Origin of the sequence: Streptomyces sodiiphilus (assembly GCF_039529215.1) — a bacterium.
Classification (GTDB): domain Bacteria; phylum Actinomycetota; class Actinomycetes; order Streptomycetales; family Streptomycetaceae; genus Streptomyces; species Streptomyces sodiiphilus.
Genome location: NZ_BAAAMJ010000003.1, coordinates 75871 through 130986 on the forward strand (window position 1 = coordinate 75871; position 55116 = coordinate 130986).

At 72.7% G+C, this 55116-nt stretch carries 53 protein-coding genes, 2 pseudogenes and 1 riboswitch (1 of these 56 only partly in view); of the genes and pseudogenes, 27 read left to right on the top strand and 28 right to left on the bottom strand.

What is annotated here, in order from left to right:
• Window positions 1-87: 87 nt before the first annotated feature.
• The 3 genes from ABD299_RS01705 (at window position 88) to ABD299_RS01715 (ending at window position 2996) form a co-directional block, all read left to right on the top strand.
• The gene (locus tag ABD299_RS01705; protein WP_344258302.1) at window positions 88-306 is read left to right on the top strand and encodes a DUF3263 domain-containing protein; all 219 of its coding nucleotides are present in this window, start codon (window positions 88-90) and stop codon (window positions 304-306) included.
• Window positions 307-316: 10 nt separating this feature from the next.
• Complete coding sequence (gene otsB, locus ABD299_RS01710; RefSeq protein ID WP_344258206.1) at window positions 317-1147, top strand: trehalose-phosphatase; 831 nt, start codon at window positions 317-319, stop codon at window positions 1145-1147.
• A gap of 187 nt (window positions 1148-1334) precedes the next feature.
• On the top strand, window positions 1335-2996 hold the full coding sequence (locus tag ABD299_RS01715; RefSeq protein ID WP_344258207.1) for a catalase: 1662 nt from the start codon (window positions 1335-1337) through the stop codon (window positions 2994-2996).
• Window positions 2997-3064: 68 nt separating this feature from the next.
• Here ABD299_RS01715 and ABD299_RS01720 read toward each other — a convergent pair whose 3' ends face one another.
• Entirely contained in the window at window positions 3065-4555 is a 1491-nt protein-coding gene (locus tag ABD299_RS01720; protein ID WP_344258209.1) for an alpha,alpha-trehalose-phosphate synthase (UDP-forming), read from the bottom strand.
• Entirely contained in the window at window positions 4545-5633 is a 1089-nt protein-coding gene (locus ABD299_RS01725; RefSeq protein WP_344258210.1) for a glucosyl-3-phosphoglycerate synthase, read from the bottom strand. Before ABD299_RS01725 ends, ABD299_RS01720 begins: the two co-directional genes overlap by 11 nt.
• A gap of 123 nt (window positions 5634-5756) precedes the next feature.
• Window positions 5757-5900: riboswitch (SAM riboswitch) on the top strand.
• 18 nt (window positions 5901-5918) lie between these two features.
• On the opposite strand from ABD299_RS01725, the gene thrC reads away from it, so the two are divergent.
• The 6 genes from thrC (at window position 5919) to ABD299_RS01755 (ending at window position 13309) form a co-directional block, all read left to right on the top strand.
• Window positions 5919-7196, top strand: a complete 1278-nt coding sequence (thrC, locus tag ABD299_RS01730) for a threonine synthase (RefSeq protein WP_344258211.1) — start codon at window positions 5919-5921, stop codon at window positions 7194-7196.
• Window positions 7193-7468: a MoaD/ThiS family protein gene (locus ABD299_RS01735; protein WP_344258212.1), complete on the top strand. Its 276-nt coding sequence runs from the start codon at window positions 7193-7195 to the stop codon at window positions 7466-7468. Before thrC ends, ABD299_RS01735 begins: the two co-directional genes overlap by 4 nt.
• 434 nt (window positions 7469-7902) lie before the next feature.
• Window positions 7903-8106, top strand: a complete 204-nt coding sequence (locus ABD299_RS01740) for a cold-shock protein (protein ID WP_037653356.1) — start codon at window positions 7903-7905, stop codon at window positions 8104-8106.
• 268 nt (window positions 8107-8374) lie between these two features.
• A complete protein-coding gene (gene groL, locus ABD299_RS01745) occupies window positions 8375-10003 on the top strand; it encodes a chaperonin GroEL (protein ID WP_344258213.1) in 1629 nt (542 codons plus the stop codon).
• 157 nt (window positions 10004-10160) lie between these two features.
• On the top strand, window positions 10161-10577 hold the full coding sequence (locus ABD299_RS01750) for a hypothetical protein (protein WP_344258214.1): 417 nt from the start codon (window positions 10161-10163) through the stop codon (window positions 10575-10577).
• Between the two features lie 8 nt (window positions 10578-10585).
• Window positions 10586-13309 carry a MinD/ParA family ATP-binding protein gene (locus ABD299_RS01755; protein WP_344258216.1) on the top strand — a complete coding sequence of 908 codons (2724 nt, stop codon included), beginning with the start codon at window positions 10586-10588 and terminating at the stop codon, window positions 13307-13309.
• 42 nt (window positions 13310-13351) lie between these two features.
• Here the strand turns inward: ABD299_RS01755 and murQ are convergent, their stop codons facing one another.
• Both murQ and ABD299_RS01765 read right to left on the bottom strand, forming a co-directional pair.
• Window positions 13352-14296: an N-acetylmuramic acid 6-phosphate etherase gene (murQ, locus tag ABD299_RS01760; RefSeq protein WP_344258217.1), complete on the bottom strand. Its 945-nt coding sequence runs from the start codon at window positions 14294-14296 to the stop codon at window positions 13352-13354.
• A gap of 45 nt (window positions 14297-14341) precedes the next feature.
• The gene (locus ABD299_RS01765; RefSeq protein WP_344258219.1) at window positions 14342-15286 is read right to left on the bottom strand and encodes a MurR/RpiR family transcriptional regulator; all 945 of its coding nucleotides are present in this window, start codon (window positions 15284-15286) and stop codon (window positions 14342-14344) included.
• Between the two features lie 94 nt (window positions 15287-15380).
• Here ABD299_RS01765 and ABD299_RS01770 point away from each other — a divergent pair, with 94 nt between their 5' ends.
• Window positions 15381-15749 (top strand): hypothetical protein, encoded by a 369-nt coding sequence (locus tag ABD299_RS01770; protein ID WP_344258220.1) that lies wholly within the window; start codon window positions 15381-15383, stop codon window positions 15747-15749.
• The gene (locus ABD299_RS01775; protein ID WP_344258222.1) at window positions 15746-16027 is read left to right on the top strand and encodes a DUF4031 domain-containing protein; all 282 of its coding nucleotides are present in this window, start codon (window positions 15746-15748) and stop codon (window positions 16025-16027) included. Before ABD299_RS01770 ends, ABD299_RS01775 begins: the two co-directional genes overlap by 4 nt.
• A gap of 30 nt (window positions 16028-16057) precedes the next feature.
• Here ABD299_RS01775 and ABD299_RS01780 read toward each other — a convergent pair whose 3' ends face one another.
• Window positions 16058-16777 (bottom strand): HD domain-containing protein, encoded by a 720-nt coding sequence (locus ABD299_RS01780; protein ID WP_344258223.1) that lies wholly within the window; start codon window positions 16775-16777, stop codon window positions 16058-16060.
• Between the two features lie 136 nt (window positions 16778-16913).
• Between ABD299_RS01780 and ABD299_RS01785 the strand changes: the two genes are divergently transcribed.
• On the top strand, window positions 16914-17648 hold the full coding sequence (locus ABD299_RS01785) for a copper homeostasis protein CutC (protein WP_344258225.1): 735 nt from the start codon (window positions 16914-16916) through the stop codon (window positions 17646-17648).
• A gap of 26 nt (window positions 17649-17674) precedes the next feature.
• On the opposite strand, the gene ABD299_RS01790 is transcribed toward ABD299_RS01785, so the two are convergent.
• Both ABD299_RS01790 and ABD299_RS01795 read right to left on the bottom strand, forming a co-directional pair.
• Window positions 17675-18244: a Rossmann-fold NAD(P)-binding domain-containing protein gene (locus tag ABD299_RS01790; RefSeq protein ID WP_344258226.1), complete on the bottom strand. Its 570-nt coding sequence runs from the start codon at window positions 18242-18244 to the stop codon at window positions 17675-17677.
• Window positions 18245-18492: 248 nt separating this feature from the next.
• On the bottom strand, window positions 18493-20637 hold the full coding sequence (locus ABD299_RS01795; RefSeq protein WP_425581230.1) for a HelD family protein: 2145 nt from the start codon (window positions 20635-20637) through the stop codon (window positions 18493-18495).
• A 261-nt stretch (window positions 20638-20898) separates the two neighbouring features.
• Between ABD299_RS01795 and ABD299_RS01800 the strand changes: the two genes are divergently transcribed.
• Window positions 20899-21111, top strand: a complete 213-nt coding sequence (locus ABD299_RS01800; protein WP_344258227.1) for a hypothetical protein — start codon at window positions 20899-20901, stop codon at window positions 21109-21111.
• A gap of 8 nt (window positions 21112-21119) precedes the next feature.
• Here ABD299_RS01800 and ABD299_RS01805 read toward each other — a convergent pair whose 3' ends face one another.
• Window positions 21120-22820: a DNA repair helicase XPB gene (locus ABD299_RS01805; RefSeq protein ID WP_344258228.1), complete on the bottom strand. Its 1701-nt coding sequence runs from the start codon at window positions 22818-22820 to the stop codon at window positions 21120-21122.
• A gap of 425 nt (window positions 22821-23245) precedes the next feature.
• On the opposite strand from ABD299_RS01805, the gene ABD299_RS01810 reads away from it, so the two are divergent.
• Window positions 23246-23593: a DUF6247 family protein gene (locus ABD299_RS01810; RefSeq protein ID WP_344258229.1), complete on the top strand. Its 348-nt coding sequence runs from the start codon at window positions 23246-23248 to the stop codon at window positions 23591-23593.
• Window positions 23590-23916, top strand: a complete 327-nt coding sequence (locus tag ABD299_RS01815) for a hypothetical protein (protein WP_344258230.1) — start codon at window positions 23590-23592, stop codon at window positions 23914-23916. The genes ABD299_RS01810 and ABD299_RS01815 overlap by 4 nt, the downstream gene beginning before the upstream one ends.
• Window positions 23917-23957: 41 nt before the next feature.
• Here ABD299_RS01815 and ABD299_RS01820 read toward each other — a convergent pair.
• The 3 genes and pseudogenes from ABD299_RS01820 to ABD299_RS01830 all read right to left on the bottom strand — a co-directional run.
• Window positions 23958-24473: pseudogene (locus tag ABD299_RS01820) on the bottom strand (aminoglycoside phosphotransferase family protein); the annotation flags it as partial.
• Between the two features lie 22 nt (window positions 24474-24495).
• Entirely contained in the window at window positions 24496-25329 is an 834-nt protein-coding gene (locus ABD299_RS01825; RefSeq protein ID WP_344258232.1) for a M23 family metallopeptidase, read from the bottom strand.
• Between the two features lie 142 nt (window positions 25330-25471).
• Window positions 25472-28003: a helicase-associated domain-containing protein gene (locus tag ABD299_RS01830; protein ID WP_344258233.1), complete on the bottom strand. Its 2532-nt coding sequence runs from the start codon at window positions 28001-28003 to the stop codon at window positions 25472-25474.
• A gap of 446 nt (window positions 28004-28449) precedes the next feature.
• On the opposite strand from ABD299_RS01830, the gene ABD299_RS01835 reads away from it, so the two are divergent.
• Together ABD299_RS01835 and ABD299_RS01840 are read left to right on the top strand one after the other, a co-directional pair.
• On the top strand, window positions 28450-28821 hold the full coding sequence (locus tag ABD299_RS01835) for a type II toxin-antitoxin system RelE/ParE family toxin (protein ID WP_344258234.1): 372 nt from the start codon (window positions 28450-28452) through the stop codon (window positions 28819-28821).
• Window positions 28818-29147 (top strand): helix-turn-helix domain-containing protein, encoded by a 330-nt coding sequence (locus ABD299_RS01840; protein WP_344258235.1) that lies wholly within the window; start codon window positions 28818-28820, stop codon window positions 29145-29147. The genes ABD299_RS01835 and ABD299_RS01840 overlap by 4 nt, the downstream gene beginning before the upstream one ends.
• Before the next feature lie 87 nt (window positions 29148-29234).
• On the opposite strand, the gene ABD299_RS01845 is transcribed toward ABD299_RS01840, so the two are convergent.
• Complete coding sequence (locus ABD299_RS01845; protein ID WP_344258236.1) at window positions 29235-29714, bottom strand: TetR family transcriptional regulator; 480 nt, start codon at window positions 29712-29714, stop codon at window positions 29235-29237.
• Here ABD299_RS01845 and ABD299_RS01850 point away from each other — a divergent pair.
• Window positions 29698-29865, top strand: a pseudogene (locus ABD299_RS01850) (DUF5701 family protein); the annotation flags it as partial. The gene ABD299_RS01845 and the pseudogene ABD299_RS01850 overlap by 17 nt on opposite strands.
• Before the next feature lie 55 nt (window positions 29866-29920).
• Here the strand turns inward: ABD299_RS01850 and arsB are convergent.
• Window positions 29921-31045, bottom strand: coding sequence for an ACR3 family arsenite efflux transporter (arsB, locus tag ABD299_RS01855; protein ID WP_344258238.1), 1125 nt, complete (start codon window positions 31043-31045; stop codon window positions 29921-29923).
• A complete protein-coding gene (locus ABD299_RS01860; protein ID WP_344258240.1) occupies window positions 31042-31356 on the bottom strand; it encodes an ArsR/SmtB family transcription factor in 315 nt (104 codons plus the stop codon). Before ABD299_RS01860 ends, arsB begins: the two co-directional genes overlap by 4 nt.
• Window positions 31357-31449: 93 nt before the next feature.
• Here ABD299_RS01860 and ABD299_RS01865 point away from each other — a divergent pair, with 93 nt between their 5' ends.
• Window positions 31450-31860 (top strand): arsenate reductase ArsC, encoded by a 411-nt coding sequence (locus ABD299_RS01865; RefSeq protein WP_344258242.1) that lies wholly within the window; start codon window positions 31450-31452, stop codon window positions 31858-31860.
• Between the two features lie 34 nt (window positions 31861-31894).
• On the opposite strand, the gene pstB (ABD299_RS01870) is transcribed toward ABD299_RS01865, so the two are convergent.
• From pstB (ABD299_RS01870) to pstB (ABD299_RS01895), 6 genes are all read right to left on the bottom strand, one after another.
• Window positions 31895-32830 carry a phosphate ABC transporter ATP-binding protein PstB gene (gene pstB / locus ABD299_RS01870; protein WP_344258243.1) on the bottom strand — a complete coding sequence of 312 codons (936 nt, stop codon included), beginning with the start codon at window positions 32828-32830 and terminating at the stop codon, window positions 31895-31897.
• A gap of 14 nt (window positions 32831-32844) precedes the next feature.
• Window positions 32845-33786 (bottom strand): phosphate ABC transporter permease PstA, encoded by a 942-nt coding sequence (gene pstA / locus ABD299_RS01875; protein WP_344258244.1) that lies wholly within the window; start codon window positions 33784-33786, stop codon window positions 32845-32847.
• The gene (pstC, locus tag ABD299_RS01880; protein WP_344258245.1) at window positions 33783-34790 is read right to left on the bottom strand and encodes a phosphate ABC transporter permease subunit PstC; all 1008 of its coding nucleotides are present in this window, start codon (window positions 34788-34790) and stop codon (window positions 33783-33785) included. The genes pstA and pstC overlap by 4 nt, the downstream gene beginning before the upstream one ends.
• 106 nt (window positions 34791-34896) lie before the next feature.
• On the bottom strand, window positions 34897-36009 hold the full coding sequence (gene pstS, locus ABD299_RS01885; protein ID WP_344258246.1) for a phosphate ABC transporter substrate-binding protein PstS: 1113 nt from the start codon (window positions 36007-36009) through the stop codon (window positions 34897-34899).
• Window positions 36010-36282: 273 nt separating this feature from the next.
• Complete coding sequence (locus ABD299_RS01890) at window positions 36283-36951, bottom strand: response regulator transcription factor (protein WP_344258247.1); 669 nt, start codon at window positions 36949-36951, stop codon at window positions 36283-36285.
• A gap of 67 nt (window positions 36952-37018) precedes the next feature.
• Complete coding sequence (pstB, locus tag ABD299_RS01895) at window positions 37019-37873, bottom strand: phosphate ABC transporter ATP-binding protein PstB (protein ID WP_344258249.1); 855 nt, start codon at window positions 37871-37873, stop codon at window positions 37019-37021.
• 261 nt (window positions 37874-38134) lie between these two features.
• On the opposite strand from pstB (ABD299_RS01895), the gene ABD299_RS01900 reads away from it, so the two are divergent.
• Window positions 38135-39202: a hypothetical protein gene (locus tag ABD299_RS01900; RefSeq protein WP_344258250.1), complete on the top strand. Its 1068-nt coding sequence runs from the start codon at window positions 38135-38137 to the stop codon at window positions 39200-39202.
• Window positions 39203-39258: 56 nt separating this feature from the next.
• A complete protein-coding gene (locus tag ABD299_RS01905; RefSeq protein WP_344258252.1) occupies window positions 39259-39963 on the top strand; it encodes an HAD family hydrolase in 705 nt (234 codons plus the stop codon).
• Window positions 39964-40064: 101 nt separating this feature from the next.
• Here ABD299_RS01905 and ABD299_RS01910 read toward each other — a convergent pair whose 3' ends face one another.
• A complete protein-coding gene (locus tag ABD299_RS01910; protein ID WP_425581231.1) occupies window positions 40065-40418 on the bottom strand; it encodes a hypothetical protein in 354 nt (117 codons plus the stop codon).
• A 119-nt stretch (window positions 40419-40537) separates the two neighbouring features.
• Here ABD299_RS01910 and ABD299_RS01915 point away from each other — a divergent pair, with 119 nt between their 5' ends.
• Window positions 40538-40921, top strand: coding sequence for a cold-shock protein (locus ABD299_RS01915; protein ID WP_344258256.1), 384 nt, complete (start codon window positions 40538-40540; stop codon window positions 40919-40921).
• A 41-nt stretch (window positions 40922-40962) separates the two neighbouring features.
• Here the strand turns inward: ABD299_RS01915 and ABD299_RS01920 are convergent, their stop codons facing one another.
• From ABD299_RS01920 to ABD299_RS01935, 4 genes are read right to left on the bottom strand one after another with little or no spacing between them, the layout of a single operon-like run.
• Complete coding sequence (locus ABD299_RS01920) at window positions 40963-41880, bottom strand: 1,4-dihydroxy-6-naphtoate synthase (protein ID WP_344258258.1); 918 nt, start codon at window positions 41878-41880, stop codon at window positions 40963-40965.
• Window positions 41877-42659 (bottom strand): futalosine hydrolase, encoded by a 783-nt coding sequence (locus tag ABD299_RS01925; RefSeq protein WP_344258260.1) that lies wholly within the window; start codon window positions 42657-42659, stop codon window positions 41877-41879. Before ABD299_RS01925 ends, ABD299_RS01920 begins: the two co-directional genes overlap by 4 nt.
• A gap of 34 nt (window positions 42660-42693) precedes the next feature.
• Window positions 42694-43254 carry a hypothetical protein gene (locus tag ABD299_RS01930; RefSeq protein WP_344258262.1) on the bottom strand — a complete coding sequence of 187 codons (561 nt, stop codon included), beginning with the start codon at window positions 43252-43254 and terminating at the stop codon, window positions 42694-42696.
• Between the two features lie 26 nt (window positions 43255-43280).
• The gene (locus tag ABD299_RS01935; RefSeq protein WP_425581232.1) at window positions 43281-44741 is read right to left on the bottom strand and encodes an MFS transporter; all 1461 of its coding nucleotides are present in this window, start codon (window positions 44739-44741) and stop codon (window positions 43281-43283) included.
• Between the two features lie 294 nt (window positions 44742-45035).
• On the opposite strand from ABD299_RS01935, the gene ABD299_RS01940 reads away from it, so the two are divergent.
• Window positions 45036-46034, top strand: coding sequence for a DUF3027 domain-containing protein (locus tag ABD299_RS01940; protein WP_344258264.1), 999 nt, complete (start codon window positions 45036-45038; stop codon window positions 46032-46034).
• A gap of 73 nt (window positions 46035-46107) precedes the next feature.
• On the opposite strand, the gene ABD299_RS01945 is transcribed toward ABD299_RS01940, so the two are convergent.
• The gene (locus tag ABD299_RS01945; protein WP_344258265.1) at window positions 46108-46827 is read right to left on the bottom strand and encodes a sulfite exporter TauE/SafE family protein; all 720 of its coding nucleotides are present in this window, start codon (window positions 46825-46827) and stop codon (window positions 46108-46110) included.
• A gap of 36 nt (window positions 46828-46863) precedes the next feature.
• Between ABD299_RS01945 and ABD299_RS01950 the strand changes: the two genes are divergently transcribed.
• Both ABD299_RS01950 and ABD299_RS01955 read left to right on the top strand, forming a co-directional pair.
• Entirely contained in the window at window positions 46864-50070 is a 3207-nt protein-coding gene (locus ABD299_RS01950; RefSeq protein WP_344258267.1) for a sacsin N-terminal ATP-binding-like domain-containing protein, read from the top strand.
• Between the two features lie 177 nt (window positions 50071-50247).
• Window positions 50248-51087, top strand: a complete 840-nt coding sequence (locus ABD299_RS01955; RefSeq protein ID WP_344258268.1) for a hypothetical protein — start codon at window positions 50248-50250, stop codon at window positions 51085-51087.
• Window positions 51088-51140: 53 nt separating this feature from the next.
• On the opposite strand, the gene ABD299_RS01960 is transcribed toward ABD299_RS01955, so the two are convergent.
• Complete coding sequence (locus ABD299_RS01960; protein ID WP_344258269.1) at window positions 51141-53570, bottom strand: HAD-IC family P-type ATPase; 2430 nt, start codon at window positions 53568-53570, stop codon at window positions 51141-51143.
• Between the two features lie 10 nt (window positions 53571-53580).
• Complete coding sequence (locus tag ABD299_RS01965; RefSeq protein WP_344258271.1) at window positions 53581-53859, bottom strand: DUF2530 domain-containing protein; 279 nt, start codon at window positions 53857-53859, stop codon at window positions 53581-53583.
• Window positions 53860-54041: 182 nt separating this feature from the next.
• Here ABD299_RS01965 and ABD299_RS01970 point away from each other — a divergent pair, with 182 nt between their 5' ends.
• Window positions 54042-54485, top strand: coding sequence for a MarR family winged helix-turn-helix transcriptional regulator (locus ABD299_RS01970; protein ID WP_344258272.1), 444 nt, complete (start codon window positions 54042-54044; stop codon window positions 54483-54485).
• Between the two features lie 109 nt (window positions 54486-54594).
• Window positions 54595-55116: the 5' end (the start) of an MFS transporter gene (locus ABD299_RS01975; protein ID WP_344258273.1), read on the top strand. Its footprint extends 909 nt past the window's final position; the window shows 522 of its 1431 coding nt (coding positions 1-522); the start codon lies at window positions 54595-54597; the stop codon falls past the right edge of the window.

The following is a 55116-nucleotide window of genomic DNA, read 5'->3' on the forward strand; positions in this document are numbered from 1 at the left end:
CAGCCCGCTCCGGCTCAGCCTGACCCGTCCGGGCCGCCGGGCCCGGATCAGGCGGAGGACGCACCGGCCGGCGGCCCGGCGGCGGAGCTGCCGGAGCGGGACCGGGCCGTGCTCGCCGTGGAGCGGCGCGGCTGGCCCGGCCCGGGTGCCAAGGAGCGGGCGATCAGGGAGCGGCTGGGGATCTCGCCCACCCGTTACTACCAGCTGCTCAACGCGCTGCTGGACGATCCCCGGGCGCTGGCCCACGATCCGGTCACCGTGAACCGGCTGAGAAGGGTCCGGCGGAACAGGCGGGAACGCCGGTAGGGTCGCCGGTATGGGCGATCTTCCCGTACCGACGACGCCGGCCGGCCGCGACGGCCTGGCCGCGCTCCTGGACCGGCCCCGCGAGGCCCTGGTGGCCCTCGACTTCGACGGCACTCTGGCCCCCATCGTTCCCGACCCCGAGGCGGCGCGCGCACACCCGGACGCCGCTCCGGCGCTGGCCCGGCTCGCCGGGCGGATCGGCGTGCTCGCGGTGATCACCGGCCGGGCGGCCGATGTGGCCGTGCGGCTGGGCGGGTTCGACCGGACCCCCGGTCTGGACGGCCTCACCGTGCTGGGCGGCTACGGCGCGGAGCGCTGGGACGCCGCCACCGGCAAGCTCCGCAAGCCGCCGCCGCACCCGGGTGTCGAGGCGCTGCGCAGCGAGCTGCCGGACCTGATCGCGCGCACCGCCCCCGGGGCGTTCCTGGAGGACAAGGGTGGCGCCCTGGCCGTGCACACCCGGCGCTCCCCGGACCCGGCGGGCGCCTTCTCGGCGCTGCGCGAGCCGATGGCGGCCCTCGCCGAGCGGCGGGGACTGGCCCTGGAACCCGGCCGGTTCGTGCTGGAGCTGCGCCCTCCGGGCAGCGACAAGGGCGCCGCGCTCACCGGCCTGGTCCACGAGTCGGGTGCCTCCTGCGTGCTGTACGCGGGGGACGACCTGGGGGACCTGGCGGCCTTCGACGCGGTCGGCAGACTCCGCGGCTCGGGCGTGGCCGGGCTGCGGGTGTGCAGCGGCAGCACGGAGGTCGCCGAACTGGCCGAGCACACCGACCTCACGGTCGACGGCCCGGCCGGAGTGGTCGCCCTGCTGGCCGCCCTGGCCGACGCCCTGGACCGCTGACCCGCCGTCTGCCGCCGCGGGTACCTCTTCGCCCGTGCCACCGAGCGTCGGGCAGCCGGCGGTCCGCCCGGGGGAGGTCCGCGGGCGTTCGGGCGGATGAGGACCGATTGGCGGGTTTCGGAGCGGTATGGGGGGTACGTGTGTGGTCTGCCCACCCACCCCCCAGCACCACCAAGGAGCCAGGACCATGACGGATGTCTCGAGCAAGGGTCCGGCATCGGGCGACGAGCGGCCCGTGCTGACCAATCGGCAAGGCCATCCCGTCTACGACAACCAGAACCAGCGCACGGTCGGCGCGCGCGGCCCGGCGACCCTGGAGAACTACCAGTTCCTGGAGAAGATCAGCCACTTCGACCGGGAGCGCATCCCCGAGCGGGTGGTGCACGCCCGCGGTGTGACCACCTACGGGTACTTCGAGGCGTACGGGACCTGGGGGGACGAGCCCATCAGCCGGTACACCCGGGCGAAGCTCTTCCAGGAGCGCGGCAGGCGGACCGACGTGGCCGTACGGTTCTCCACCGTCATCGGCGGCCGTGACTCCTCCGAGGCCGCCCGCGACCCGCGCGGCTTCGCGGTGAAGTTCTACACCGAGGACGGCAACTGGGACCTGGTCGGCAACAACCTGGGTGTCTTCTTCATCCGGGACGCCATCAAGTTCCCCGACGTCATCCACTCCCTCAAGCCCGACCCCGTCTCGCACGAGCAGAAGCCGAACCGGATCTTCGACTTCATGTCGCAGACCCCGGAGAGCATGCACATGCTCGTGAACCTGTTCAGCCCGCGGGGCATCCCGGCGGACTACCGCCACATGCAGGGCTTCGGCGTCAACACCTACAAGTGGGTCGACGCCGACGGCCGCACCAAGCTGGTCAAGTACCACTGGATGCCCAAGCAGGGCGTGCGGTCGATGACCGAGGAGGACGCCGCGAACGTCCAGGCCGGGGAGCTCGGGCACGCCACCAAGGACCTCTACGAGGCGATCGGCCGCGGGGACTTCCCGGAGTGGGAGCTGCTCGTCCAGATGATGGACGACCACGACCACCCCGAGCTGGACTTCGACCCGCTGGACGACACCAAGACCTGGCCGGAGCAGGAGTTCCCGCCCAAGCCGGTCGGCCGGATGGTCCTGGACCGCACGGTGGACAACTACTTCGCGGAGAACGAGCAGATCTCCTTCGGCACCGGTGTGCTGGTGGACGGCCTGGACTTCTCCGACGACAAGATGCTGGTGGGACGCACGTTCTCCTACAGCGACACCCAGCGCTACCGGGTCGGGCCCAACTACCTCCAGCTTCCCGTCAACCGGGCCAAGAACGCGGAGGTGTACACCAACCAGCGCGACGGCCAGATGACCTACAACGTGGACGGCGGTGGCCGCCACAACCCGGAGGTCAACTACGAGCCGTCGATCACCGGCGGGCTGCGCGAAGCCGACTATCCCACCAGTGACGACCAGGGGCCGGAGATCCGCGGCCGGCTCACCCGCAAGCGCATCCCGCGCACCAACGACTACCTGCAGGCCGGCCAGCGCTACCTGCTGATGGAGGACTGGGAGCGCGACGACCTGGTGAAGAACTTCACCGATCTGCTCTCCGAGTGCGACCGGCCCGTCCAGGAGCGCATGGTCTGGCACTTCCTGCTGGTGGAGAACGATCTCGGCCTGCGCGTGGGCCGGGGTCTCGGCATCAGCCCCGAGGACGTCGCCCACCTGGAGCCGCTGGCGTCCCAGGACCTCACCGAGGAGGACCGGCGGCGGCTCGGGCAGCTCGGCAAGAACCCGCCGCGGGACGTCGAGGGACTGACCATGACGCACTGCGTACCCGACGAGCGCCACGTCGTCACCCGCTGAGCGGCGCGCACCGCACGGCCGGGCCACCGGAGATCTCCGGTGACCCGGCCGTTTCCGCGCGGTGGCGGTCAGCTCGGTCCGCTGTCCAGGGCGGTGAGCTGGTCCAGGAACCACTGCCGCGGGGGCAGCGCGGTGGCGGCCGCCGCCAGACGCTCGCTGCGCGCCGCGCGCTCCTCGGGCGGCATGGTGAGCCCGTCGTGCAGCGCGCGCGCCGTGTCGGTGATGTCGTAGGGGTTGACCACCAGGGCGTCCTCGCCGAGCTCGGCGCAGGCCCCCGCCTCCCGGGACAGGACCAGGGCGCAGCCGGACTCCGAGACCACCGGCACCTCCTTGGCCACCAGGTTCATGCCGTCCCGGATCGGATTGACCAGCGCCACGTCTGCCAGCCGGTAGGCCGCCAGCGAGCGGGCGAAGTCGTCCTTGACGTGCAGCACCACCGGCGTCCAGCCCGCGGTGCCGAACTCCGCGTTGACCGCGCCGGCCACCCGGGACACCTCGGCGGTGTAGGAGCGGTAGACCTCCAGGTCCTGCCGGGACGGATAGGCGAAGGCGACGTGCACCACCCGGCGGTGCCACTCGGGGTGGTCCGCCAGCAGCCGCCGGTAGGCCAGCAGGCCCCGGACGATGTTCTTGGACAGCTCCGTGCGGTCCACCCGCACCACCGTGCGCCGGGGGGTGCCGTCGGGGGCGGTGCCGATCTGCTCGCGCAGCGCGGCCAGCCGCTCGTCCACGTCCTCGCGCGCGGCGCGTTCGCGCAGGAAACCGGCGTCCGCGCCCAGACCGTGCACGCCGGTGCTCACCCGGCGGCCCTCCAGGACGATCGCGTCGCCGGAGACCTCGGCACCCAGCACCTCCGCGCAGCAGTCGGCGAACGACCGTGCCCAGCGCCGGGTGAGGAACGCGGCCCGGTCGGCGCCCAGGATGCCGCGCAGTACCGCGCGGGCGGCATGGCCGGGCAGCATCCGGAAGAAGTCCGGTGGCGCCCAGGGGGTGTGCGAGAAGTGGCCGATGCGCAGGTCCGGCCTCAGCTCGCGGAGCAGTCCGGGCACGAGGGCGAGGTGATAGTCCTGCACGAGCACCCGTGCTCCGGGGGCGGCCTCCTCGGCCAGCGCCCGGGCGAAGGCGGCGTTGTACTCCTCGTAATGCGCCCACTGCTTCTCGAACTCGGTATCGAACGCCGGTTCGAGCGGAGTCTGGTAGAGCAGGTGGTGCACGAACCACAGCGCCGAGTTCGCGACACCGTTGTACGCCGCCTCGAACGTCTCGGCGGGGATGTCGAGCATCCGCACCGTCTGGCCCGCGGTGTCCGCCGGGTCCAGCAGCCCGCCGGGCCGGCGCCGGGCGGCCTGACGGTCGGCCTCGTTCAGCGCCGCGCAGACCCAGGTCCCCGCTCCGGGGCCCAGTGCGCTCAGCCCGGAGACCAGCCCCCCGCCGCCGCGCCGGACGGCCAGCGAGCCGTCGTCCCGGAGGGTGTGGCTGACCGGTCCCCGGTTGGAGGCCACGAGGATCTCCGCGCGGGGCGGCCGGGACTGCTGGGGCTCGGGGGACTCAGCGACCATGCGCGGAGCTTTGCCAGCTGCGCGGTGAGTCAAACGTCTGTCCGGGCATGGCGTCGATCACCCCGCCGGGCGGGCCGGCCCCGTCGCCGTCGCCCCCGAGCCCGGCCGTCACCCCGGTGCCGCGCCGGGCGGCGTACTCGGGAACGCTGATCATCGGCGGGCGCTCGGAGGTGTCTATCGGGTGAGTGCGAGGGGCGAAACCGCCGTCCGGGGTCCGCTCGAACTGGGTGAGTCCGGCCGGCCGGCCGATGCCGGGGCGCGGCAGCCGCCGCTCGGCGGTGCGCAGTATCGCGGCCGCCATCCGGCCCAGTGCCTGCCCGTCCTGGTTCCGGTGCCGGCGCACCCCCACGTCCACCTGGGCGACCGCGTCCAGCCCGGCGACGTGCAGGGTGTCCACCAGCAGCCCCAGCTCCACCCCGTAACCGACCGGGAAGGGCAGCCGCTCCAGCAGGGCGCGCCGCGCCGCGTACTCACCGCCCAGCGGCTGCACCACGCCGGCGAGCTGCGGCCAGTGCAGGTTCAGCAGCGGGCGCGCCACCAGCTCCGTGACACGGCCGCCCTGCCGGGCGCCGGACGGGTTCTCGCCCAGCGGCCGGTCGTACATCGCCTTGACCAGCTGCACCTCCGGCTCGGTCAGCAGCGGCCCGAGAATGCCGGAGACGAAGCGGCAGTCGAAGTCCCGCAGGTCGGCGTCGACGAAACAGACGATCTCGCCGTCGGCCGCCAGCAGCGAGCGCCACAGCACCTCGCCCTTGCCCGGCACGGCGGGCAGCCGCGGCAGGATCTCGTCGCGGTGGACGACCTTGGCCCCGGCCGCCGCGGCCACCTCGGAGGTGCGGTCGGTGGAGCCGGAGTCGATCACCATCAGCTCGTCGATCAGCGGCACCGCGTCCATCAGCTCGCGGCGCAGCTTCTCCACGATCGTCCCGACGGTGGCCTCCTCGTTGAGCGCGGGCAGCACCACGCTGATGCTGCCCGCGGGCCCCGCGGCCCGCTTGGCCGCCAGCAGGTCCGGCAGCGGCCGGTCGGCCGCTGCCCAGGAACGGCGGTCCAGCCACCGCTTGGCGTCTTCCAGCACGGATAGGGCTCCCGGTGTCTCGCGGATCGGACGGACCGGGATATTCTCCGGGCCGTCCGTTACAGTCTCGAACAGCTCAGGTGACCCCCGCATCTCGGGGGCCCGGAGCCGACAACCGAAGAGAGCTCATCCAGAGGGGCAGAGGGAACGGCCCGTTGAAGCCCCGGCAACCCTCCCGCCGGTCTCGTGCGTGAAGACGCGAGGCTCCCGGCGGCTGAAGGTGCCAATTCCGTCCCGTGGCGAGAGCCGTCACGGGGAAGATGAGGAGAAGAAGGCCTCGCACCCATGTCTGTTCTCACAGCCTCCGGCACCTCGATCGACCTCGGCCCCGCCGCGGCGCTGTCCTGCCGCGAATGCGGGCAGCGCACGGCGCTCGGCCCGGTCTTCGCCTGTACGTCCTGTTTCGGCCCGCTGGAGATCGCCTACGACCTGCCGGTCTCCGACCCCGAGGGTCTGCGCCGCCGCATCGAGGCCGGCCCCGCGAACATCTGGCGCTACGCCCCGCTGCTGCCGGTCCCCGCCGACGTGGCGGACAAGCCCAACATGAACCCCGGCTGGACCCCGCTGGTGAAGGCGGACCGGCTGGCCGCCGAGCTCGGCGTGACCGGCGGCCTGTACGTCAAGGACGACTCGGCCAACCCGACGCACTCCTTCAAGGACCGCGTGGTGGCCAACGCCGTGGAGGCCGCCCGGGCCTTCGGCTTCACCACGCTGTCCTGCTCGTCCACGGGCAACCTCGCGGGCGCCGTCGGGGCCGCCGCCGCCCGGGCGGGGCTGCGCTCGTGCGTGTTCATCCCGCACGACCTGGAGCAGGGCAAGGTCGTGATGGCCGCCGTCTACGGCGGTGACCTGGTCGCCATCGAGGGCACCTACGACGACGTCAACCGGTTCTGCAGCGAACTCATCGGCGACCCGGCCGGCGAGGGCTGGGGCTTCGTCAACGTCAACCTCCGCCCGTACTACGCGGAGGGGTCCAAGACGCTCGCCTACGAGATCTGCGAGCAGCTCGGCTGGCGGCTGCCCGACCAGCTGGTGATCCCGATCGCCTCCGGCTCCCAGCTGACGAAGATCGACAAGGGGCTCAAGGAGCTGATCGCCACCGGGCTGGTCGAGGACCGCCCCTACCGGATCTTCGGCGCCCAGGCGGAGGGCTGCTCGCCGGTCTCGCAGGCGTTCAAGGCGGGCCACGACGTGGTCCGCCCGGTGCGTCCGGACACCATCGCCAAGTCCCTGGCCATCGGCAACCCGGCGGACGGCCCCTACGTGCTGGACATCGCCCGGCGCACCGGGGGCGCCGTGGAGGACGTCACCGACGAGCAGGTCGTGGACTCCATCAAGCTGCTGGCCCGCACCGAGGGCATCTTCGCGGAGACGGCCGGCGGGGTGACCCTCGGCGTGACGCGGAAGCTGATCGCCTCCGGGGCGCTGGACCCCTCGCTGACCACCGTCGTCCTCAACACCGGGGACGGCCTGAAGACCCTGGACGCGGTGGCTCCCACCAGCGGGCCGTCCGCGGTCATCCGTCCGAACCTGGATTCCTTCCGAGAGGCTGGCCTGGCATGAGCGTCACTGTCCGGATCCCGACCATTCTGCGCGCGTACACCGACGGCCGGGCCGAGGTCACGGCCGAGGGCGCGACGCTCTCCGAGGTCCTCACGGACCTGGAGAAGAACCACCAGGGGATCGGCGCCCGGGTGCTGGACGACACCGGCAAGCTGCGCCGGTTCGTCAATGTCTACGTGAACGATGACGACGTCCGGTTCGCAGACGGCCTGGACACACCGACTCCGGACGGTGCCGGAGTGTCGATCATCCCGGCGGTGGCGGGGGGCTGACACCCGCCGCGCACCGCGCCGCATCCCGGAACGCCCCGGGCCCCGCGACGGGTCCGGGGCGTTGTGGTGCCCGGGGTCCGGGGCGTCCGGGGAGGGCGCTAGAGTGGGGGCATCCCCCACGCACTCGCGTCATCGCCCCATCATTTCGCGACACTTTTTCGCGCTCGCGCATGCGCCGATTTGCCGGTTTGGCGAAGTTCGGCCCGCCTGAAAGATTCAACCTTCACATAATTTGCGCATTATGCACCCTTCGTGCCCGTCAGATTTCTCGTCGGTATGACCTGTTGCACTCGGCGTCCGTCCAGATACATTCAGCGGCGGTCGACGCGTTCCGGCGCACACCCCCTCCAGCCGGCTCGGGGGTGGGTCTGAGGGCTGACCCGGGTCCGCGGAGTGCGGCACTCGTGAAAGGGCCAGCAATAGGGGAGTAAGGAATGGCTCAGGGCACCGTCAAGTGGTTCAACGCGGAGAAGGGATACGGCTTCATCGCGGTCGACGGTGGTGCGGATGTCTTCGTCCACTACAGCGCGATCCAGATGGACGGCTACCGCACCCTGGAAGAGGGTCAGCGGGTCGAGTTCGAGATCTCGCAGGGGCAGAAGGGTCCCCAGGCCGACATGGTCCGGGTGGCAGTCTGACGCACCGGCCGCACCGCAGTCATCGGCAGGGCCCGCACCCGGGTGGTGCGGGCCCTGCCGCGTGTCCGGCCGCCGGGGCGGCTTGCACTCTCACCCGGGGAGTGCTAATCATGGGTTAGCACTCTGAGGGTGAGAGTGACAGACAGGACCGGTTCGGTGAGGCCGGCGGTGCAGGGCGGGGAAGGACTCGTCCGGCTCGCGGGCCGTCCGTCGCGGGCGCCAGCGCGGTCCGGAGCAATCCACCCCTGTCTCTGGGAGGACCACTTCAATGGCCAAGATCATCGCGTTCGACGAGGAGGCGCGGCGCGGCCTTGAGCGCGGGATGAACCAGCTCGCCGACGCTGTCAAGGTCACGCTCGGCCCCAAGGGCCGCAACGTCGTGCTGGAGAAGAAGTGGGGCGCCCCCACGATCACCAACGACGGCGTCTCCATCGCCAAGGAGATCGAGCTCGAGGACTCCTACGAGAAGATCGGCGCCGAGCTGGTCAAGGAGGTCGCCAAGAAGACCGACGACGTCGCCGGTGACGGCACGACGACGGCGACCGTCCTGGCCCAGGCGCTGGTCCGCGAGGGCCTGCGCAACGTCGCCGCGGGTGCCAACCCGATGGCGCTGAAGCGTGGCATCGAGGCCGCCGTGGAGCAGGTCTCCGAGGCCCTGCTCGGCCAGGCCAAGGAGGTCGAGACCAAGGAGCAGATCGCCTCCACCGCCTCCATCTCCGCCGGCGACACCCAGATCGGCGAGCTGATCGCCGAGGCGATGGACAAGGTCGGCAAGGAAGGCGTCATCACCGTCGAGGAGTCGCAGACCTTCGGGCTCGAGCTCGAGCTCACCGAGGGCATGCGCTTCGACAAGGGCTACATCTCGGCCTACTTCGCCACCGACATGGAGCGCATGGAGGCGGAGCTCGAGGACCCCTACATCCTCATCGCCAACTCCAAGATCAGCAACGTCAAGGACCTGCTCCCGCTGCTGGAGAAGGTCATGCAGTCGGGCAAGCCCCTGCTGATCATCGCCGAGGACGTCGAGGGCGAGGCGCTGTCCACGCTCGTCGTCAACAAGATCCGCGGCACCTTCAAGTCCGTGGCCGTCAAGGCCCCCGGCTTCGGTGACCGCCGCAAGGCCATGCTCGGCGACATCGCCATCCTCACCGGTGGCCAGGTCATCTCCGAGGAGGTCGGCCTCAAGCTGGAGAGCGCCTCGCTGGACCTGCTGGGCCGTGCCCGCAAGGTCGTCATCACCAAGGACGAGACCACCATCGTCGACGGTGCCGGCGACAGCGACCAGGTCCAGGGCCGGGTCAACCAGATCCGCGCCGAGATCGAGAACTCCGACTCGGACTACGACCGCGAGAAGCTCCAGGAGCGCCTCGCCAAGCTGGCCGGCGGCGTGGCCGTCATCAAGGCCGGTGCCGCCACCGAGGTGGAGCTGAAGGAGCGCAAGCACCGCATCGAGGACGCGGTGCGCAACGCCAAGGCCGCCGTCGAGGAGGGCATCGTCGCCGGTGGTGGCGTGGCCCTGCTGCAGGCTTCCTCGGTCTTCGAGAAGCTGGACCTGGACGGTGACGAGGCCACCGGTGCCGCCGCCGTGAAGCTGGCCCTGGAGGCCCCGCTCAAGCAGATCGCGGTCAACGCCGGTCTCGAGGGCGGCGTCGTCGTGGAGAAGGTCCGCAACCTGACCCCGGGGCACGGCCTGAACGCCGCGACCGGCGACTACGTCGACATGCTCGCCGAGGGCATCATCGACCCCGCCAAGGTGACGCGCTCCGCGCTGCAGAACGCCGCCTCCATCGCGGCGCTCTTCCTCACCACCGAGGCCGTCATCGCCGACAAGCCGGAGAAGGCCGCGGCCGGCGCCGCGGACCCGACCGGCGGCATGGGCGGCGGCATGGACTTCTGACCTCACCGAGGTCGGAGGCCGGCGCCACCGAGCACCGCCACGGGCGGCGCCCCCATCAGGGGGCGCCGCCCGTCGGCGTCGCCTCAGTTTGGGCGGGTGGCTTCTGCCTGCACGGGAGGTGGCCACACCGGAACGGTGTGAGTGGCACCATGGCCCCATGGTTTTGCACGTGGGGCGGGCCGCATTGCGCAGCAGTCGGGAGCGGCTGAACAGGGATGCGGGGCTCGTACTGGAAGAGGGAGACGGAGCCACCTCCTTCCTTCTTCTCTTCTACGCGACAGAGTGCGGGCTGAAAGAGCGTTTGCTGGTCCGCTGCGGCGGGCGCAGTACCGAGGCGGTGGCCTCGTACGGCCATGACCTGAGGAAGATGGCCAAGGAGCTGAAACTGCCTGCGTCCGTGTGGCGGCGACTGTCGGACCTCGACGGCTGCAGACTGAGATGTCAGGGGCAGGGGGACATTGCCTTCAAAGAGCTTCACCAGGCGTGGAGATATGGTGCGAAGCTGGACCCGCGGGCGGAACGGGCTGTGGTCGCCCTTCTGCGAGAGCTGATCTCTTGGCGTGAGAAGGACTGAAGGGGCGCATGGTGGGAGAACGGACGCAAGCGGATGAGGTGCCGCCCCCCGAGCACCTGTTCACCTGGGTGGATGTGGATGAGCATCTCGCCCGGCTGGCGGAAGCGGCTGTGCAATGGCCCCAGTGGCTTCTGGGGGCAGACGCCTGGTGGGACGGGCTCGAACTTGTCGTCCGGCCCGCGACAGAGCCTGCAGAGGTCCACTCCTGGCTCAACGCGGTGTTCGGCCCGGGGTCTGTGGTCACCGATGGCAGCCATCCGATACTGCGACTGGATGACCCGCGAACGCCGCAGCCGACTGGTTTGCCGATTTCTCTGTGCGTCGATGACGAGATGAGAAAGCCGCGGCGGGAACCGAGGCTGAGGGAGAAGCACATCACGCCTTTCCTCGCTGAACCGCTACCGGCACCGGAGGTGGATGGTTTTGCTGCTGATGTTCAACTCATGGCCTTCCACTCCTTCAAGGGCGGGGTGGGGAGGACGGTGCACGCCGTGGCCGCGGCCGATGCGCTGGCTGGGCAGGGGGCTTCGGTGCTCCTTGTGGATGCCGATCTGGAGGCACCCGGTATCACCTGGATGCATCGTTCACAGGGAGGGCAGCTCGATTTCAGCTACGAGGACTTTTTGGCCCTCCTTCATGGTGAGGAAGGAGGGCCGGAGGGCGCTGTGGAGATCGCCGCTCGCTACCTTCCGAATCAAGAAGCCGGACACTACCCGGGGCCGGGTTCGATCACGGTGCTCCCTGCCAGCCGCAGGGTGACTCTGGGGCCTCCGCGCATTGAACCCGCTGATCTTCTCGGCCCCTCGCGGTCCTCGTATTTTCTCACCGATGCCCTGGCGGCTCTCGCGGCCCGTATCGGTGTCCAAGTCGTAGTGATGGACCTCCGGGCTGGGGCATCGGAGCTGTCGGCGCCCGTCCTGCTCGACCGGCGTGTTCAGCGCGTCTTTGTCACGACACTGAGTGATCAGTCGCTGACGGGGACGTGCGAGTTTGTCCGGCAACTCGGGCGCCGTTCACCGGGACGCCGAGGTCTCGACCCGGAAAGCAGCGTGGTCATCACCCAGTACCGGCAGGACGCCCATGGAGAGCAGGTGACCGAAGCGCAGAACCTGTTGGGGCGCGCTCTTGGCAGTCTGCTGCCGGCTGCCGGGACCTCGGGCGCGGACCGGAACCGGGACGCCCGGGATATCGACACCGATGTGCTCATCACCGCGGTCAAGAGCCCGTTCAGGGAGGAACTGCTCGCTCTCCCTCCCGGGTGGAACTCCGTTCTGGCAGCTGTGGAGCGTGCCTCGCTCAAGGGGGTGCTCCAGCCGGTTCTCCCCACGATCGACCGAGGCAGACCCCCTCGTACGACAAGCGGGGAGCGGGACATCGACGCCCTCAGGGGCGACCTGGCACGAACCGCACGCCGACTCACCTATGCCGAGAGTGAAGGGCTCTCCTCAGCCAGCGGCTTCCTGGTGACCGGCCCGATCCGAAACCTCCTCAGCGAACATCGCACGGAACTACCCGTGGCCTTGGTCACCGGAGCCAAAGGGTCGGGCAAGACTTTCACCTTCGTCACTCTCTGTGCCGCACGGACCTGGTCGGAGTTCGCCCGGCGGTCGGAGGTCACGGGGGTGGGGCTGGATGCCCCAATCGTTCCTGTTCTGGAGCCCACGGCCCTTCGCCAGGATGACGTGACTCCCCAGGATCTGCGGGATGCGTTCGCGCGTGAACGTGACGGTGCCGTGGCGGAGAACGGCTTCGCCATCCGTGACCGTCTGACTCGCGGTGTGGCGGAACTGGGAGAAGAAGACGCCGTCGGCTGGCGCAAGCTCTGGCTGAGATGTCTGGCGGGGGCTGCCGGGCTGTCCGCGGAGCAAGTGACGGACCCGGAAGAAGCGCTCATGGAACTCGGGCGTCGACAGCAGGTGGTCTTTGTGGTGGACGGCCTTGAGGACGTCTTCCAGACACTCGACACGAAGGTAAAACAGACAGCCCTTCGCGTGCTGCTGGTGGATGTCCTCGGATGGTTGCGCTCTCTGCGCGGTCGGCCACTCGGACTCATCGTCTTCGTTCGCAGGGATCTTGTAGGGCGTGCTGTCCATCAGAACACTGGCCAGCTGCTGCATCGGTACGATTCGTATGCTTTGCGCTGGGACGAGCAGGAAGCGCTGCGACTGGCTCTGTGGGTCGCGGTCCGCGCCGAAGCTCTCGACCAGCCGGCGAAAGCCGTCACGGACCTTTCCTACGACGAGTTGGTCACCGCCCTGACCGCCCTGTGGGGCAGGAAACTGGGGACCGAGACGTCGAAGGAAGCCCGTTCCCACCTGTGGGTGCCGGCGGCGCTCGGTGACTTTCAAGGCCAGGTGCAGGCGCGGGACGTCGTGGTCTTCCTTGGCGAAGCGGCACGGCTCTCCGCGCAGCAGAAGGGCTGGCCGGACCGGGTTCTCACGCCCGCGGCCATGCGGCGGGCACTACTGGAGTGCTCGACGAACAAGATCGACGAAATTCGTCAGGAGAACCCGGAAGTGGGGGCACTACTCACTCACATGCGGCAGTACGGCGGGACGGTGACCGTGCCGTTCCCGCTGGCGGATGTGGGGTTGGATACCGATCAGGCGGAATTCCTTGTGCGCTCGGGAGTCTTCACACGCGGTGATGACGGGCGTTACTGGGTGCCCGAGATCTACCGGCACGGCCTGGGGTTCGGAAGCGAACGCCGGGCGCGGGTGCTCTGGCGCTGACCTCGGGAACGGCCGCCCCGGCGCACCGCCCGGGACCGCCGGTCACCCGCGGGCGGTGGTGAGGGCCGCGCGCAGGTGGCCGCGGGACTCCGTCAGCAGCCGGTCCGCGGTCTGCGGGTCCACCTCGCCCAGGATGGTGAGGATGGCGTTCTTCACCTCGCCGCCGGTGGCGTCCAGCGCCGCCTCGACGGCATCCGGCGGCGCGCCGGTGGCCAGCCTCACGATGCGCCGGGAGCGGGCCCGGAGCTTGTCGTTGGAGGCCCGCACGTCGACCATCAGATTGCCGTAGGTCTTGCCCAGCCGGATCATGCTGATCGTCGAGATCATGTTGAGCACCAGCTTCTGGGCGGTGCCCGCCTTCAGCCGGGTGGACCCCGCGATCAGCTCGGGCCCGGTGACCACCTCGATGCCGTGATCGGCGGCGGCCGCCAGCGGCGAACCGGCGTTGCAGGCCAGTCCGATGGTCAGCGCCCCGCGGCGGCGGGCGTGCTCCACCGCGCCGACCGCGTACGGGGTGCGGCCGGAGGCCGAGACGCCGACCACGACGTCGTCCCCCGTGACGCGCAGCCGCTCCAGATCGGCGGCGGCCAGCTCCTTGCTGTCCTCGGCGCCCTCCACCGCCGACACCAGTGCCGAGGGCCCGCCGGCGACCCGGCCCACCACGTCCTCCGGGCGGGTGTTGAACGTCGGTGGGCACTCGCTGGCGTCCAGGACGCCGAGCCGTCCGGCCGTGCCGGCGCCCTGGTAGATCAGCCGTCCGCCGCGCGCCATCCGCTCGGCCACGCCGTCGATCGCCGCCGCGATCCTCGGCAGCTGGGCGGCGACCGCGGTGGGAACCCCCGCGTCCTCGGTGTTCATCAGCCGGGCGATGTCGAGGGTCGGCAGCCGGTCGATCTCGGCGAGTTCGGGTCGGTAGGCCTCGGTGGTGAGATGGGCGAGCTGCTCCTGAAGAGGACCGTAAGGAGTGGAGGGCGGAGTGCTGGACATGACGGGAGCGGCTCTCTCCGGTTCGGGCGGGTGTCAGGGGGCGGGTCAGCGCTCGCGGGGGGAGTGGCGGTGGGCCAGTGCCTCGTAACTGGCGTGCAGGGCGGGCGCGGCGGTCTCGAAGGTGCGCTGCGCGACACCGATGAACAGGCAGTCGACGACGAGCAGCTGGCTGGTGCGGCTGGACATCGCCGCGGGCCGCAGCTCGCTCTCGCGGGCGGTGGAGGTGGTCAGCACGTGATCGGCGTACTGGGTCACCTCCCCGTCCGGCCGGCCGGTGACGGCCACCGTCGTCGCGCCGTGGTCGAAGGCCGCCTGGAGCGGCTCGATGACGTCCACGGTGCGGCCGGAGTGGGTGATGGCGATGGCCACATCGCCCGCCTGGAGCTGGACCGCGGTCGTGACGGCCAGGTGCGGGTCGGCGTGCGCGTGGGCCACCAGGCCGATCCGCAGCAGCTTCTGCGCCAGGTCCTGGGCGACCAGGGAGGAGGCGCCGATGCCGTAGACGTCGATGCGGCGGGCCGTGGCCACCGCGTCGACGGTGGCCTCCAGCTGGCCCAGGTCCAGGGCCTGCGCGGTGTCGGTGAGCGTCTGCCGCTCGTCCTGGGCGAGCTTGGCCACCACCTCGCTGATCGGGTCGTCGACGGATATGTCGGCGGTGACGGCGGGCGCGGCACCGGACGCCTGCTGGGCCGCCAGCCCGGCGAGCGCGAGCCGCAGGTCCCGGTAGCCGGGGTACCCCAGCAGCCGGGCGGTGCGCACGACGGTGGCCTCGCTGGTGCCGGTCCGCTCGGCCAGCCCCGTGACGGTCAGGGCGGCGCAGCCCGCCGGGTCCTGGGCCACCGTCTCGGCCACGCGCTGCATCGAGCGGGTCATGGAGGGGGCCATGGTGCGCACCTTGGCGGCGAGCGCACCCGGCTCGGGGGGCGCCGGCCGGGGCGCGACGGGCGCGGGGCGCAGACGGCCTCCGCGCCGGACGAAATTTTCCTTCATAGCGTTCCTCACAGCTGGAAGGTATTTTCCACGGCTCTTCCCGTCAAGGTATCGGGCACGCCCGGTGGTGCCCGGGTTCTGGTCCAATGGAGGTATGGAAGAGCGCTCCCCGGAAGAGGCCGTCGGCCTGGGCAGGGCGGCGGTGCTGGCCGACCTGGCCGCGGAGTCGAAGGCCGGGCCGGAGGAGGTCTCCGTGCTGGAGGACGCCGTCGCCCACCGTCGCTGGTGGTCGGGTCAGTGGCCGCAGGGTGCCGCCTTCGTGCCCGGTCTGATCGCCCAGGACGTGCAGGACGCCCTGCTGGACCGGGGTGTCCGGTGGCCGGGCTGCGAGCTGTGCGAGGACACCGAGGAGCACACCCTGGGTGTGGAACCGGAGCTGGGGGCCGATCCGCACTGGGTCTGCGATGTCACGGGTCGCACCGTGGCGCCGCTCGGAGGGCTGGGAGGGGTGCGCGGCGCGTGACCGTGTACATCGACCCGCCGATGTGGCCGGGGCACGGCCGGCTGTGGTCCCATCTGATCAGCGACCGCTCCTACGGGGAACTGCACGCCTTCGCCGCCGGCCTGGGCTGCCCGCCGGGGGCCTTCGACGGCGACCACTACGACGTTCCCGCCGAGCGTCACGCCGAGGCTCTGCGCAGGGGCGCGGTACCGGCGGACACCAGGACCCTCGTGTGTCGCCTGCACGCGGCCGGGCTGCGCCGCCGCAAGCGGCCCGGCGGCCCGGGCGGTCGCGCCTGAGAGCGGTCGGGGTGCCCCGCCGGTACGCCGTCAGGTCCCGGTCAGCAGGTCCAGTTCGCCGGCGACGTTGTAGCGGGCGGTGGCCTCCCAGTGCTCCCGGCCGTGGGGGGTGCGGTAGAGGGCGGGCCGTTCGAGCAGCCGCCTCAGCACCGCCGCCCGGCCCTCCCGGAAGGCGTCCTGGGGCACGAAGCCGTACTCCCGGCGTACCGCCGCCGCGTAGGCCGCGTAGGCGGACGGAGGGCCCGCCAGGACGGCGAGATCGGCGTCGCACAGAGTCTCGCCGCTGGTGTCGCCGGGGGCGGGGTCGTGTCCCGCGGTGAGCCGGACCAGCCGGGCCGTCTCCGCGCGGCACGGCTCGGGGACGCCCGCCTCCGCCAGCAGCCGCTCGGCGAGATGGGCGCTGTTCTCCTCGTTCCGGGAGCCGGACGGGTCGTGGACCGCGTCGTGGAACCAGGCGGCGAGTTCCACCGCCACCGGGTCCAGCGGCACCGCGGCCAGTTCGTCGAGCCGGGCGAGCACCGCGCTGAGGTGCTCGGTGGTGTGGTAGTGGCGGTGCGGCTCTGCCCAGCGGTCGAGCAGTTCCCTGCCGACGGCCTCGGCGTCGGCCCGGCTGCCGTCGTGGGCTCGTTCCAGCAGGCCGGTGAAGCGGCGCAGCAGCGCGCCCGGGTCCGGCGGCGGGCCTGCGGGGGAGGGCGGGCGCAGGGCGGCGGGGTCGTGGGCGGGCGCGGTGGACGGCTCCGGTTCCGGCATGTCCCCATTGTGACGCCGGGGGTCACCCGGATGCGGGAGTCCGAGCCGTCGTGGAGCGTCGCCGGGGCGTCTGCCCTCCGGTTCCCGCTGGTCCGGACCTTCCCTCGGTGCGTGGGGGTGTGACAGGCTTCGCGATATGTCTAGACCACTTCTTGAGGTGATCGCTCTCAGCGGCGAGGACGCCGTCGCCGCGCGGGACGGAGGGGCGGACCGCCTCGAACTGGTGGCCGACATGGCCGCCGACGGGCTGACCCCGGCCCGGGAGACGTTCGCCCGGGTGCGGGCCGCCGTGGACCTGCCGCTGCGCGTCATGCTGCGTGCCGCGGCCGGCTTCGCGGCCGGCGGGCCGGCCGCGCTGGAGGACCTGTGCGCGGCCGCGCGAGGGCTGCGCGCCGAGGGGGCCGAGGAGTTCGTGCTGGGATTCCTCGACGAGTCCGGCCGCCCGGACCTGCCGGCCGTCACCGCACTGACCGGCGCGGTTCCCGGCTGCCGGTGGACGTTCCACCGGGCCATCGACCGCGCCGCCGACCGCGACGGGCTGCGCAAACAGCTCGACGGCGTGAGCGGACTGGACACCTACCTCACCGCGGGCTCCCCGCACGGGGTGGACGACGGACTCGTGGTGCTGGCCGCCGAGGCGGCCCGCGCGGCGGCCCGCGACCCCGGCTACGCCCCGCGGATCATGGCGGGCGGCGGCCTGCGCCTGGAGCATGTGGCACCCTTGCGGGCCGCGGGCATCGACGGCTTCCACATCGGCGGCGCGGCCCGCCCGGCGGGCTGGGCCGGACCGGTCGACGAGGCATCGGTCCGGCTGTGGCGCGACGCGCTGGACGCGCCGGTGCCGGGGACCCCGCTGACGGCGACCGCCTGACCGGCGGGGCCGGCTGCCGGGGCGGGTCAGGGATGTTCGTGCCAGGGGTTGACCCGGCCGACGACGCGCATCTCCTCGGGGGAGTCCAGGGTGTCCAGCACCCCCTGGCAGATCTCTCCGTCGGTGAGCCAGCGGGTGCCCGCGGGGCCGTCGGTGAACCCGAGAACCGCTCGGCGGTAGGTCACCTCCGGCCGGTCGAAGGGCTCCGGCCGACGCGGCTGCAGCTCGCGCGGGTCGCGCGTCCCGCTGCCGAGCACGTCCACGACGAGCGCGCGGTCCGCCAGCCGGGGCGACACCTCCTCCTGGACGCTCTCCCGGTGCGCCGTGCGGACCCACAGCACGGCCACGCCGTACGGTCCCCACTGCTGGACGGCGCTGTCCAGCCCCGTCCGCAGCGACTCGCGCAGCGCGTAGTGCGCCTGCACCGGGGTCACCGCTCCGGGACCCGGCGCGGCCGCGGCCACCTGCTGCAGCCGGGTCGCGTCCCGGGCCACCACCGTCGTGGAATGGCCGCGTGCGGTCAGCTCGTGCACCAGGCCGGAGAGCATGCCGGTGCCGCCCACCACCAGCGCGGGAGATGCCGTCTGGGAAGTCATGCTCCCAGCCTAGGGCGGAAGCTGCCGGACCGTCACGAACAGGACGATCCGCCCGCGGTGGTGCGGGCGGCCGGACACGTGCCATGTGTCCCGGCCGCCCGTTCGTCCTCCCGGACCTGTCAACGGAGGAGCCGCCGGTGACCCGGCGGTGGAGCTGCCGGAAGCAATCTGCTCACCCGGGCCCGCTCTACACCTCGGCCACACCCGTCCGGGTGACACCGGTCCGCCGAAACGGCGCGATCCGGCCGTTATCCACGGCTCGCGGACGGTGAGTCCAGCTCTGCGGGGAGAGACTCCGCGTGCACGACGGTCAGGCCGGAGACGGCCCGGGTCAGCGCCACGTACAGGCGCCGCAGCCCGGTACGCCGGTCCGGCTCCCCGGCGACCACCGCGGCCGGCTCCTCCAGCACCACCCAGTCGTACTCCAGGCCCTTCGCCAGCGACGCCGGCACCAGCGTCAGCCGGCACCGCGCGGAGGTCTCCTCGCCCGGGGCCAGCCAGTCCAGGCCCGCCGCCCCCAGCGCCCCGGCCAGCACGGGAACCCGCTCGTCCGCCGCGATCAGCCCCGTCGATCCCTCCCTCCCCAGCGCTTCCCGGCAGGCCGCCGCCACCTCGCCGCCCAGTCCGGCGCCGGGAACCCGCCGCACCCGCAGCGACCCGGCCGCCTCCCGGACCGACCCGGCCGGGGACAGGCCGGGAGCGATGGCCGGAAGCAGCCGGGAGGCGTAGTCGATCACCTCGCGCGGCACCCGGAACCCGGTGGTCAGCTCCTCCACCACCGCGTCCGGCTTCCCCAGATGGGACAGGGCCGCCTCCCAGCTCCGCGCGGCCCACGGAGTGGTTCCCTGCGCGAGGTCCCCGAGCACCGTCGCCGAACCGGTGCCGCAGCGCCGGCCCACGGCCCGGTACTGCATCGGGGAGAGATCCTGCGCCTCGTCCAGCACCACGTGCCCCAGCGAACCGGTCCGCTCCACCAGATCCCGGGCCTCGTCGATCAGCACCGCGTCCGCCGCCGACCACCGGGCCGACTTCACCCCGCGCGGGGGGCGCTCCCAGAGCACCGCGCGCTGCTCCTCCGGCGTCAGCAGACCCTCGGCGTGCTCCGCCAGGAAGGCGGCGTCCGACAGCAGCCGCAGCACCAGCTTCACCGGGTCCACCTGCGGCCAGATCTCCTTCACGGCCGCCTTCACCGGCGCGCTGCGGGCCACCGCCGCCTGCACCCGGTCGTCCGGAGCCTCGCCGGAACGCTCCATGCGCACCAGCACCGCGTGCGCGATCCGCTGCGGCAGGGCCTCCCGCGCGGCGCCGTAGCGGATGTCCCGGGCCAGCAGCTCCCGGACGGTCTCCGCGATCTCATGGGCCGGGATCCGCCACCTGCGGGAGCCGCGCACGACCGTCACACCCTCCTCAGGTCCTTCCGGCACGCGCACCCCCGACCGCAGCGCCCGGCGCAGCACCCGGGCCATCCGGGCGTCGCCCTTGACCGTGGCCGCCGCCGGGGAGTCGGTGCCCCGCACCTCGACATGGGCCACCAGCTCGCCGACGGTGGCCTGCTTCACCTCCAGCTCACCCAGCGCCGGCAGCACCTGCTCGATGTAGCGCAGGAAGGACCGGTTGGGGCCGACGACCAGAGTGCCGCTGCGGGCCAGCCGCTCGCGGTGCGCGTACAGCAGATACGCCACCCGGTGCAGCCCGACCGCGGTCTTCCCGGTGCCCGGCGCGCCCTGCACGCACACCGTGCCCGCCAGCCCGGCGCGCACGATCTCGTCCTGCTCGGGCTGGATGGTCGCCACGATGTCCCGCATGGGGCCGACGCGCGGCCGCTCGATCTCCCGCCGGAGCAGGGCGCTGACGCGTTCCTCCTCGCCGGGATCGGACAGCCGCTCGTCCTCGTAGGCGGTCAGCTCCCCGCCGTCGTAGCCGAAACGCCGGCGCAGCACGACGCCTAGCGGGTCCTTCTTCGAGGCGCGGTAGAACGGCTGGGAGACCGGCGCGCGCCAGTCGATCACCATCGGATCGCCGCCGGCGTCGTGGACGTGCCGCCGGCCGATGTAGAAGCGGGTGCCGTACTCCCCGTCGCCGTCGACCGGGCGCGCGAAGTCGAGCCGGCCGAAGAACAGCGGGGTGCCGGACAGATCGGCCAGCGAGGCGATGCGCCTGCGCACATCGGCGCGCAGCGTCTCGGCGGTGACCCAGTTGGCCGCCGCGTCCGAGAGGTCCAGCGCCTCCGCGTCGGCCCGCATGGCCCGCAGCGCGGCGCGGGAGGCCGCCAGGTGGGCGCGTTCCGCGGCGAGCGGGCCGGAGTCCGGGGGCGCGAGGGCCGTCGGGCCGTCGGCGGGCGCTCCGGGCGCCGGACGGGCGGGGTCGTCGGAGGAGCGGGCAGGGGCGGACACGGGTTGCCTCCGGGCGGGGTGCGCAGCTGCGGTCACGGAAGGAACCCGGCCGGTTTCCGAGCGGCCGGGGCCTCCCGGGCGGTCAGGGCCGGAGGGGAGGCGGGCAGACGGGAGACCCTAGGGCAGCGGGCACGCCGGTGCAAACGGTTTTCCGCGCCCTCGTGCGGGCCCTCCCCCGCCCTCCGCCTCTCGGGCGGAAATCCACCGGATTCTGCCTTCGGGGCGATTCCGGAAGCCGCAGGTGAGAGGCACCCTGGAAGTATGAGTGCCACGATGTCCCCCCACGCGGGAGGAGTCGGCGCACCCGGTGCCACGGCGCTGGGGGCCACCCCCGCGCGAGACGCCCGCGACCACCGCGGACACCTGCTCGGCGACGGCCTGCGCGCCGTCCGGGTCTACACCCGGGCGGCCTTCGAAGTGGTCGTCCTGGGGCAGGTCGAGGAGAAGGGAGTCGTTCACGTACGGCGGCGCTGAGAGGCGCCTCAGACCTCGTCCAGCTCGTCGTCCGCGCTGCCCTCCACCGGGAGGCCGTGCGCCGGGCCGCCGGGAGCCGTCAGCTCACTGGCGTCCATGATCCGGTAGGCGTAGCCCTGCTCGGCGAGGAACCGCTGCCGGTGCGCGGCGAACTCCTGGTCGACGGTGTCGCGGGCGACCACCGAGTAGAAGCGCGCCTCGTGGCCGTCCGCCTTCGGCCGCAGCACCCGCCCCAGCCGCTGCGCCTCCTCCTGCCGGGAAGCGAAGGTGCCCGAGACCTGTACGGCGACCGTCGCCTCCGGCAGGTCCACCGAGAAGTTGGCCACCTTGGACACCACCAGCACCTGGATCTCTCCGGTGCGGAAGGCCTGGAACAGCTTCTCGCGCTGCGCGTTGGTCGTGTCGCCCTTGATCACCGGCGCGTTCAGCTGCTCGCCCAGCTCGTCCAGCTGGTCGATGTACTGGCCGATGACCAGGGTCTGCTGGCCGGCGTGCATCCGCACCAGGGTCTCGGTGACCCGCCGCTTGGAGTCGGTGGTCGCGCAGAAGCGGTACTTCTCGTCCGTCTCGGCGGTCGCGTACGCCAGCCGCTCGGAGTCGGTGAGATCGACCCGGACCTCCACGCAGTCCGCCGGGGCGATGTACCCCTGGGCCTCGATCTCCTTCCAGGGCGCGTCGAACCGCTTGGGGCCGATCAGGGAGAAGACGTCGGATTCCCGGCCGTCCTCGCGGACCAGCGTCGCGGTCAGCCCGAGCCGCCGCCGGGCCTGCAGGTCGGCGGTGAACTTGAAGACCGGAGCGGGCAGCAGGTGCACCTCGTCGTAGATGATGAGACCCCAGTCGCGGGAGTCGAACAGCTCCAGGTGCGGATAGACGCCCTTGCGCCGGGTGGTCAGCACCTGGTAGGTCGCGATGGTGACCGGGCGGATCTCCTTGCGGGCACCGCTGTACTCGCCGATCTCGTCCTCGGTGAGGGAGGTGCGCCGCACCAGCTCGGCCTTCCACTGCCGGGCCGAGACGGTGTTGGTGACCAGGATCAGCGTGGTCGACTTCGCCGTCGCCATGGCGCCCGCGCCCACCAGCGTCTTGCCGGCGCCGCACGGCAGCACGACGACCCCGGAGCCGCCGTGCCAGAAGCTCTCGACGGCGTGCCGCTGGTAGGGCCGCAGCTGCCAGTCCCGCTCCTCCAGCTCGATCGGGTGCGCCTCGCCGTCCACATAGCCGGCCAGGTCCTCCGCGGGCCAGCCCAGCTTCAGCAGCACCTGCTTGATCTGTCCGCGCTCCGAGGGGTGCACGGCGACGCTGTCGTCGTCCAGCCGCGCCCCGACCAGCGGCCGCACCTTCTTCGACCGCAGGATCTCCTCCAGCACCGGCCGGTCGGTGCTGGTCAGCACCAGGCCGTGGGCGGGGTGCTTGGTCAGCGTGAGCCTGCCGTAGCGGGCCATCGTCTCGGCGATGTCGACCAGCAGCGCCTGCGGCACCGGGTACCGGGAGTGCGTCACCAGGGCGTCCACGACCTGCTCCGCGTCGTGACCGGCGGCCCGCGCGTTCCACAGGGCCAGCGGCGTCACCCGGTAGGTGTGGATGTGCTCGGGGGCCCGCTCCAGCTCGGCGAACGGCGCGATGGCGCGTCGGCACGCGTCGGCCTGCTCATGATCGACTTCCAGCAGCAGAGTCTTGTCGCTCTGCACGATGAGCGGACCGTTCACGCGATTCTCCTCCAGTGGGCAGGTGGCCAAGATTCCAGTGTCCACCATCGCGCCCCGGATGCGGCCAGCCGCGTACGACCGCCTCACCGCCGTCCCGAAAGCGGTCGCATCCGTGGCTTCACCCAGGAGGGTTTGTGTGCAGCGAGGTGTTGACGGCCAGGAGACATGCCGGCAGAGGGTCCTATCGTCGTTTTCTGCCGAGACAGCCCACGAGGCGACATCTTCGGTGGCGAGAAGGAGGTCGGTTGTCGCGGCCGGTCCGGGGGCCGGCATCGCGGGCCGTTCCCCGGGGGCGCCCGCATGACCCGGGCGCCGCATACCGGGCCCTATGCCGACAACCGGTGTCGAACGGCTCACCCGGGTCACCGAGGCGGGCTATCGTCATGGGCGAGTGCGCCGAAGCAGCACGAAGGAGTATCCAGGTCATGACCGCACACGCCGCAGAACCCACGCCGACCGTTCCGCCCATGCCCGAACGGACCCCGAAGGCGCTGCGTGCAGCCATCGCCCAGCACACCCCCCACCTCCTTCCCGACTTCGACGAGCACTGGCGTTGGGCCGTCGCCGACGCGTATGACATCAGCACAGTGCCGGCGTTCATGGCGCGCTGGTGGGGTGAGTTCGCAGTCGCCCGGGATCCGAAGCTCGACGCGCACATGGCCGACCTCCACGACCGTGCGGAGGAGTCCACCGACCTCACCGAGGCCAAGGCGCTTCTGGAGGAAGCGTCCCACATCCGGCACGAGGTCCAGCGGCTGGAACCCGGCCAGTGACCGACGACGGCTTCATGGGGCCACCCTGGCAGATGGACTGGACACTCAAGTCCCAGGCTGTCCGCGATCAGCTTCCGGAGCACGTGTGGAAGCTGATCGACGCTGTACGTGCCGAACTGGTCACGGCGAAGGATCCCTACTTCCGAGGAACCGACGGCGATGCGGACATTCCCGCGGGCATGAAGGTCCAGCCGGTGCGGTCCGACCTTCCCAAGGGCAGTCGTGTCCTCCTGTTCGACCATGGACATGGCTGGCTGCGGTACACCTTCATTCCGCGCACCGAGGATCCGCAGATCGTCGTGGAGGAGATCTTCTGGCAATGACCCGCTGAACCTCCCACGCCCCCGCCCTCCGGCCCGACGGATTACCCGTTGCGGGTGAGCAGGGCGGTGGCGATGGCTGCCGGGACGGGGTCCAGGGAGGTCCGGCCGGAGCGGGTGCTCCACAGGGCTTCCTGCAGGACGCGTGCCAGGGTCCAGCACCGGGCCCGCTCCCGGTCCAGGCCCGCCGCCTCGGTCAGCACGTCGAAGCGGCGCAGCACCGCGCGGCGCACGTCGCCGGTGGCGGCGACCTCGGCGAAGCGGTTGCGCAGGCCGGGCAGCAGTTCGAAGCAGGGGTCGCCGACGAGCGGTTTGGGGTCGATGGCCAGCCAGGGCTCGCGTCCCGGCCTTGCGCCGGGACGGGGGGCGAGGACGTTCTCGTAGTGCAGGTCCCAGTGCAGCAGCCGGTCGCCCGGCTCGGCGGCGACCTCGCGGAGAGCCGCCGCGCACTCGGTGACGGTCCGGCGGTCCTCCGGCCGCCGCAAGCGCCGGACGGCCGCGGGGGCCTCCCGCAGCATCGCCGCGGCGCTGTCCTCCAGCCGCCGCGGGCCGGGACGAGGGCCGGGCCGGGCGGACGGGGTGTCAGCAGTTGGGAATCACGGTGCCGTTGTTGTCACGGGCCTCGTCGTTGCCCCACCTGCTCAGGTAGTAGGCCGGCACATAGGCGTTGCGGCCGTTGCCGCCGGGGTAGGTGAGGTCGAGGTCGGTGCGCAGCCACCAGTGGTTGTACCCGTAGGTCCCCGAGTACCGCTCGCCCCACACCTTGCAGTAGACGTAGTGGGTTCCCGCGTACAGCAGGCCCTGGGCGTTCCTGGCGGCCGCGCCGGAGTAGCCCTCGGTCTGCGCGAAGGTGTCCACCCAGTACCGGTTGCCGCCGCCGGAGCAGCCGTTGTCACTGGTCAGGTGGCGCTGCCCGTAGGAGGAGGGGTAGGGCAGGGTCTGACCGTTGATCCGGATGGTCTGCCCCACACCGTTGAGCAGCTGCTCGTAGTGGATGTGGGCTCCGGAGGAGTTCCCGGTGGAACCGGTGGTGCCGATCTGCTGTCCCTGGGAGACGTGCTGGCCGTTGGCCACGGAGAAGGCCGCCAGGTGGAAGTAGTACGTCCGCCAGCCGCCGCCGTGGTCGATGATGATGTAGTTGCCGGCGCCGCCGGCCTGGTAGTGGCGGGTGGCGGTGCCGGCGGCGGAGGCGAGCACCGGCGAGCCGGCGGTGGTGCCGCCGTCGGAGCGGATGAAGTCCAGCGCGCGCCGGACCTCGGCGGAGTGGTGGCTGTACGTCCATGTCTGGCCGCAGGCGAACGGCGCCTTGAAGACGGGTGCCTGGGCGGTGACGTCGTCGGCCTGCGCGGCGGACGGCATGAGCAGTCCGGCCAGCAGCGCGCCGAGCGCGAGCAGGGTGAGGCGGATGGATCGCATCGTGGGGACCTCCGGGGTCGGCGGGGGATTCCTGCCGCGCCGGGCCATACCCCCCGCGCCGGTGCCGCACGCCGCCGGGCGCCGTCCGTCATTGGTCCCGTCCACCCCAACAGGGCGGAACAGGGGTGAAGTCGCGCTCCTGTCAGCCCGCCCGGCGGGCTTCCTGGGCGCCGCTCGCCGGGGCTTCCCCGGGGAGCAGCACCGCGCCGGTGATCCGGTGCAGCGGGTAGGTGCGCACCTCTTCCGCGGTGTGGTCGAAGGAGGTGACGAAGCCGCCCTCCACCCGGACCGGTTCGAGGACGCGTCCGGCGGCGACCCCGTCGGCGCCGACGTAGCCGATGCGGACCAGTGCCCCGCCGCGGGCGGCCGAGCGCAGCGCGGCGAGGGTCTCGTCCGCGGGAGTCCGCGGGACCTCGCGCCTGCCGTCGGCCGGGTCGGTCACCCGTGCGGCGGGGCGGGCGGTGCCCGTCGCGTGATCGCCGGTGCGGATGGCGCGGACCGCCGCCGCGAGCAGCGTGTCGTCCGCCGTGGGCGGGGAGTCCGGTGCGGGCTCCGGCGCGCGGCGCGGCGGGGTGCGGTGCGCGGTGTGCCGGACGGTGACCACCCCGCCCTCGGCCGATTCGGCCGCCGGGGCGAAACCGAGTTCCCGCAGCTGCTCCAGCAGTGTTCCGGGAGCGGCGGTGGTGACCAGCACGGTGGGGGCGATCCGGCGCAGCCGCAGGGATTCGGAACGGCGGTCGGCCAGCAGCTGTTCGATCAGCGACTCGTCGTCGCAGCGCAGATAGGCGGAGGCCGCGCCGACCCGCAGGTGGCCGTGCCGGCGCGCGGTGTCGTCGACGAGGTAGCTCAGCGGCTGCGGCACCGGGGTGCGGGACCGTTCGGCGAGGAACGCGTGCAGCCGCGGGGCGCTCCAGCCGGAGTCCAGGGCGCGGCGCACCGAGTCGGGGGAGAAGCGGTAGACGGTGGCGGCCCCGCGGGACTCGATGTCGGCGATCGTGCTCAGGTCATGGGCGAGGTCCCGCTCCAGCGGGCCGGGCGCGACGGCGGTCAGGTCGGCCTGGAGGAGGAAGTGGTCCAGTGGCCGCGGCAGCAGGACGGCCAGCCGGGCGACGGCCGCCTCCACCGCCGCGGTCGTCTCGGGGCCGGTCGGCTCGGGCAGCGGGGTGTCGGTGGCCGAGCCCGTCCGGGCCGCTTCGGCGGCCTCCGGGTCGCCGGGCTCCGGCGCGGGAGGGCGCACCAGCGGGCGGCTGTAGGAGGCGAGTGCGCCGCGGCCGGTGACCCCCAGCCGCTCGGCCTCCGCCAGCGTCGCCTCGCACAGCAGTCTGCGCAGCTCGGCGGGCATCCGGCGGGGCTGCTCCCAGGTGAGCCGCTCGCGGACCGCGGCCGGTTCGGGTGCGGTGCCCGCCGGCGCCTCGGCCAGCAGCCGGAGCACGCCGCGGCGCAGTTCGGCCGCCGGGCCGCGGTCCAGGCCGGGGCCGAGGGCGGCCAGCGCCCGGCCCTTGCTGTCCCGGCCGCCGGCCAGCCCGGGAACCCGGGTGCTGGTCAGCCATCCCGCGATCAGGCGTCCCCAGCGGGTCTCCGGGGATCCCTCCAGCCAGCTGTCGTAGGCGGGGGTGGGCGCGTAGCGTTCGTTCGCCTCGCCGTCGGCGGCCACCAGCCCGGCGGCGTAGGCCAGCTCGATCCAGAACACCGCTTCGGGCTCGGGGAGGTCCAGCGCCACCGCGGTGCGCTTCTGGTCCCGCACGCCGAGTCCGCCGGCCCGCAGCACGGGCGGGCCCTCCCTCCCCCAGGTGTTCAGCAGTTCCTCGACGACGGCGAGGGCGGCGTGGGCCTGGCCTGCCGCCGCGGCGTCCACGCCGTGCGGGTCGTGGCTCGCCTGGGCGGTGAGCTCCGGCGGGAGCGGGCGCGGCGTGCGGTGGGCGCGGCCGCCGCGCAGGTGCAGGGCGACCTCCCGGGGCAGCGCCACCGTGCCGGGGGACACCGGGATGAGGAGCCCGCGGTCCAGCAGCCAGCGCAGGTGGGGGGCGGGCCGCGCCGAGATCTCCCCGTAAGGCGGCCCCCACTTCAGGCGTTCCAGCACCGCGAGGGCCGGCTCCGGGGCGGCGTCGAGCAGGCGCGTCATCCGCTCGGTGTCCCCGACCAGCGAGGCCAGGGCGGCCAGTGCGCTGACCGAGTCGGGTGTGGAGCGCAGACCGGCGGCGGTCAGCAGCTCCTGGATGCGGCGCGGCGACATGCCGGAGGCGGCCTCGGCCAGGGTGGGGCCCAGCCCGGTGGAGCTGGGGCGCTGGGCCGTGGGCGCCAGCAGTTCCTGGACGGTGCGCACCAGCCGCAGCTGCCCCGGCCCGCCCCACACCAGGGCCCGGGTCCGCAGGGTGTCCACGGCGCGCGGCACCCGCTCCTCGGCTCCGGGCAGCAGCCCGGCGAGCGTCTCGTAGGGGCAGGGCTGCGGGGCGACCGCCAGTGCCTCGGCGACCTGCAGGGTGAAGGTGTCCAGGTGCTCCAGCGCGCGCAGCACCGATACCCGGGTGGCCGCCCGGGTGGCGAGCTGCGACAGATCGCCGGGAAGCGGCGAGAGCAGGTCGGGGCGGGCCCGCAGCAGCTCGGCCAGCGCGTCGTCACCGGCGGCGCGCAGCGCGTCGGCGAGGGTCCGGGGGCTTCCGGCCGAAGTCGTCATCCGTTTCACCGTACCGGCACGCACCCCTCACGGCCATGAACCGGCGAGGCCGGGCCGGTCCGGCGGGGGGCCGGCAGCGGGACGGTTCATGATTGTTTTCAGCATGATCCAGCGCGGAACCCCGGGCGTTCACGCCCGGGAGGAAGCGCTTCTCAAGATACGGGTGACCTGCACGGGCGCACGGGTCTGCACTGGCTGGTAGGGGAGGGGGAACAGCGCGGGCAGGCCGGCAGACGGGGACACCACGGCGACGCGGTCTCCGGGGCGGGGCTTCGGACGAGTGGCAGGGGCCGTCATGCGGTGAACATAGGGCCGCACCGGGGGCGGGACACGAGTCGCTTTCCGGGCGCCCGCCGAACCGGGGTGACACCCCGGCTTTCGCTCGTTCAGGCGAACCTTCCGTGCTCTGTGGCCTGCGGGTATAAGCTTGGGCTTACGGTGAGCAAGTGTGGAAGATCATTCTGTTGGAGCCCGTGGACAAATGGTTCCTCGGACTGTGCGAGGCGGACGAGAAGACGGCCAACTTGATCAGTGATGCCCTGGATCACTTGGCTGCCGAAGGCCCTTCTCTGGGAAGACCAATAGTGGATCGAGTGCACGGGAGCCAGTTGCACAATCTCAAGGAGCTACGCCCGTCTTCCCGTGGAACGAGCGAGGTTCGCATGCTGTTCGTCTTCGATCCCGACCGAGCGGCGATCGTCCTGGTGGCTGGTGACAAAGCCGGGCGATGGTCCCAGTGGTACGCGGAGAATGTGCCTGTGGCTGAACGGCGATACCGGGCCTACCGGCAAGCAGTCGAGGAAGGAGAGGGACGATGACCGGTCGATCGTGGGACGAGGTGCGGGAAGAGGCGTTCGAGCGGCAGCCGTGGCTGGCATCCGAGGAGGCTGCCGACGAGCGGGCCGCCGTACGCATCGCGAATACCGCCCGGATCCGAGGTCACGAACTTGCTCAGTTGCGGAAGGCGGCGGGTCTCACGCAGGCCGAGGTCGCGTCGGTCCTGAAGGTGAGTCAGGCGAGGGTGTCGCAGATCGAGCATGGTCGCATCGACAGTCTGGAGATGCTGGGCGCGTATGCCGCTGCGCTGGGGGCACGCATGTCGGTGGTGGTGAGTCGCGACGATGTGTCCGTGCGGGTCGCGTAGGTCTTCCGGGGAGGGGGCGGCCGTCGGGGCGGGGATGAGCCCGTCGCGGTAGCGGGACGGCCCGGGGTGTTGCGGCCGGCTCTCCGGTCAGGGGCGGGGGCCCAGGGCGGGGGTGAGGAGTGCGAAGGCGTGGTGCGCGGCGTCGGTGACGGCTGCGGCGATGGTGGCGTCGCTCTGGCCGGCGAGGGTGCGGCGGAACGTCTCGTCGAAGAGGGCGCGGTGGGCGGCGGCGATCAGGGCGGCGGCCGCGCGGGGGCGGAAGTCGTCCGGGCTGCTCGTTCCGGTTGTTCCGGCTTCCTCGGCCAGTGCCGCGGCCAGGGTGCGCTCGCGGTCCCCGTGGAACTCCCGCAGCCGGGCCAGCAGGGCGGGGCTGCCGGCGATCATGCGGGCGAAGGGCGGACCGCAGAAGCCGATCACCGGGTCGTGGCGGGCCACCGAGGCCAGGAAGGCCTCGCGCAGGGCGTCCAGTGCGCTGCGGCCGGGAGGGCGGCCGCGGACGGTCCGGGCGAGCCCTTCGGTGTACTCCCGGCCCAGGTCCAGGGCCAGGTCCTCCTTGGCGAAGAACACGTGCTTCTCGCTGGGGGCCTCGCGGTGCGGGGACCGGCGGGTCCCCGCGCTGTGGGTCAGCCGGCGCGCCCCCAAGCTCGGCTGGTGCTGGGCGGGCAATCCGCACACCTGGCTGGGCATGGCCTCGGCGGCGGAGCGCTCGGCGGCGTGAGCGCGCCCGGCTCCCGCGGCGGCCGGTGCGGGCCGCGGGAGCCGGGCGGAGCGCGTCAGCGCTCCGGGTGGACGGTGGTGAGCCGGCCGGGGCCGAAGCGACGGCGCCAGGCAAGCGAGACGTAGACCAGCGCGACCAGCACCGGCACCTCGATCAGCGGGCCGACCACGCCGGACAGGGCCTGCCCGGAGGTGACGCCGAAGGCACCGATGGCCACCGCGATGGCCAGCTCGAAGTTGTTGCCGGCGGCGGTGAAGGCGAGGGTGGTGGTGCGGTCGTAGGCAAGGCCGATGGCCTTGCCCAGCGCGAAGGTGCCGAACCACATGATCACGAAGTAGGCCAGCAGCGGCAGCGCGATGCGGGCCACGTCCAGCGGCTGGTTGGTGATCGTCTCGCCCTGGAGGGCGAACAGCAGCACGATGGTGAACAGCAGCCCGTACAGTGCCCAGGGGCCGATCCGCGGCAGGAACCGCGACTCGTAGCGCTCCCGGCCCATCGACCGTTCGCCGAAACGGCGGGTGAGGTAGCCGGCCAGCAGCGGGATGCCGAGGAAGATGACGACGTTGACCGCGATCTTCCCCATCGAGACGTCCAGGTGATCGCCTTCGCCCAGGCCCAGCCAGCCGGGCAGCAGGTCGAGGTAGAACCAGCCCAGCAGCCCGAAGGCCACCACCTGGAAGACGGAGTTCAGCGCGACCAGCACGGCGGCGGCCTCGCGGTCGCCGCGGGCCAGGTCGTTCCAGATGATCACCATGGCGATGCAGCGGGCGAGACCGACGATGATCAGGCCGGTGCGGTACTCGGGCAGGTCCGCGAGGAAGATCCAGGCCAGGGCGAACATCACCGCCGGGCCGAGCAGCCAGTTGATCACCAGCGAGCTGATCAGCAGCCTGCGGTCGCCGGTGACCGTGTCGAGGCGGTCGTAGCGGACCTTGGCCAGCACCGGGTACATCATGACGAGCAGGCCGAGGGCGATGGGCAGCGAGATGCCGCCCACCTCCATCGCGGCCAGCGCCGAGTCCAGCCCCGGCACCAGGCGGCCCAGGCCCAGGCCCACGGCCATCGCGGCCAGGATCCACACGGCCAGGAAGCGGTCGAGGGTGGAGAGCTTCGCGATGACGTTCGTCTCGGCGGGGTCCGGCGCCCTGCCGGAGGACGGCGCGGGGGCGGTGCTGGTCACGGGCAGGACCTCTTCGTGTCGGTGGCGGCGGTGTTCCGGGCGGTGGCGGCCAGGGCCGCGAAGGAGCCGGCGAGTGTTTCCAGGACCTCCGGGCGCAGCCGGTAGTAGGTGAAACGGCCGCACGGCTCGGTCTCGACCACACCCGCCTCGCGGAGCACCCGCAGGTGGTTGGAGAGATTGGTCTGCCGCGCTCCGGTCTCGTCCACCAGGTGGGTGGTGCACAGGGTCTCGTGGGCGAGCAGGGTGACGATGCGGAGTCTGAGCGGGTCGGAGAGAACCCGCATCAGATCAGTGTCGACTGACGTCAGCATGTGCTGATACTGTCACATCAGTCCCGGCTGATGCCAGGCCGGGGCGGGGACGCCCACCACCGTCCCCGCCGCCCGTCGCGAAGGAAGACACCGATGCCCTCCAGCCCCGCCGCCTCCGTGCTGTTCGTCTGCGTCCACAACGCCGGGCGCTCGCAGATGGCCGCCGGCTTCCTCGGCCACCTCGCCGGGGACCGGGTCGAGGTCCGCTCCGCGGGCTCGATGCCCGCGGACCAGGTCAACCCGGCCGCGGTCGAGGCGATGAAGGAGGCCGGCATCGACATCTCGGCGCAGCACCCCAAGGTGCTCACCACCGACGCCGTGCGGGCCTCCGACTACGTCATCACCATGGGCTGCGGCGACGCCTGCCCGGTCTTCCCCGGCAAGCGCTACCTCGACTGGCAGCTCGACGACCCGGCCGGCCAGGGCGTCGAGGCGGTCCGGCCGATCCGCGACGAGATCGAGCGCCGGGTGCGCGCCCTGATCGCCGAGATCGACGCCCGGTGACGGGAGGGGTGAGGCGACGGGACGGGCGAGGGGATCAGCCGAAACGGCCGCTGATGTAGTCCTCGGTGCGGCGGCTGGAGGGGTTGTTGAAGATCCTCTCGGTCCGGTCGAACTCGATCAGCTCGCCGGTGCGCATGCCCTTCTCGTCGTCGATGTTGACGCTGAAGAACGCCGTCATGTCGGAGACCCGCGCGGCCTGCTGCATGTTGTGCGTCACGATCACGATGCTGTAGGTGCTCTTCAGCTCCTGGATCAGGTCCTCGATCTTGAGCGTCGCGATCGGGTCCAGGGCCGAGCAGGGCTCGTCCATCAGCAGCACGTCCGGCTCGACCGCGACCGCCCGGGCGATGCACAGCCGCTGCTGCTGGCCGCCGGAGAGCGCCAGGCCGCTGTCACCGAGCTTGTCCTTGACCTCGTTCCACAGGCCCACCCGGGTCAAGGACTCCTCGACGAGCCGGTCCAGGTCGCCTCCGAAGCCGTTGAGCCGGGGCCCGAAGGCCACGTTGTCGTAGATGGACTGCGGGAACGGATTGGGGCGCTGGAAGACCATGCCGATCCGCCGGCGGACCTCGACGGCGTCGACCTCCGGGGCGTAGAGGTCCTCGCCGTTGTAGATCAGCCGCCCGGTCACGGTGGCGTCCATCAGGTCGTTCATCCGGTTCAGGCAGCGCAACAGGGTGGACTTGCCGCATCCGCTGGGCCCGATGAACGCGGTCACCCGGTTGCGCGGAACCCGCATGCTGATGCCCTTGACGGCGGTGAAGGCGCCGTAGTGGACGGCGATGTCCTCGATCTCGAACACCGCGTCGCCGACCGGTTCGCTCCCTCCGGCGCGCTCCGGAGCGGACTCGTCCTGGGCCGGCGGGGGCGCGGGGCGTTCTTCCGCCGCCGGCGAGTCGGCGGTGTCCGGGGCCGCGGTGTCCGGGACGGGCTCGGCAACGGCCGGCTGCTCGGATATCCGGGTCGTCATGGTCCCTCCAGGGATTACTTGAGCTTGTTGGCCTTGGAACCGACCCAGCGGGCCGCGATCACCAGCAGCAGGACGAAGAGGAACAGACACAGCGCTCCGCCCCAGGCCCGCTCGATGCCGGCCTGGAACTGCTGGGTGGCGCCGCGGTGGATCTGCAGCGGAACGGCACCCTGGGCGCCCTCGAAGTAGCTGGTGACCAGGTACTGCGAGCCCAGAGCGGTCAGGATCAGTGGAGCCGTCTCACCGATGCCACGGGCGACGGCCAGCATCGAACCGGTGGTCAGGCCGGGTGCGGCGGCGGGCAGCACCGTGGTGAGGATCGTCCGGGACTTGCTCGCCCCGAGCGCGTAGCCGGCGTTGCGCCACTCGTCGGGCACCAGCTTGAGCATCTCCTCGGAGGAGCGGGTGACGATCGGGAGCATGATGATCGCGATGGCCACCGAGGCGGCGAAGGCGCTGAAGCCCAGGCGGAAGACGGCGGTGCTGGAGATCAGCAGGCCGTAGACGAAGAGACCGACGAAGATCGAGGGAATGCCGGTCATGACGTCGGTGAAGAAGCGGATGAAGGTGGACAGCCGCCCGCCGCCGTATTCCACCAGGTAGACCGCGGTGGCCAGGCCCAGCGGAAGGGCCATCACGATCGCCCCGGCCATGATGTACGCGCTGCCGACGAAACCGGCCCGGTAGCCGCCGTCGCGCCGGTAGGTCGGTTCGTCGGTGGTGAAGAAGTCGAGGTTCACCACCGCGGCGCCCTCGCTCGCCACCTGGAAGATGATCAGCACCAGCGGGACGATGGCGATGCCCATGGTGAGGGTCAGCACGGCCATGGCGACCCGGCTCTTGGCGGCCCGGAAACGGGCGTTCGGCAGCTGGGTGCGCAGGCTGCGGTGGCCGGTCGGGGTCAGCTGCTCCCCACCGGCCTGCTCGCGCTCGGTGATCTCCTGGGTGGCACTCATACGGCGGCATCCCCCGCGACTCGGCCGATCCGCCAGACCAGCAGACGGGCACAGACATTGACGAGCATGGTGACGAGGAACAGCGCCACACCGATGGCCATGAGGCCCTTGACCGCCTCGGGGGAGGCGTCCTTGAAGGTGGCGGCGATGTGCGCGGCCATCGAGTCGCCGCCCCTGAGCAGGCTGCCGTCCCAGTTCTTGGTGCTGCCGATCAGCATCATCACGGCGATGGTCTCGCCGATCGCGCGGCCGAGACCGAGCATGGTGGCGCCCACGATCCCGGAGAAGCTGGAGGGCAGGATGACCTTCCGCATCACCTCGTAGCGGGTGGCGCCCAGGGCGTAGGCGGCGTGCTGCTGATCAGCCGGGTGAACGGCGATGACCTCACGGACGATCGCGGTGATGATGGGCAGGATCATGATGCCCAGGACGATGCCGGCGGCCAGGTAACCGGGCCCGAACACCGGGCCGGCGAAGGGCCGCCAGCCCAGTATCGAGAGCCAGCCCAACGACGCCTCCAGCCATTCGAAGAACGGCCGCAGGACGTTGGGGATCAGCCAGAAGAAGCCCCACATGCCGAAGATGATGCTGGGCACGGCGGCCAGCATCTCGACGGTGTAGGACAGCGGATTGCGCAGCCGCTTCGGCGCCAGCTGGTTGATGTAGAAGGCGATCCCGAGGGCCAGCGGCAGGGCGATGACGATGGCGATGGCCGCGGTGACCAGGGTGCCGTAGATGAACGGCCACGCCCCGTACACACCGGTGAGCTCGCCCTCACCACGCGTGGAGCCGGAGACCCAGCGGTCACCGGTCAGGAAACCGAAGAAGCCCTCGTGCCGGAAGATCGGCCAGGCCTCGGTGGTGGTCCGCACGACCATCGCGGCCAGGATGATGAAGACGCTGGTGCCGGCGAGGGTGACGAACCAGCGGAACGCCGGGTCGGCGACGCGTTTGCGGTGGCGGGACCGCAGGCTGGGCTGCTGGTCCGTGACAGTGGCCGGCATCGATTCTGGCTCCTGATCGTGTGACGGCATGGGCAAGGGCCGCCCTCCGGCGCTCCGGGGGCGGTGCCGGGGCGGGCCGTGAGGCGGCCCGCCCCGGACGGAGGGCTCAGCCCTCGTTGTTGGTGCGCTCGATCTGCTCCAGGACGCGCTCCTTGAGGTCCGGGCCCAGCGGGGCGTAGCCCAGCTCGGTGGCCAGCTCGTCGGCCTCGTCCGAGCTCATCGCCCAGGTCCAGAAGTCCTTCAGGATCTCCGCGGTGTTGTCCTCGTAGCCGCAGGCGTAGGTGAAGATCCAGTTGGTGCCGGAGATCGGGTAGCCGTCACCGCCGATGCCGTCGATGGTGAACTGGAAGTTCTCCGGGATCTCGGCCTCCTCGGAGGCGGCCGTGGTGGCCTCCAGAGTCGGCTCGACGGCGTTGCCGTCGGAGTTCACCACGTGCGCCGTGGCCATGCCGAGCTCCAGCGCGTAGGACTGGTTGACGTAGCCCAGGCCGCCGGGGTTCTGCGCGATGTTCTGCGAGACGCCCTCGTTGCCGTCGCCGCCGAGGGTGCCCTCGGCCCACTCGATCTCCTTGCCCTCGCCGTACTTCTCGGCCCAGGCCGGCACCTCGGTGTTGAGGTAGTGGCTGAAGACGAAGGTGGTGCCCGAGCCGTCGGAGCGGTGCACCGGCAGGATCTCCTGGTCGGGGAGGTCCATGTCGGGGTTGAGCTCCCGCAGCTCGTCGTCGCTGTAGTTGGTGATCTCGCGGTCGTAGATCTTCGCGATGGCCTCGGAGGTGAGAACCATGCCGTCGAGGGCCGGGTCGTTGAAGGCGATCACGACGGACCCGAAGACCACCGGGAACTGCACGGCCTCACAGCCGCGGCCGTCGGAGGCGATACCCAGTTCCTCGTCGTCGAGGTACTCCTCGGAGGAGCCGAAGTCGACGGTCTCGCCCAGGAACTGCTCCACGCCGCCGCCGGAGCCGATGCTCTGGTAGTTGATGGTGACGCCCGGCTGGACGTTCTCGCTGTACTCCGCGATCCACTCCTGGAACAGCGGGTTCGGGAAGGTGGCACCGGCACCGGTCAGCGAACCGGACAGCGTGGTGCCGTCCCCGGCGTCGCCGCCGCCGTTGCCCTTGCCGTCGTCGTTGCCGTTGTCGTCGCTCCCACAGGCCGAGACGAGGGCGAGGGCGGACACCGCGGCTATCGCGGCGGTCTTGGCGCGCCAGTTGCGCATGGCCATTGCTCCTTTTGAACGCCAGCCGGACGGCTGGTTCTCCGTGATGTGACTGCGTCATGGAGAACGTAGAAGGGCCCGGAGAAGGAGCGAGGGCCAGAAGGTGAACAGCAAGATAGGTCCCGCCGAACCGGCAGTTTCACAAAAAGAGTTGGAATCGTTAAGGTGCGTCCCCTTGCCCGACCGGCATGCGAGGGATCGTACGGGGCCATGAAATGACCCGGGGCCCGGCGGTGTTCACCGGGCCCCGGCCCTTTCCGGGCGAGGGACACGTCACTTCTGCGGGGGCACCAGGCGATAGCCCACGCCGCGCACCGTCTGGATGATCTCCGGGTGGTGCGGGTCGTCGCCCAGCCGTTCACGCAGCCGGCGGATGTGAACGGTGATGGTGTTGGAGCGGCGCGCCCCGTCACCCCACAGCTCCGAGCGGATGCGGTCCCTGGTGATCACCTTCTCGGCGTGCCGCATCAGCAGGTGCAGCAGCTGGAACTCGCGCAGCGGCAGACGCGCCGTCGGAATGCCGTGCATCCGCACCTCGTAGGTGCTCGGATCCAGCGTCAGCGGCCCGCAGACCAGAGGCTGTTCCCAGCCGCGGTGCCCACGGTCGGCCAGGCTCAGGAGCTGGGCGACCTCCCGCGGACGGTACGGCCGGGCCACGCAGGCACTGGCCCCGGCGGCCAGCGCCGGGCCCACCTGGTCCGCGTCGTCGGGGCCGACACCGAGGACGACCGGGACGGACATCCGCCGGCGGACCAGCCGCAGCACGGTGGCGCCGTCGAGAACGGGCAGCTCCGCGGAGACCAGCAGCACATCGGGATGGCGCAGCCCCGCTTCCAGCAGGGCGACCGCGCCGTCCGGACAGTGCACGACGGACACCTGGTACTTGGCCAGCTGGGCGGTCAGCCCCTGACGGATGCGCTCGTCCGCCTCGGCCAGCAGCACGACCGGATTCGTACCCAGCGGAATTCTGACATCCGAAGGGCCCGAATCGTCCGAGGGATCCATTCCGTCAGCCGAAGCGGCCGGAAATGTAGTCCTCGGTGCGCCGGTCGGCGGGACGGTTGAAGATCTGCTCGGTCGCGTCGTACTCAACCAGGCGCCCATGGCGCTCTCCCTCGCTGTCGGTGTCGGCGGTGAAGAACGCGGTCCGGTGGGAAACCCGCGCGGCCTGCTGCATGTTGTGCGTGACGATGACGATGGTGAATTCATTCGCCAGCTTCATCATCAGGTCCTCGATCCTGGCCGTGGCGATCGGATCGAGAGCCGAGCACGGTTCGTCCATGAGAACGACATCGGGCCTGACCGCGATGGCACGGGCGATGCACAGACGCTGCTGCTGACCACCGGAGAGCGCGAGCCCGCTGCTCTTCAGCTTGTCCTTGACCTCGTCCCACAGAGCGGCACCGGTCAGTGCCTCCTCGACCCGGTCGTCCAGTGCGGATCCGCGCAGCCGGGCGTTGCCGCCGGTGTCGAAGCGCAGTCCGTAGGCGACGTTGTCGTAGATCGACTTGGGGAACGGGTTGGGCTTCTGGAAGACCATCCCGATGCGGCGGCGGACCTCGGTGGGGTCGATGTCCGGCGCGTAGAGGTTCTGGCCGCGGTAGCCGACCCGGCCGGAGACCCGCGCGCCCGGGACGAGGTCGTTCATCCGGTTGAGGCAGCGCAGGACCGTCGACTTGCCGCATCCGGACGGGCCGATCATGGCGGTGATCTCGCGCTCGTGGATGTCCATGGAGACGTCCCGCACGGCCCGGTGGCCGCCGTAGGCCACCTCCAGCCCGTCCAGGGAGAAGACCACCGGGCGGGGGACCGAGGCGTCCTCGATGTGCCGGGTCGCCACGTGGGTTCTGAGATCTGTTGCCATCGGTTCGGCTCCCTGGGGGCATGGTGTTCGGTGTCCGGCAGGGACGTTCACCATGTAACGAGCTGTGGGTAGCGGGTTGCACGGCGTTCGGTGAACCCGTGATGAACAAAGGCGTTCCCCCAGGTGCCCCCGCCGGGGCCGAGGGCGGCGGGGCCGGAAGTCGCCGTGGACCGGACGGGAGAGGGCGCGGCTCAGTACCATGCTGGCGGTGGCCGACCGGTGCGGACGTCGGTGCGGACGGGCGAGAACAGTGGTGGGCGCATGGGGATCGAGGGCGAGCAGCTCGTACTGGACTACCTGAGCCGGGTGGGCGACCTGGCCCACACCACCAGCATGTCCGCGTCGGAGCGCGCGGCCCTGGTGGTGCGGCTGCGGGACGAGATCGGGCGGCAGCGCGCGGCCAACGGCGGCGAGGAGCGCAAGTCCGACGTGAAGCGGATCATCCGCTCCATGGGACGCCCCGAGGACGTGGTCGCCCGGGCGGCCGGCGGTGGGGTCCCGCAGCACGCCGCCCCCGCGGCGGCCGGCAGCGGTTCCGGGGAAGGGGCCTCCGGGCGGAAGGCCGGGCGGAAGCGTTCGGCCGCCGCCGAGCGGCTGCCGCAGAGCGCTGCCGCCGAGGCCGAGCTGGTCGCGGCGGAGCGGGCCGCGGGCCCGGAGCAGCCGGTGGCGCGCGCCCAGTTGCCCGAGTGGCAGGACGGCAGGATCGGGGCGTTCGTCGGCGGCATCGAGATCCCGGAGATGCTCCGTCCGCCGCCCGCCGAACCCGACGCCCGGCCCGGCGGCCCCGAGGCGCAGGCGCTGCCACCCGGAGCCGCCGTGCCCCCGCCGCCCTCCCTGCCGGGAGCCGGTGCCGTGCCGGGCGCGCCCGTGGCGCCGGGGGCCGCGGTCCCGGGAGCCGGCGTGGAGGACGTCAAGACCGCCGGGGAGCGCAAGGCCGGCAAGGGCTGGCGGGCGCGGGCCCGCCGGGCCGTCAGCGGTGGCCGGGTCGGCGGCCCGATCGAACTGCTCGCCGTCCTCTCCCTGGTGGCGGGCACCGTCCTCGGCTCGCTGCTCGGCCTGGCCGCCGGCTGGGTACTGGCCTACTGGTCTCCCCGGCTGAGCCGCCGCGAGGCCCAGTGGACGGTGTTCGGGATGCCCGGCACCGTCGTCGGCGGCTACGTGGTGTGGGTCACCGGCCGGCTCAACGAGTCCTGGGGCGAACCGCTGCCCGCCGACGTCACCCTGCAGAGCGCGCTGGCCGACAACTATCCGGTGCTGCTGAGGCTCTCGGCGCTGGCGAGCGCCCTGTTCCTGCTGTGGCGGGCCCGCCGCCCCAAGCCGCAGGGGTGAGGGCCGTCCCGGGAACCGTCCCGGGGTGACGGCGAGGTGGCTGCACAATGGGAGCCATGCCTCACGAACCGGCCTCCGTCCCCCTGCCCGCCGCCGGTTCTCCGGCCGCGCCCCTCCCGGCTGAGCGGGCGGGCCACGGGCCCGGGGAGGGCCCGCTCACCGTGGGCTTCGACCTCAACATGACGCTCATCGACTCCCGCCCCGGCATCCGGGCCACTTATCTGAAGCTCTCCGCCGAGACCGGTGTCCCCATCGACGCGGAGCTGGCCGTCAGCCGGCTGGGGCCGCCGCTGGAGCAGGAGCTGGCGCACTGGTTCCCGCCGGAGGCCGTCGAGGAGGCGAGGGAGCGTTACCGCGAGCTGTACGTGGAGCACGGCATAGCGCCGACTCTCCCGATGCCCGGGGCACGGGAGGCGATCGCCGCGGTGCGGCGGCACGGCGGGCGGGCGGTGGTCGTGACCGCCAAGCACGGGCCGAACGCCGAGCTGCATCTGGAGCACCTGGGCATCGCGGCGGACGCGGTGGTCGGGGACCTGTGGGCCGAGGCCAAGGCGCAGGCACTGCGCGCGCACGGCGCGGGCGTGTACGTCGGGGACCACGTGGGGGACGTCCGGGGGGCCGCGGCGGCCGGGGCGCTGTCGGTCACCGTGCCCACCGGCCCCTGCGCCCCCGAGGAACTGCGCGCGGCGGGCGCCCACGTCGTACTGGCCGGCCTGGGGGAGTTCCCCGGCTGGCTGACCGGGCACCTGCGGACGGCCTGACGGCAGCGGCCCGCGGTCCGCGCGGGCCCGCGGAGCGCGTGCCGAAGACCGCCCGCGCCCGAGGCACGGACGGTGTCCCGCCGGGCACCGTCCGGCGTGGGCTACGCCGAGGACGCCGAGGACCGGCCGGGTCCCGCGGCGGCCCCGGTCTCCTGGGCCGCCTTGTGACTGCGGCGCTGCGCGGCCATGTCGCGCAGCATGCCGGCGCCGGCGACGGCGAAGCCGACGCCCATCAGCATCGACAGCGCGTACGCCATGGAGGGCAATGGTTCGGTGCCGAGGAACATCGGGACGAAGGTGACGATGGTCGCGATCGCGCCCACGGCGAAGACGACGCCGCCGACGCGGACCAGAAGGTCGCCCGGGCGGTGTCCGGGGTCATGTGTGGTGCTCACCCGTACAGGGTAGATCGTCCCCGCGACTGACAATCGCACTGAGGAACCGCCCGGCGTCATCTTGTCACCGGGCCGGGGGCGATTAGCCTGGGATGTGGCAGGTCCTCGGGCCTGCTACGACGTTGTTCAGGACGGTTTCGCTGGCCGGGTGGCCAGGACGAGTGCGAGGACGAGGACACGTGCCTACCGGCAAGGTGAAGTGGTTCAACAGCGAGAAGGGCTTCGGCTTCCTCTCCCGGGACGACGGCGGTGACGTCTTCGTCCACTCCTCCGTGCTGCCGGACGGTGTCGACGCGCTCAAGCCGGGGCAGCGGGTGGACTTCGGCGTGGTCGCCGGCCAGCGCGGCGACCAGGCGCTCTCCGTCACGCTGCTCGACCCGACGCCCTCGGTGGCCGCCGCCCAGCGCCGCAAGCCCGACGAGCTCGCCTCGATCGTGCAGGACCTCACCACGCTGCTCGACGGCGTGGCGCAGCAGCTGGAGCGGGGCCGCTACCCGGACAGGCAGAGCGGCGCCAAGATCGCCGGCATGCTCCGCGCGGTGGCGGACCAGCTCGACGTCTGAGCACCGCGGGCCCCGGCCCGGAGCGGGGCCGCGCCCCGGTCTCAGCCCGGGGCGTCCGGCGCCGGGGCGTCCAGCAGGGCCGGGTCCCAGCGCGGTACCAGGCCCTGGCCGGCCGCCCGTCCCAGCAGTTCGCGGACGGCGGCACGGCCCGCGGCGCCCAGGTCGGCGGTGAACTCGTTCACGTACAGCGCGATGTGCCGGGCGGCCACGTCCGGGTCCATCTCCTGGGCGTGCTCCAGCACGTACTCCCGCGAGGCCGCCGGGTCCCGCCGGGCGGCCCTCACCGAGCCGCGGATGGCCTCGGTGATCTGCCGCAGCCGGTCCTCGCCCAGGGACCGCCGGGCGATGATCGCGCCCAGCGGGATGGGGTGGCCTGTGGTGTCCTCCCAGTACTCGCCGAGATCGGCGAGCCGGTGCAGCCCGAAGCCCTGATAGGTGAAGCGCGCCTCGTGGATGACCAGGCCCGCGTCCACCCGGCCGTCCCGGACCGCCGGCATGATCTCGTGGAACGGCAGCACCACGATCCGGCCCACCCCGCCGGGCACCCGCTCCGCCGCCCAGAGCCGGAACAGCAGGTAGGCGGTGGAGCGCTCGGCGGGCACCGCCACGGTCCGCCCGGCCAGCGCGGCGGGCCCCGCCCCGGCCTTCTCCCGGGTCAGCACCAGTGGCCCGCAGCCGCGGCCCAGCGCCCCGCCGCAGGGCAGCAGCGCGTACTCCTCCAGCACCCACGGCAGCACCGCGAAGGAGACCTTCAGCACCGATCCCTCTCCGCGCTCGGCCATCGTGTTGGTCACGTCGATGTCCGCGAAGGTGACGTCGAGGGGCGGCGCGCCGGGCACCAGGCCGTGGGCCCAGGCGTGGAAGACGAAGGTGTCGTTCGGGCACGGCGAGTAGGCGATGTCCAGCGCACGCCCCCCGGCATCGGGGGCGGCGCCGGTGCGGCCGGCGGGTCGGGTCACCAGGTGCTCCAGTTCTCGTGGACGGGACGGATGCGGCCGAACGCCCCGGTCAGCGCGGTCAGCGCCTCCGGGATGCGCCAGGCGGCCCGGTCCCGGGGGCCGACCTCGTTGGAGACGGTGCGGACCTCCAGCACGGGGACGCCGTGCCCGGCGGCGGCCTCGGCCACGCCGAAGCCCTCCATCGCCTCGGCGGCCGCCCCCTCGAACCGGGCGGCCAGCTCCGCGGCGCGGCCGGCGGTGCCGGTGGCGGTGGAGACGGTGAGGACCGGTGCGTGCACCGCCCCGGCGGCCTCGGCGACGGCCGGGTCGAGGGCCGCCGGCGGGCGGTGCTCACCGGTGCCGAGGCCCAGCTCGGCCACGGGGGCGAAACCGCCGCCCGGCAGCGCGGCGCCGAGGTCGGCCGCGACGATCCGGGAGGCGACGACGGCGCGGAGCGGCGGGGCGACGCCGGGGAACCCGCCGCCGATGCCCGCACAGATCACCAGCCCGTACGGCTCGGCGGTCCCGTCCGGACCAGGGGCGAGGGCGGCCGCGGTGAGCGCGCCGGCGGTGCCCGCGGCGGCAGCGGCCGGGCCGACGCCCGCCGCGAGCACATCGGTGCGCGGGCCCGGACCGGCCGGAACCGTGTGCAGCACACCGCCCCCGGGCAGTTCCGCGAGGGCCGGGGGCCCGGTGCGGTCGGCGGGGCGCAGCGCGGCGAGCACCGCGTCCCGCTCGGCGGGCACGGCGGTCACCACCAGGACGCGCGACGGCGCCCCGGCGGGCCGGTGGCCGGTCATGCGCGGTGCGGGGGACGACAGGGGCGTGCCGCCGTCACTCGTCCGGAGTAAGCAGGGCGTGCCACACGCCGAGGATCTCCGGAGGCACCCGCATGCCCTCCTCGTCCTGCGCCTCGGGGTCGTAGTCCTCGTCGACCTGCACGATGGACACCAGCGCGTCGGCCGGGGCCTCGGCCTCCGGGTCGTCGGCCGGAGCCTGCTGCCGCCCCACGGTGAGGATCTGGTCGGCGGGGAAGCTGCGGTAGGTGCTCGTCATCGGCTCGGTGACCTGCGTGCCGTTGATGTACAGCACCCAGCCGGTCTCGGCGATCGACGGGTCCACGCCGATCCGGAACATGTCGCCCTCCAGCGCGGCGAACTCCGGGGCGCCCTCCCGCTTCTCCAGGCACGACTCGACCCGCTTCTCGGACAGCGGCTCGCCGTGCCCGTAGCAGCCGCTGGGGGTCTCGACCGAGGACGTGTCGGAGCCCAGGGTGAAGTGCGCGTAGGAGGTGGGCTTCTCACACGCGGACAGCGTGACGAGCCCCAGCGAAACGGCGCCGGCGGCAAGCGTGGTACGGACGGCCCGGCGGCCCCCGCTCGAGATCGCAGTCATGCGGGCAGGTTACCGGGCGGTGCCTCTCAGCGGACGCGCGGGTGCGGCGTGCCGCGCCGGGCGGCGGCCAGCAGGCCCTTCAGCGTCACCACCAGACCGGCCAGCACCAGACCCGCGGCGGTCGCCATGCCCAGCGGGCCGATCAGCGGGAGAGAGATGCCGATGGCGCCGCCGACCACCCACGACATCTGCACCATCGTCTCGGAACGGGCGAACGCGGAGGTCCGCACCACCTCGGGCACGTCCCGCTGGATCAGCGCGTCCAGCGACAGCTTCCCCATGGCCTGGCAGATGCCGGCGGTCGCGGCGACAGCGAGCACCGTCGGGGCGCTGTAGACGACGGCCGCCGTGACGGTGGTGCCCAGCGCCAGCACCATCATCGTGATGAGGATGGCCTCCGGGGCCCGGTCCCGCAGCCAGTTCCCCAGCACGTTGCCCAGCCCGTTGCCGGCCCCTGCGGCGATACCGACCATGACCAGCGACAGCGCGTCGCTCAGCCCCGGCAGCGGCTCCTGGCGCAGCAGGAAGGCCATGAAGAACAGCAGGAAGCCCGACAGCGCCCGCAGCGAGGAGTTCGCGATCAGCGCCTTCAGGACGGGGGAGTCCGCCGAGCGCAGACCCGGCCGGTCCCGGCGGTACCGGCGGTACCGGCGGTCCCGGCGCCGGTCGGACCGGCCGCCGCGGCCCGGCGTCTCCTCCCGGCTTTTCGACCGGGCCTCGCGCATCGCCGCGAGCTCGGCCAGGTGCACCGTCCGCTCCCCCTTGGCCAGGTCCACCTTGTGCGGCAGCCGGAAGGACAGCACCGCGCCCAGGACGGTGACCGCGCACGCCCCGTACAGCGGCCACTGGGGGCCGATGGCGTGCAGGGCCAGCCCCAGCGGGGCCGCGGCCCCCGCGGAGATCAGCCCGGTCAGGGTGATCCGGGCGTTCGCCTTCACCAGGGAGATCTGGGTCGGGAGCAGCCGGGGCACCACCGCCGCCCGCACGATGTTGTACGCCTTCGAGGCGACCATCACCCCGAGCGCCGCCGGGTACAGCTCCAGGGATCCGGTGGTGACGACAGCCGCGATCAGCAGGGCCAGCGCCCCGCGCACCAGCAGCGCCCCCGCCATGGCGGCCCGCCGGCCGTGCGGGACACGGTCCAGCAAGGGGCCGATGACCGGGGCCAGCAACACGAACGGAGCCATGGTGACGGCCAGGTAGAGCGCCACCCGGCCGCGCGCCTCGTCGGTCGGCACGGAGAAGAAGATCGTGGACGCCAGCGCCATCGTGATGAGCATGTCGCCGACGGAGTGCACCGCGTGCAACTCGATGAGCTTGCTCAGCCCCGACTCGCCCGCGCCGTGTGCCTGCGTGGCCCGGCGGATCCGCCGGGTGACCGCCGTCCACGGACGGCGCACCGCCAGGCCGGCCGTGCCGAGGCCACGGCGCAGCCTCCCCGGCCTTCCCGGCCTGGCCCTCGTCCCGGACGAGCTGTCAGCGGTCACCCGCCCAGCGTAGAGCTTCGCGGTGCTCTCCCGGGCGGATGACGGCCGCGTCGCGCCGGGCCGAACCCGCCCCGGGCGCACCACCGATGGCCCCCTGCCGGGTGCCGGCCGGGCCGAGCCGCGGGCTCCCGCCGACGGCGGCACAAGGCGTGCGGTAGCGTGGACGGACGGTGCGCCTTGCCTCGTACAGCGACGTCGCAGCGGTCCCCTGGTCCGCTCCGTCGGCTCCGTTCGCCTTCAGGCGCCCGCACCGCACAACGGCGTAGGAGAGAGTCGATTCTTGTGAGAGCTGGGATGCGAAGCCGTACCCCCGACCAGCTGTGCGCCGAGGCGGTGGAACTGGCCCGGGAGGTCGCGGCCGAGGCCGCGCAGCCCCGGCCGCTGGGGGAGTATCTGGGCGCTGTCGCCGAGGGCGACCGGCTCGTCACCCACCTCTTCGGGAGTGAGGAGCCCGGCTACCGGGGCTGGCGGTGGACAGTGACCGTCGCCCGGGCCTCGCGCGCCCGGCGGGTCACCGTCGACGAGGTCTCCCTCACCCCGGGGCCCGACGCGCTGCGCCCTCCCGAGTGGGTGCCGTGGAGCGAGCGGCTGCGCCCCGGCGACCTGGGGCCCGGGGACCTGCTGCCCACCGAGGCCGAGGACCTGCGCCTGGAGCCCGGACTCAATGCCCCGGTGATGCCGCCCCCGCACTCGGCTCTGGCCGAGGAGCCCGGCGCGGCGGTGCCGGAGCGCGGCACCATCACGGCGGTCGCCGACGAGCTGGGCCTGGGACGCCCGCGGGTGCTGTCGAGGATCGGCCTGGACTCGGCGGCCGACCGCTGGGAGGACAGTTTCGGCCCGCAGACCCCGATGGCCCAGTCCGCCCCCGCCTCCTGTCTCAGCTGCGGCTTCCTGGTGCCGCTCACCGGCTCGCTGCGCCAGGCGTTCGGGGTGTGCGCCAACGAGTACTCCCCGGCCGACGGCCATGTCGTCTCGCTGGCCTACGGGTGCGGGGCGCACTCGGAGGCGGCCGTGATGCCCAGCCCGCCGCAGCCGCCGCCTCCCGTGATCGACCACGTCGCCGTCGACCCGCTGCCGCTGGACGGCCCGGCCGCGCCGCCGGAGGGCGGTGACGCGGCGGACGCCGGCTCCGGGGGGGAGTCCTCCTCCGGAGGGGACACCGGCGAGCCCTCCGGGGACGGGCCCGCCGACGGTGCCGCGGGGGACGACGACGGGAACACCGGACGCGGCCGCAGCGGGCGAAGCCGCGGGAGGCGCGGCGGCGGTTCCCGGCGCGCAGGCGGCGGTCACTGAGCGAGCACCCGTTGCGCCGGCGCGCCCTCGGCCCCCGGCGGCGAAGGGAACCCTCACGCGGCGAAGGGAACCCTCACAGCAGCGAGCGGACGAGCAGGGCGCTGCCGGAGACCGCCACCAGGCACAGCAGCACTGCCCGCAGCCCGGAGACCCCCAGCCGCCTGCGCAGCGGCCCCGCGACCCCGAACCCGGCCAGCACGAACGGCATGAGCAGCAGCCCGGCCCGCACCTGAGCGCCGTCCAGGTGGCCTCCGACGGCCAGGGCCCCCAGCGACATCACCGTCCCGGCGAGGAAGAAGCCGCCCAGCGTCGCCCGCACCCGGGCGGCCGTCTCGTGCTGGTACAGCAGAGCCATCGGCGGGCCGCCGATGGACGTCGCGGTGCCCGACAGCCCGGATGCCGCGCCGGCCACCACGAGCGAGACGGGGGACAGCGGCACGCGCGGTGCCCACAGCGACGCCGCCACAGCCAGCAGCACCATCGCCCCCACCACACCGCCCAGCGTCCGTGGTTCGAGTACGGCCACCAGCCAGGCCCCGGCCACCACACCCGGCACCCGGGCAGGCAGCGCCCAGGCCAGCCCCCGCCAGTCGATGTGCCGCCACTCGGCCCCCATCATCAGCAGCGGCAGCGGCAGCGTGACGATCAGCAGCGTGCCCGGCACCAGGGCGGGGTCGAGGAACGCCACGACCGGAGCGGCCACCAGGCCGAGGCCCAGGCCCACGCCGCTCTGCACCACCGCGCCGAACAGGACGGCCGCACCGGCGACGGTCAGGAACACTGCGTCTGGCATCGGTCGGCCAACCTAGCACCCGGTACTGTCACACCCGTGACCACCGACGAAGCCTTCGCCACCGCCGGCGACCCGTTCGGCACCGCCCGGCTGCGGCGCGGTGTGCTCGACGCCTGGGCCGCCTCCCCCGCCCGGTTCCGGGAGGACGCCAACGCCGAGGAGGACCTCGCCCGCGGCGGCTACCGGGACCGGCTGGTCATCGAACTCGCCCAGAACGCCTCCGACGCGGCCGCCCGCGCCGGGGTGCCGGGGCGACTGCTGCTCGCGCTGGGCGACGGCGGACTGACCGCCGCCAACACCGGCGCGCCGCTGGACGCGGCCGGCGTGGAGTCGCTGTCCACCCTGCGGGCCTCGGCCAAGCGGGACACCGACAGCGTCGGCCGGTTCGGGGTCGGCTTCGCCGCGGTCCTGGCGGTCAGCGACACCCCGTCGATCACCGGCCGGTCGGGCGGCGCCCGCTGGTCGCTGGCCGAGGCCGTCCGGCTCACCCGCGAGACCGTCGCCCGTGCCCCGGCACTCGGCGACGAGGTGAGCCGCCGGGAGGGGCACCGGCACGCCGTCCCGCTGTTGCGGCTCCCGCTGCCGCTGGAGTCCGCCCCCGGCGCCGTGCCCGACGGCTACGACACTCTGGTCACCCTCCCGCTGCGCGACGACGCGGCACGGGAGCTGGCCGCCCGGCTGCTGGCCGGCGTCGACGACACCCTGCTGCTGGCCCTGCCGGGCCTGGCCGAGGTGTCGGTGCGGACCCCGGACGGCGTACGGGTGCTCTCCCGCCGCCGGGAGGGCCCGTACACCGTCGTCGAGGAGCGCACGGACACCGGGCAGGGCGACGGCACTCACCGCGTCACCCGCTGGCGGGTGGCGTCGGCGGCCGGGCAGGCCGTGCCCGAGCTGCTGGCGGACCGGCCTCTGGAGGAGCGGCAGCGGCCCGCGTGGACGGTGACCTGGGCCGTCCCGGTGGACGCCGACGGCGCGCCCGCCGTGCCGCCGGGCGACCGCGTGCTGTACGCGCCCACGCCCACCGACGAGCCGCTGGGTGTCCCCGCGGTGCTGATCGCCTCGTTCCCGCTCGAACCCACCCGGCGGCATGTCGCGCCCGGCCCGCTCACCGCGTTCCTGCTGGAGCGCGCGGCCGACACCTGCGCCGCGCTGCTGGGCGGCTGGCGCCCGGTCACGGCCGGCCTCGTCGGACTGGTCCCCGGGCCACTGGGCCGAGGAGAGCTGGACGGGACGCTGCGCCGCCTGCTGATGGACCGGCTGCGGCAGGTGCCGTTCCTGCCCCGCGCCCTGCCGGACGCCGGGCCGGAAGCCGGTGGCGACGCCGTCCCCGGCGCCGCGGACATCCTGGCGGAGGCCGCGCCGGACACCGCACCCGGGGCCGGGCTGCGCCCGGTGGAGGCCGAGCTCGTCGAGGGCGCGGGGGCGGAGACCGTCGAGGTGCTCGCCGAACTGTTCCCCGCACTGCTGCCCGCCGGGCTGGAACGCCGTCCGGAACTGCGCGTGCTGGAGGTCTCCCGCGTCCCGCTCGGCGAAGTCGTCGACCGGCTGGCCGGCGTGGAGCGGCCCCCGGCGTGGTGGCGGCGGCTGTACGAGTCGCTGTCCGGCGTCGACCCGGACCGGCTGACCGGTCTGCCGGTGCCGCTGGCCGGAACGGGCCCGCAGCCCGGACGGACCGTCATCGGTCCGCGTCAGGTGCTGCTGCCGCTCGACGGCGCCGACCCCGCGCGGCTGGGCCGACTGGGCCTGAAGGTGGCCCACCCGGAGGCCGCGCATCCGCTGCTGGAGAAGCTCGGCGCCCGGCCGGCCACCCCGCGCGCGGTGCTGACCACCCCACAGGTGCGGGCGGCGGTCGCGGCCTCCGCGGACGACGAGGTGTGGGCGGAGGACGCACCGGACGCCGCCGAGCTCGCCGAGGTCGTGCTCTCGCTGGTCCGTGAGGCGGGCCTGGAGCCCGGCGACGAGCCCTGGCTGGCCGCCCTGGCGCTGCCGGACGAGGACGGGGAGTACGTGCCGGCCGGCGAACTGGTGCTTCCCGGCAGCCCGTTCCAGCAGATCATCCGGGACGGCGAACTGGCCGCCTGCGACGAGGAGCTGGCCGGCCGCTTCGGGGAGCAGCCGCTGACCGCCGTCGGCGTGCAGGCGGACTTCGTGCTGGTCCGGGCCGCCGACGTGGTGCTGGACCCCGACGAGCTGGAGCCGGCGGACACCGACTACCCGGAGCCCGACGACGTGGGGCTGCTCGACTCGGTGGACGTGTGGTGCGAGGACGTCCTGGACGCGCTGCCGCAGACCGCGCTGCCGCCGGTCGCCGTGGAGCTGACCGGCGTCCGCGACCTGGACCTGGTGGACGACTCCCGCTGGCCGCAGGCGCTGGCGATGCTGTCCCGCCCGCCGCTGCGGGAGGCGCTGACGACGCCGCTGCGGGTGCGGATGCCGGACGGCGGCATCGAGACCGCCCGCCCGTACACCGCCTGGTGGCTGCGCGGGGCCCCGGTCCTGGACGGCCGCCGCCCGGCCGGGCTGCGGGCCGCCGGAGCGGACCCGCTGCTGGCCGGCCTGTACGAGGAGGCCGACACGGCCGACGCGGACGAGTCGGTGCTCCGGGCGCTGGGCGTGCGCACCACGGCCGCGGCGCTGCTGTCCGAGCCGGGCGGCGCCGCCGAGCTCCTGGCCCGGCTGGCCGACCCGGACCTCCCGCTCTCCGCCGCGCAGCTGCACGGCCTGTACGCGCTGCTGGCCGGCCTGCCCCCGGAGGAGGTCACGCTCCCCGACGACCTGCGTGCCGTCCTCGACGGCGAGGTCCGCGTGGTGCCCGCGGGCGAGGCGCTGGTGGCCGACGCCCCGGACCTGCTGCCGCTGGCGGCCGGCCGCGCGCTGCTGCCGGTGCCGCCCGGCCTCGCGGACGGTCTGGCCGCGGTGCTGGACGTGCGCCCGCTGAGTGCCGCGCTGCCGGCCCCGGCGCCGGCCGGCGGGCAGCGCCGGGAGGTGCCCGAGGAGGCCCGCGTCCTCCTGGGCGAGCGCTGCCCGGACCACTACACCGAGCACGACGAGCTGCTGATCGACGGCGTGGACCTGTCCTGGCGGCTGGGCCCGGACGGCGTGCTGCACGCCGCCACCGTCGAGGGCCTGGCCGCCGGCCTGGCCCGGGCGGCGGGCCAGTGGCCCCGTCGCTTCGAGCTGGCCGCCCTGCTGGAGGACCCCACCCGCGCCGGGGAACTCGCCACCGCCCGCTGGTTCGACTGACCGAATTCTCCACCGGCTGCCGGGAATATCTGGCACTCTGAGTCCGTGATGCGCCACAGTGCGGTACAAGACCGGATGTGTACAGCTTCTCCGCGCGGCGGAAACACACAGCCGCACAGGAGACCTCCCCGGGCGCAGGCGCGCCCGCGTGCCCGCGGGATGGGAGTCCGAGCGGCTGTGCTGACCGTTCTCGCGGTGCTGTCCGGCGCGTGCGCGGCGGGTCCGGAGATGGACCGTATGGTCGGTGATCTCGCGGAGTTCCGGGTGCATCAGGGAGTTTACGCGCCGGCCGCACCCGTCGAGCGGAGCAGCGAAGAGCAGACGGCCCAGGACATCTCCGCACTGTTCTTCGCGGCCGCGCTCGCGGATTCGGTGCTGAAGGGCCGTGAGGTGGTCGGCGCCGAGGGCGTGGCGGCCGCCCGTGAGCACGGCCGGATGGCCGCGGACAGCGGGAACTGCGACGGGATGCTGTTCTCCGCCGGCGTTCTTCGTATCGTCCAGGAGCGCGACCCGCGCGTGGAGAGAATGGCCGCATCCTGCACCCTTGAACGGCTCGCGGAGCACGGTGTCACACGGGAGAACGTCGGGGGCGTCGCCGTTGCCCTGGGGATCCTGGAAAGGATGGGATACAGCGGCGACATCCCGGAGCTCACCATGGAACTGTTCGATGTGGAGGACCGTGAGGACCGGTATCGCGCCTGGCAGGCTCTCGCGCTGATGCCGCGCCTGGACAATCCGGAGGACACTCGCGAGCACTTCTCCGAGCAGCTCGCCGAGGCCGCGGTCTTTCTGAGAAACCCGGACAGCGACGCTCTGCTCGGCGAGGTCATCGCCGCGTATCAGGCTCCCAGGGCGGACCGGGACATGGGCGGTCTCTCGCCGGAGCTGGAGCGGTGGCTCTCCGACGCGCGAGGTTGCGAGGGTGCCGATTCCTTCTACCGTGTCAGCCCCGAGGCGGACGTGTGCACTCTCGAGGACGCGTGGACCGGGGTGACGAGCGGGCTCATCCCCCGGTGACCACATCGGCCACCGGGCGCGGCCACTGCGGCAGGCGGAAGCGCCGGTGCCGGCTACCAGATGCGGCGGGGGACGAGGCGGGCGGCGACTTCCAGGGCGACCATGCCGGCCGCACCGATGGCCACCGCCGTCCAGGGCATCAGCAGCCCGCTGAGGTCCAGCGCGAAGAAATGCTGGAGCCATGGAGTGAGGAGCACCACCGCGAAGCCCCCGGCCATCGAGGCGAGCAGCCCGATCCGCCACCAGGTGTAGGGCCTGGCGATGATAGCCAGGACCCATAGCGCCAGAAGGAAGAGGGTGAGGGTGGCGGCGCTCGTCTCCGCCGTGCGGGTCGCCTCGGTGGCGCCGTAGTACGAGCGGGCCAGCAGATAGGTGGTGAAGGTGCAGATGCCGGCGATCAGGCCGAACGGGACGGCCAGCCGCAGCACCCGGCGCACGAAGTGCGGCCGGGCCCGTTCGAGGTTCGGGGCCAGGGCGAGGAAGAACGCGGGGATGCCGATGGTCAGCGCCGACAGCATCGTCAGGTGCCGGGGCAGGAACGGGTACGGGACCTGCGCGATGATCACCGCGAAGGCCATGAAGACCGAGTAGACGGTCTTGGTCAGGAAGAGGTTGGCGATCCGTTCGATGTTGCCGATGACCCGCCTGCCCTCGGCCACGACCGACGGCAGGGTGGCGAAGCTGTTGTTGAGCAGGACGATCTGCGCCACCGCGCGGGTGGCCTCCGAGCCCGAGCCCATCGCCACGCCGATGTCGGCGTCCTTGAGCGCCAGCACGTCGTTGACGCCGTCCCCGGTCATCGCCACCGTGTGGCCGCGGGCCTGGAGGGCACCGACCATCTCGCGTTTCTGCTGCGGTGAGACCCGCCCGAAGACCGTGTGCTCCTCGACGGCCTCCGCCATGGCCTCCGGGCCCGCCGGCAGGTGCCGGGCGTCGACCGCGCGGTGGCCTCCGGGCAGCCCCAGCTTGGCCGCGACCGCCCCCACCGAGACCGCGTTGTCGCCGGAGATGACCTTGGCGGCCACGTTCTGCCGGGCGAAGTAGCGCAGGGTGTCCGGCGCCTCCGTGCGCAGCCGCTGCTCCAGGACCAGCAGGGCGACGGGGGCGGCGTCGCCCTGCTGCGGCGGGGTGTCCAGCGGGTGCGGGCTGCGGGCCAGCAGGAGCACCCGCAGCCCTTCCCGGTTCAGGCCGTCCACCTCGGCCAGCGCGGGGTGGCCCGGGGGGAGCAGCACGTCGGGAGCGCCCAGCAGCCAGTGGCCCTTCCGGCCGGACGGCTCGGTGCAGCTGATGCCGCTGTACTTGCGGGCGGACGAGAACGGGAGGGCGTTCGTGCAGGTCCAGCCGTCGGGGGCGGGGAAGGCGTCGATGACCGCCTGGAGGCTGGCGTTGGGCCGGGGGTCGCCGGCCCCCAGTGCTCCGAGCACCTCGCGGACGTAGGTCTCGTCCCCGGGCCCCGGAGCCGGGGATTCCCGGCCCGCCGCGCCGGTGTCCTGCGGCGTGCCGCCGTCCCGGTCCAGGAGGATCAGGCGGGAGACGTCCATCCCGCCCTCGGTGAGGGTGCCCGTCTTGTCCAGGCAGACGACGTTCACCCGGGCCAGTCCCTCGATCGCGGGAAGCTCCTGCACCAGGCACTGCTTGCGGCCCAGCCGGATGACACCGATGGCGAAGGCGACCGAGGTCAGCAGCACCAGGCCCTCGGGGACCATCACCACGATGCCGGCGACCATGCGGCGGATGGCCTCGAAGGTGTCGGCCCGTTCCACCACCAGCTGGCTGATGATCAGACCGATCGCGGCGGGGATCATCAGCATGATGCAGTACTTGAGGATCTTGCTGATCCCGGCGCGCAGTTCGGAGTGGACCAGCGTGAACCGGGACGCCTCCTCGGCGAGCTGCGCCGCGTAGGCCTCCCGGCCGACCTTGGTGGCCGTGAAGGAGCCGCCGCCGGCGACCACGAAGCTGCCGGACATCACCTGGTCCCCGGGACGCTTCACCACCGGGTCGGCCTCGCCGGTCAGCAGCGACTCGTCGACCTCCAGGCTGTCGGAGCCGGCCACCCGGCCGTCCACGACGATCTTGTCACCGGGGGCCAGTTCGATGAGATCGCCGAGCACGATCTCCTTGACGCTCACCTGCACGCTGCGGCCGTCGCGGCGGACGGTCGGCTTGGCCTCGCCGATCACGGCGAGGCTGTCCAGGGTCTTCTTGGCCCGCAGCTCCTGGATGATGCCGATCAGCGCGTTGGCGATGATCACGAAGCCGAAGAGGCCGTCCTGGATCGGGCCGACCACCAGAATGATCGCGAAGAGCGTGCCGATGATGGCGTTGAACAGGGTGAAGACATTGCCCCGGACGATCTCGCCGACGGAACGGGAGGACCGGACGGGGACGTCGTTGACCTCTCCGCGCGCGACGCGCTCGGCGACCTCGGCGGAGGTGAGCCCTCGCTCATCGGTCCGCTCCGCCGCTTCGGTCCGGGTCATGCCATCGGCATCAGGTGTCATTCTGCCGGGCCGCATTCTGCTCGGCCGCCTTGATGGCCGCCTCGCGGCGCCGGACGTACCACAGGCCCCACAGGCCCAGGCCCGCGCCGGCCAGGCACGACCAGATCCACCACTCGTGCCCCCGGTCCGCGTACCAGCGGTAGAACGGAAGCTGCCCCAGGAACAGCAGGGCCCAGATGACCGTGCCGGTCACCACGACCGCGGGGATGTTTCCCTCCAACGGCTCGGGTGCCTCCCGCTTGCCGTCGGTCCATTCGCCCCAGCGCATTCCCGTTGCCTCCCGCTGTCCCCGTGTCTGCGACCAGAGTAACCAGCGCGGAGCCGCACCGGAGGTCCGGCGCCCGAGGATGCCCCGACATCGCCTTCACCCGGACGGCGGTTCCCGGGATGTGGGGGGAGTCACCCGGTGATATCTTTCGTTAGGAAAGCTAACGAGATAGCCTGGTGGGCATGCCGGATCAGACGCTGGGAACACCTGAGGACGCCGCCGCGGTGAACGCGCTGCGGGTGGGCGTCATGCGGCTCTCCCGCAGGCTGCGCCACCAGCGGGTGGACCGCTCGCTCAGCCTCGCCGAGATGTCCGCGCTCGGCACACTCGCCCGCTGCGGCCCGATGACCCCGGGGGAGCTGGCGCGCCAGGAGCATGTTCAGCCGCCGTCGATGACCCGGCTCATCGCCCTCCTGCAGGAGCGCGGGCTGGTCAGGATGGAGCCGCATCCGCAGGACCGGAGGCAGAAGACGGTCATCTCCACCGGCCAGGCCGAGGCGATGCTGGAGGCGAGCCGCGCCCAGAGCAACGCCTGGCTGACGGAGATGGCCGGCCGGCTCGACGAGGAGGAGTGGGCGGCGCTCCGTGCCGCCGCCCCGGTGCTCCACAAGCTCGCCCACCTCTGACCACGCCCCGCACCGCACGCCGGCGGGGGCCACAGCGAAGGAAGACCGTCACAGAGAGACGCAGACGACAATCGCGGCCGGCGGCAGCCGGACGAGAGGAGTGTTCGTTTTGAGTTCGGGACCCGGAGCAGACTCCGCACCCGCACCACAGCCACCCACGACCCGGACGAAGACGTCCACCTTCAGCTCACTGAGGATCCGCAACTACCGGATCTTCTTCCTCGGGGCCACCGTGTCCAACACCGGCACCTGGATGCAGCGCATCGCCCAGGACTGGCTGGTGCACACCCTGACCGGCTCGGCCGCCGCCGTCGGCATCACCCTGGCGCTGCAGTTCCTGCCCATCCTCCTCTTCGGCCTCTACGGCGGTGTCCTCGCCGACCGGCTCGACAAGCGCAAGCTGCTGCTCTTCACCCAGTCCGCGATGGGCCTCACCGGCCTGCTGCTGGCGGCGCTCACGCTGACCGGTAACGTGAACGTCTACCACGTCTACGCCCTGGCCTTCGTGCTCGGTCTGGTCACGGTGGTGGACAACCCGACCCGGCAGACCTTCGTCTCCGACATCGTCGGGCCCGACCTGCTGCGCAACGCGGTCTCTCTGAACTCCGCCAACTTCCAGTCCGCGCGCATC

Bases quoted from the DNA above. Each gene is read 5' to 3' on its own strand.
- otsB (WP_344258206.1), top strand. From the start codon at position 317: ATGGGCGATCTTCCCGTACCGACGACGCCGGCCGGCCGCGACGGCCTG.
- ABD299_RS01715 (WP_344258207.1), top strand. From the start codon at position 1,335: ATGACGGATGTCTCGAGCAAGGGTCCGGCATCGGGCGACGAGCGGCCC.
- ABD299_RS01720 (WP_344258209.1), bottom strand. From the start codon at position 4,555: ATGGTCGCTGAGTCCCCCGAGCCCCAGCAGTCCCGGCCGCCCCGCGCG.
- thrC (WP_344258211.1), top strand. From the start codon at position 5,919: ATGTCTGTTCTCACAGCCTCCGGCACCTCGATCGACCTCGGCCCCGCC.
- ABD299_RS01735 (WP_344258212.1), top strand. From the start codon at position 7,193: ATGAGCGTCACTGTCCGGATCCCGACCATTCTGCGCGCGTACACCGAC.
- ABD299_RS01740 (WP_037653356.1), top strand. From the start codon at position 7,903: ATGGCTCAGGGCACCGTCAAGTGGTTCAACGCGGAGAAGGGATACGGC.
- groL (WP_344258213.1), top strand. From the start codon at position 8,375: ATGGCCAAGATCATCGCGTTCGACGAGGAGGCGCGGCGCGGCCTTGAG.
- ABD299_RS01750 (WP_344258214.1), top strand. From the start codon at position 10,161: ATGGTTTTGCACGTGGGGCGGGCCGCATTGCGCAGCAGTCGGGAGCGG.
- ABD299_RS01755 (WP_344258216.1), top strand. From the start codon at position 10,586: ATGGTGGGAGAACGGACGCAAGCGGATGAGGTGCCGCCCCCCGAGCAC.
- murQ (WP_344258217.1), bottom strand. From the start codon at position 14,296: ATGTCCAGCACTCCGCCCTCCACTCCTTACGGTCCTCTTCAGGAGCAG.
- ABD299_RS01765 (WP_344258219.1), bottom strand. From the start codon at position 15,286: ATGAAGGAAAATTTCGTCCGGCGCGGAGGCCGTCTGCGCCCCGCGCCC.
- ABD299_RS01770 (WP_344258220.1), top strand. From the start codon at position 15,381: ATGGAAGAGCGCTCCCCGGAAGAGGCCGTCGGCCTGGGCAGGGCGGCG.
- ABD299_RS01780 (WP_344258223.1), bottom strand. From the start codon at position 16,777: ATGCCGGAACCGGAGCCGTCCACCGCGCCCGCCCACGACCCCGCCGCC.
- ABD299_RS01785 (WP_344258225.1), top strand. From the start codon at position 16,914: ATGTCTAGACCACTTCTTGAGGTGATCGCTCTCAGCGGCGAGGACGCC.
- ABD299_RS01790 (WP_344258226.1), bottom strand. From the start codon at position 18,244: ATGACTTCCCAGACGGCATCTCCCGCGCTGGTGGTGGGCGGCACCGGC.
- ABD299_RS01800 (WP_344258227.1), top strand. From the start codon at position 20,899: ATGAGTGCCACGATGTCCCCCCACGCGGGAGGAGTCGGCGCACCCGGT.
- ABD299_RS01810 (WP_344258229.1), top strand. From the start codon at position 23,246: ATGACCGCACACGCCGCAGAACCCACGCCGACCGTTCCGCCCATGCCC.
- ABD299_RS01825 (WP_344258232.1), bottom strand. From the start codon at position 25,329: ATGCGATCCATCCGCCTCACCCTGCTCGCGCTCGGCGCGCTGCTGGCC.
- ABD299_RS01830 (WP_344258233.1), bottom strand. From the start codon at position 28,003: ATGACGACTTCGGCCGGAAGCCCCCGGACCCTCGCCGACGCGCTGCGC.
- ABD299_RS01840 (WP_344258235.1), top strand. From the start codon at position 28,818: ATGACCGGTCGATCGTGGGACGAGGTGCGGGAAGAGGCGTTCGAGCGG.
- ABD299_RS01860 (WP_344258240.1), bottom strand. From the start codon at position 31,356: ATGCTGACGTCAGTCGACACTGATCTGATGCGGGTTCTCTCCGACCCG.
- ABD299_RS01865 (WP_344258242.1), top strand. From the start codon at position 31,450: ATGCCCTCCAGCCCCGCCGCCTCCGTGCTGTTCGTCTGCGTCCACAAC.
- pstB (WP_344258243.1), bottom strand. From the start codon at position 32,830: ATGACGACCCGGATATCCGAGCAGCCGGCCGTTGCCGAGCCCGTCCCG.
- pstA (WP_344258244.1), bottom strand. From the start codon at position 33,786: ATGAGTGCCACCCAGGAGATCACCGAGCGCGAGCAGGCCGGTGGGGAG.
- pstC (WP_344258245.1), bottom strand. From the start codon at position 34,790: ATGCCGGCCACTGTCACGGACCAGCAGCCCAGCCTGCGGTCCCGCCAC.
- pstS (WP_344258246.1), bottom strand. From the start codon at position 36,009: ATGCGCAACTGGCGCGCCAAGACCGCCGCGATAGCCGCGGTGTCCGCC.
- pstB (WP_344258249.1), bottom strand. From the start codon at position 37,873: ATGGCAACAGATCTCAGAACCCACGTGGCGACCCGGCACATCGAGGAC.
- ABD299_RS01900 (WP_344258250.1), top strand. From the start codon at position 38,135: ATGGGGATCGAGGGCGAGCAGCTCGTACTGGACTACCTGAGCCGGGTG.
- ABD299_RS01905 (WP_344258252.1), top strand. From the start codon at position 39,259: ATGCCTCACGAACCGGCCTCCGTCCCCCTGCCCGCCGCCGGTTCTCCG.
- ABD299_RS01910 (WP_425581231.1), bottom strand. From the start codon at position 40,418: ATGACGCCGGGCGGTTCCTCAGTGCGATTGTCAGTCGCGGGGACGATC.
- ABD299_RS01925 (WP_344258260.1), bottom strand. From the start codon at position 42,659: ATGACCGGCCACCGGCCCGCCGGGGCGCCGTCGCGCGTCCTGGTGGTG.
- ABD299_RS01930 (WP_344258262.1), bottom strand. From the start codon at position 43,254: ATGACTGCGATCTCGAGCGGGGGCCGCCGGGCCGTCCGTACCACGCTT.
- ABD299_RS01940 (WP_344258264.1), top strand. From the start codon at position 45,036: ATGCGAAGCCGTACCCCCGACCAGCTGTGCGCCGAGGCGGTGGAACTG.
- ABD299_RS01945 (WP_344258265.1), bottom strand. From the start codon at position 46,827: ATGCCAGACGCAGTGTTCCTGACCGTCGCCGGTGCGGCCGTCCTGTTC.
- ABD299_RS01960 (WP_344258269.1), bottom strand. From the start codon at position 53,570: ATGACCCGGACCGAAGCGGCGGAGCGGACCGATGAGCGAGGGCTCACC.
- ABD299_RS01965 (WP_344258271.1), bottom strand. From the start codon at position 53,859: ATGCGCTGGGGCGAATGGACCGACGGCAAGCGGGAGGCACCCGAGCCG.
- ABD299_RS01970 (WP_344258272.1), top strand. From the start codon at position 54,042: ATGCCGGATCAGACGCTGGGAACACCTGAGGACGCCGCCGCGGTGAAC.